Here is a 57,671-nt window from a genome sequence, read left to right on the forward strand (position 1 = left end):
CGGCTCCTCCGCGTACGCCTCGGACCGGTACGCCTCGGACCGGTACCCGTCGTCGCGTCCGTCGCCGAGGGACCGGCGGCCCTGGTAGGACCGGCCGGCCGGAAGCTCCGGCATCGGCGTCCCGGGGCCGCCGAGCGCGCCGCCGGGGGCGCCGCCCGGCACCCCGCCCATCGCGGCGGCCGGGGCGCCCCGCACCTGGCCCCGGGGCCGGGACGAGGCGCGCAGGAACGACACGATGCAGGCCAGGATCGCGCCGATCGCGAAGCCGATCGCGCCGTTCTGCGGCAGCTTGCTCGGCGTCGGCGCGGTCGGGTCGGCGGTGTCGGTGAACTGGACCCCGTCGTTGTTCTTCGACCGGGCCGACAGCAGGCCGCTCTCGTCCGACTGCAGCTTGGCGAGCTGGCTCTGCAGCACCTTGTACGGATGCGTCCCCGCCTGGGTGGATTGCATCTGCTCGGTGATCTTCGTCTCCTGCTCCTTCAGCCCCTTGATCTGATCGTCGAGGTTGCTGTTGTTCGTGGAGACGGTGACGTCCTGGTAGGCCTGCAGCACCGCGTTGGCGATGACGGCGGCCTCGGGCATGTTGGAGCCGGTGGCGGTGACGACCACGACGCCGCCGTCCGGCTTGCTCGAGGTCTTCACCCGGCCGCGCAGCTGCTCGCCGGTGAGGTTCGGGCCGTGCTTGCTCTTGACGATCTCGGCGGCGCGGGCCATCACCGGCGTGGAGCCGGCGAACGCCGCGCGCTGCGCGGTGTAGGCGGCGTACCCCTGCCCGGACACGACGCCCATGCGCAGCGCGTTGTTGTTGTTCGTCGGGTCGGTGACGGCGAACCTCGCGGTGGCGGTCGCGCCGCCGAACAGGATCTCGGTGGCGGCGACCGAGGCGAGGACGCTGGCCAGCACGATGATGAGAGACATCAGCCGGTAGCGCCAGACCGCCTCGACGAGGCTGATCTCCGGTGTGACGGGGGTCTGTGCTGTCATCGGATGCTCTTGGAGTCCTCAGGAGGCCGTGGGCGGGATGGGGTCGGCGGCGGGTCCGGCGAGACGGGCGACGGCGTCCCGCAGCTCGTGGTGGTAACGGTCCTTGCCGAACCGCCGGGCGGCGTCGGCGCCGGCCCGCTTGGCCATCGCCTGGGCGCCGTCCCAGTCGTCCAGCAGCCGGGCGATCCCGGCCGCCAGGGCGTCCGGGTCGTCCGGGGCGACCAGCACGCCGTTGTCGCCGTCGGCGACGATCTCGACCAGCCCCTGGGTGGCGCTGGCGACGACCGGCCGGCCGGCGAGCATCGCCTCGACGGCGACGTTACCGAAGGGTTCGACGCGCGAGGGGACGATCGCGATGTCCGCCTCGGCGAACGAATTCCACACCGAGGCGCGAAATCCCGCGAACGCCACCGCGCCGTCGTCGCCGGCGAGGCCGCGCAGCTCCTCCTCGAACCACTCATATCCAGGGAAGACGCTTCCGACCAGGGTCAGGTTCGCATCGTAGCCGCGGTCGCGCAGTGACCGGACGGCGCGGACCGCGACGTCGGAGCCCTTGCGCGGCGACAGCCGCCCGACGAGGACGATCCGGGCGGGCCCGGTGAGCACCGCGCGCGGCGGCGCGACCGGCTCGGGCGGCTCCTCCACCCCGTTGTAGATGATCTGGGCGCCGCGGCCGGCGGAGCCGAGCGCGGCGGCGCTGGCGCGGCTGTTGACGACGACGGAGCGGGCGAGCCGCAGCGGCATCGACAGGGCGGCGCGCACCGGGCCGGGCACGTCGTCCTCGGCCTCGTGCACGTGGCAGAGGGAGGGCACGCGGGCGAGCCGCCCGGCGAGCAGCCACAGCGGGATCGTGACGGTGTTGACGTACAGGGCGGCGGCGCGCTCGCGGCGCAGCAGCCGCCGCGCCTTCGGCAGCGCCCGGGCCGCGGCGAACGCCAGCCGGACGAGGCCGAGCGGCGTCATGTACGACTTGCGCAGGACCGGGACGGGCAGGACCACCACTTCGGCGCCCGCGTCCCGCAGCACGGGTGAGAGCGGCCCGTCCGCCGGCAGCGTCACGATGACGCGGTGGCCGGGGACCAGCGCGCGCACCGATTCCACGAGCATCCGGTCGGAGCCGTAGAGATCGGGCGACGGGTGCGCCAGCACCACCGCGGACCTCGCGTGCCGTTCGGCCACTTGCCCCTCCTTCTGGTGATCCAGCCCCCTGGATACCAGTCTCCCGCAACCTTCAGATTAACTGTCGTTCACCGCAGGGACGCGCAAGCCCCCTTCCGCATAATCTGTGCGGATCAATCACCAAGCGACGGTAATGGCTGGGGGTAAGGGTGCGCATCGCCATGGTAGGGACGCGCGGGGTGCCGGCGCGGTACGGCGGCTTCGAGACGGCGGTCGAGGAGATCGGCAAGCGGCTGGCGGCGGGCGGGCACGAGGTGACCGTCTACTGCCGGGGCGAGCGCCACCCGGAGCCGGAGTACCTGGGCATGCGGCTGGTGTACCTGCCGGCGATCGAGAAGAAGGTCGCCGAGACCCTCAGCCACACCGGTCTGTCGGTGCTGCACGCCTTCCGCAGCAAGATCGGCAAGGAGGGTGCGGACGTCGCGCTGCTGTTCAACGCGGCGAACGCGCCGATGCTGCCGATCCTGCGGACGCTGCGGATCCCGGTCGCGACGCACGTCGACGGCCTGGAGTGGAAGCGCACCAAGTGGAGCGGCACCGGGCAGAAGTACTACCGGGCGGCCGAGGCGATGGCGGTGCGCTGGTCGGACGCGCTCATCGCGGACGCGGTCGGCATCCAGGACTACTACCGCGAGCGGTTCGACGCCGACACGGTGTTCATCCCCTACGGCGCGCCCATCCTGACCGGGACCGACACCGGGAAGCTGGCGGAGGCCGGGTACGAGCCGGGCGGGTTCCACCTGGTCGTGGCCCGGTTCGAGCCGGAGAACCACGTGCACCTGGCGGTGGAGGGCTACCGGCGCAGCCGGGCGGAGAAGCCGCTCGTGGTCGTCGGCTCGGCGCCGTACGCCGACGAGTACACCGCGCGGGTGAAGGAGCTGGCGGGCGACGACCCGCGCATCACCTTCATGGGCGGCGTGTGGGACCAGGACCTGCTGGACGCCCTGTACGCGGGCGCGCTCACCTACATCCACGGGCACTCGGTCGGCGGGACGAACCCGTCGCTGCTGCGCGCGATGGGCGCGGGGGCGTCGGTGCTGGCCTACGACGTGAACTTCAACCGCGAGGTGCTGGGCGAGGAGGCGGGCCGGTTCTTCGGCGACGCGGCGGAGCTGGCGGCGCGGGTGGAGGCGGCGGAGGCCGATCCGGGCGCGGCGGGCGACCGGGGCGCCGCGGCGCGCAAGCGGGCGGCGGAGCGGTACGTGTGGGACGACGTCGCGGCGGCCTACGAGCGGCTGTGCGAGGACCTGCTGGCCGGTCGCCGTACGCGCAAGACCATTCGCGGTAAGTGAGGACATGAACGAGCAAGTGACCACATCCGGTCATGAATTCGTCCGGCCGCGCATGGGAACCGGAAACGTCCTGGTCCCGGCGGATTCCCGGCGCGGGGCCCGCGCCGGGGTCGCGCTGTTCACCCGGTCGAAGCTGCCCGCGCTGGCCGCCCAGTGGGCGCTGTACGGCGCGGTGGCGGTCGCCGGCCCCCGCGTCCTGCCGGGCCCCCGCCTCCGCTGGGAGCCGCCGGGAGGGCCGGAGCGGTGGCGGACGCTGGCCGACCGGATCGGCACGTTCGACGGCCTCGCCCTCTACGAGCGCCCGCAGGCGTCCCGGACGGGCCTGGCGGCGGTGCTGCTGCGCGACGGGCGCCCCACCGGGTTCCTCAAGCTCCGCGACGACCCCGGCGAGCTGGACCGCGAAGAGCGCGCGCTGTCGGCGTTCCCGGAGGGCCGCGCGGACGGCTTCCGCGTCCCCCGCGTCCTGGACCGCGACGCGACCGCCGGCTGGCACTGGATGGTGATCGAGGCGATGCCGCCGCGCCCGGCCCGCCCGGTGCGCGGCGTCGCGCTGGCGCCGCTGCTGGCGGATCTGCAGCGGCGGCTCGCGGCGGTGCTGCCCCGCCCGTCCGGGACCCCGGACCACTGGACGCCGATGCACGGCGACCTGACGGCCTGGAACCTGCGGCACTGCGGCCGGGGCCTGCCCTGGCTGATCGACTGGGAGGACGCGGCGTGGGCGCCGCCGGGCGCCGACCTCGTCTACTACGAGGCGACGCACGCCACCGTGTTCGGCAGGCCGTCCGGCCGCGACGACCTGAGCGGCTGCGCGGAGGCGGCGGAGTTCTGGCTGAAGCGGGTCGCGCAGCGCTCCGCCGGCGACCACGACGCCGCGTTCAACACCCGCCTCAGCGAGATCCTGCGGGGCATCGGCCGGACCTGACCCCCGCGGTTGCGCGCGCACGAGGACGCGCCCCGGCGGACTCCGCCGGGGCGCGTTCCCGTGTCGGTCGTTCAGCTCGCGCGGGTCACCAGGTGACGGCCGCGGACGCCGGACCGGTGACCGTGTTGCCCAGCGGGTCCTTCACGCGGATCCGATAGGTGTGCTTGCCCTTCGCCGCCTTGGTGTCGGTGAAGGTCATCGACGGCTCGGCCCAGAACTTCGACAGCCGCTTCACCGAGGTCAGCGCGGTGGTGGAGTTGTCGCGCAGCACCTCGTAGTGCAGCCAGCCGTTGTCCATGTCCCAGGTGCCCTTCCAGGCCACCTTGAGGCCGGTGGACGTCTTGGTCACGGTCGGCGCCTTGACGCTCGCGGCCTCCGGGCCGACCTTGTTGGCCGCCTTGGCCTTGATGGTGAACCGGACGAGCCCGGCCTGCGACTTGCCGTTCACGTTCGGGAACTCGCCGCCCATGGCGACGTAGCTGCTGTTGCCCGTGACGGCCCACGCCGCCTGGTACTGCTTGGTGAACGTGCCCATGCCGAGCTTCGGGAACCAGTCCAGCAGCTGCGGGATCGGCTGCCCGCTGTAGTTGCTGTTCGTGCCCGGCTTGGCCTTGTCCGTGCCGCGCGCGTCGAAGGTCTCGGCGATCGTGCGGTGGTAGGTCTCCGGAGTCGTCTCCGGGAAGGCGCCGAGCGAGGAGCAGTCGTGCGGGTGGCCGACGGCGTAGACGGTCTGCCCGACCGGCAGGATCCCGTAGGTGGCGCCGTAGCAGTTGTCGAGCCACACCAGGGCGCCGTCGCTCGCCTTGGCGGCGAACCGGCCGTCGAACCAGTGGTAGCGCTCGCCGTCGGCCGCACCGTAGACGATGCCGTTCTGGATCCGCAGGTCCGTGACGTAGGAGTAGCCGTACTTGCCCGCGCTGTCGGGCTTGGTGGCCTTGGTCGGGATCGGCTTGCTGCTCCACGGCAGCGTGCCGCCGTTGGTGGCGCTGACCGCGCCGATGCCGACGTGCTGCGCCCCGTTCAGCTGCTGGAACCGGCCGCCGACGATGACGCGGTCGCCGTACACGGCGAGGGCGTACACCTCGTCGTCGTTGGCGGCGGGCTTCCAGGTGTCGATGTTGGACCCGTCGGAGGCCTTCACCGCCGCGAGCCGCGTCCGCGACTTGCCGTTGACGTTGAAGAAGTTGCCGCCGACGTACACGGTCGAGTTCGTCGCGGCGATCGCGCGGACGCGGTTGTGCACGTTCGGCGCGAAGGAGTCGATCAGCTTGCCGGTGGCGGTGTCGAACGCGGCGAGGTGGTTGTGGGCCTTGCCGTCGACCTTGGTGAAGTCGCCGCCGACGTAGACGCGCTTGCCGTCCGGGGAGGCCATGAGCCGCAGGCCCTGCCCGTCGAGGGTGTGCACGAACGAGGTGCTGAGCTTCCCGGTCGTCAGGTCGAACGCCATGATGTTGCCGCGCGCGACCTCGCCGGACCCGCCGGCGGCGACGCCCGCCGGGCGCGCCTTGGTGAAGTTCCCGGTCGCGTAGACGGTGTTCCCCACGGTCGCCATGCTCCAGACGACGCCGTTCACCTGCGCGGTCGGCAGCGGGTCGGCGCTCACGGTCGCGGGCACGCCCGAGGCCGGCATGGTGTCGGCCGCGACCGGCCCGGCCGGGACGACGGCGGCGCCCACGAGCGAGAGGGCGGCGGCGGACGCAACGCCCGCGCACATGCCGGCACGGCGCTGTCGCAAAAGAGCTCTCACGAGTCGGATCCCCTAAAGCACTTCAACCCCCGGTGGCCCCAACGGCCACTCCGGTCTGGTGATCTTAGTGCGTCGAAGGGACCGCTCATCCGCGGTCTTATGAAATCGTGATGGAAATCGCTCACACAGCGCTTGATGTTGATAGCTCAGCGCAGTATGGCCAATTCCGGAAATAGAAAGTGCCCCGAGGGGTGAACCTCGGGGCACTTTCGCGCGTCGGGGGCGGCGCCTACCGGAACGGCGTCACCGCCGGACGGAGTTGGACGCCCCGCTCGTCACGGCGTTCCCGTTCGGGTCGACGGCCCGGATCTTGTAGGTGTGGGTGCCCTTCGGGGCGCTGGTGTCGGTGTAGGTGAGGGTCGCCGGGTTCCAGAACGCGGCCGACTTGTCGAGGGTCGCGATCGGGGTCGTGCCGCCGTCCCGGAGCACCTGGTACTTCAGCGCCGCGTTGTCCATGTCCCAGGTCGTCTTCCAGGTCACCCGGATGCCGCTGCCGAACCGGGCGCTCGCGGACGGGGCCTTGAGGTCGGCGGACTCCGGGCCGACCTTGTTCGGCGCGTCCGCCTTGATCGCGAACCGGACGAGCCCGGCCTGCGCCTTGCCGTTCACCTTCGGGAACTCGCCGCCCATCGCGACGTAGCCACCGTTGCCCGTGACGGCCCACGCCGCCTGGTACTGCTTGGTGAACGAGCCGATCGCCAGCTTCGGGAACCAGTGCAGCAGGCTCGGGACCGGCTGGTTGCGGTAGTTGCTGTTGGTGCCCGGCGAACCGTGGTCGGTGCCCGTCGCGGCCTTGGTCTCCGACAGCGCCCGGTGGTTGGTCTGCGGGCTGGTGTCGGGGAACGCGCCGAGCGAGGTGCAGTCGTGCGCGTGCGAGACGCTGTAGACCTCGTTGTTGATGGGGTACATGCCGTAGGTGGCGCCGTAGCAGTTGTCCAGCCACACCAGGTCGCCGGTGTCGGCCTTGGCGGCGAACCGGCCGTCGAACCAGTGCGTGCCCTCGCCGTCGGCGCCGCCGTAGACGACGCCGTCGTCGACGCGCAGGTCCGTCACGTAGGAGAAGTGCGAGCTGTCCTGCTTGGCGGGGATGGGCCGGCTGCTCCACGGCAGCGTCCCGCCGTTCGCCGTGCTGACCGCGGCGATCCCGACGTGCGTCTCGCCGTTCAGCTTCTGGAACTTCCCGCCGACGAGCACGCGGTCGCCGTACAGCGCGAGCGCGTACACCTCGTCGTCGTCGGCGGTCGGCCGCCAGGTGCCGATGTTGGACCCGTCGGAGGCCTTCACCGCGGCGAGCCGCGTCCGGCCGCTGCCGTTGACGTTGAAGAAGTTGCCGCCCACGTACACGGTCGAGTCCGTCGCGGCGATCGCGCGGACGCGGTTGTGCACGTTCGGCGCGAACGAGTCGATCAGCGCGCCGGTCGAGGTGTCGAACGCCGCGAGGTGGGGGTGCGCCTTGCCGTCGACCGTCGTGAAGTCGCCGCCGACGTACACCCGGCTGCCGTCGGGGGACGCGATGATCCGCAGGCCCTGCCCGTCGAGCGTGTGCACGAACGTGGTGCTGAGCTTCCCGGTCTTGAGGTCGAACGCCATGATGTTGCCGCGCGCGACCTCGCCGGACCCGCCGGCGGCGACGCCCGCCGGGCGCGCCTTGGTGAAGTTCCCGGTCGCGTAGACGGTGCTCCCGACCGTCGCCATGCTCCACACGACCCCGTCGACCTGCGCGGTCGGGAGCGGGTCGGCGCTGACGGTGGCCGGCGTCCCGGACGGCGGGTCGGTGTCGGCGGCGGCCGTGCCGGCCGGCAGCAGCGCCGCGCCCGCCAGCGAGAGGGCGGCGGCGGCCGCCAGGCCCGCGCGGACGCCCGTCCGGCGCTGTCGCAAAGAAGCTCTCACGAGTCCGATCCCCTAACCGAGAACGACGCAGCCTTGGCCCGGTGGCCACCCCGGCCACTCCGGTTCGGGGATCTTATTGTGTAGTCAGTCCGATACTCCCGGCCCCTTATGAAATCGTGACCGAAGTCGCCTTCGCTCGGCTGACCGGCGCGAATTCGATCTTCGGCGGCGGCACGGGAAAGCCTCCCTGGAGGCCTTCCCGTGCCGTCCGCCGGTCCGGGGTCCGGGCCGGCCGCGGGTCAGCCGGCGGGACGGGTCGCGGTCAGGTCGTCGACGGACACGACCGTGGGCGCGCTCGTGGAGTTGCCCGCCAGGTAGGCGCGGATCCCGACCGCGCCCGCGGCCTGCAGCCCGGCCGTCGCGTCGGTGCCGGTCGCCTGCCAGTCCGGCTCGGCGGCGCCGTCCGTCCACACCTTCGCCTTCAGCGTGGTCGGCGACCCGCCGGTCACCTGCACGCGCAGGCGCAGCGGCACGCCCGGCCGGTAGGTCAGCCCCGGCACCGCCTGCTCGGTGCCGATGGCCGTCTCGGTGTTGCTCGCGTCGGCGCGGCTGAGCTGCAACGACACCACACCGGACGGGCGCAGCCGGATCCGCGCCCGGTAGTCGCCCTGGCCGGCGATCCGCCGCCCGAGCGCCCACACGTACACGCCGTTGCCGGTGCCCTCCTTGTCGGTCGCGACGGTGAAGGTCAGGTCGGTGTCCCGCGACGACACCGCGTTCAGGTTCGCGCCGCCGTCGTTCCTCGCGGCCGGCAGTTCGATCCGCCCGGTGCCGTCCGCCGACAGCACGCCGCCCGACCCGACCCTGCTCCAGGCGCCGCCGGTGTCGGCACCGCCCCAGCCGCCGGTGACCGTCCGCCCGAACGCGTCCGACGCCAGCACCGCCGAGGTGGCCGTGACCGCGTGGGCGACCTCGCCGGTCGCGCCCTTGTCGTCGGTGACGGTGAGCGTGACGGTGTGCTCGCCGGCCGACGTGTAGGTGTGCGACGGCTTGGCGCCGGTGCCGGTCGTCCCGTCGCCGAAGTCCCACGCGTAGCCCGCGACCGTCCCGTCGGGGTCGGACGACGCGGACCCGTCGAACGAGCACGCCAGCGAGTCGCACGACGCGGTGAACGCCGCCGACGGCGGCCGGTTCGGCTGCACCGCGCCGGTGCCGAGGCCGTGGTGCAGGGCGACCTGGCCGGCGGTCAGCGCCCGCGGGTACACCGCGGCCTCGTCGATCGTCCCGTTCAGGTAGTCGCTGGACGGCCGGTCCGGCCAGCCGGACAGGTTGTCGCCGCCGATCCGCCAGTAGCCCGCGTAGCTCTGCGCCGACGTGACGCCGCCGTCGGCCGCGACCTGCGCGCCGTCGACGTACAGCTTCATCCCCGCGCCGCCGTCGAGGGTGCCGACGACGTGGTGCCATTCGCCGTCGTTCAGCCCGGCGCCGCTCCGCACCGTCTTCGCGGCGCCCGGGTAGACGCCGAACACGACCCGTCCGTCGTTGGTCATGTACAGGTGCCGGTCGTAGGACGAACTGTCGCCGGACGCGCTGCCCCCGTACCCGATGATCTTCCCGCCGCTGCCGGACGTGGTCTTCACCCACGCCTCGACGCTGAAGTCGCCCGGCGTGGACGCGGCGCCGCTGCCGGCCGACGAGCCGGGGACCCCACCGAAGCCCACCGCCTTGTCGGCGTCGCCGGAGATCGCGCCGGCCTGGCCCCGGGCCGTGCCGGCGCCGAGCGTCAGGTCGTTGGAGCCGGCGTGGTCGTAGGCGGGGCCGCTGGTCTCGCCGAGCCGCCAGTACGCCTGCGCCCCGTCCGACCGGATCTGGTCGGAGTACGGGCCGGGCGTGCCGTCCGGGGCCGTCACCGCGTTCGACGCGGCGCTGGTCACCGCGTTGCCCGCCGCATCCACCGCCCGCACCTTGTAGGTGTGCGCGGTGCCGGGCGCGGCGGTCGTGTCGAGGTAGGCGGTGTTCGGCTCGTCCCAGAACGTCGACGTCCGGTCGACCGTCCCGATGGGCGTGGTGCCGCCGTCGCGGAGCACCTCGTACCTCAGCGAGGCGTTGTCCATGTCCCAGGTGGTCTTCCAGCCGACGCGGACGCCGCCGTCCGCCATCGCGGTCGCGGTCGGGGTGCCGAGGTCGCCGGCCTGCGGGCCGGCCTTGTTCGGCGCCTTCGCCTTCACCGCGAACCGGACGAGGCCGGCCTGCGCCTTCCCGTTCACGCTCGGGAACTCGCCGCCCATCGCGACGTAGTCGGCGTCGCCCGTGACCGCCCAGGCCGCCTGGTACTGCTTGGTGAACGACCCGATCGCCAGCCGCGGGAACCAGTGCAGCAGGCTCGGGATCGGCTGCTTGCTGTAGCTGCTGCCGGCGCTCGGGTTGCCGTGGTCGGTGCCGGTCGCCGCCGTCGTCTCGGCCAGCGCCCGCTGGAACGTCTGCGGGCTGGTGTCGGGCCACGCGCCGAGCGAGGTGCAGTCGTGCGCGTGCGAGACGCTGTACACCGACTGGTCCTGCACGAACATGCCGTAGGTGGCGCCGTAGCAGTTGTCCAGCCACACCAGGTCGCCCGTTGCGGCCTTGGCCGCGAACCGGCCGTCGAACCAGTGCCAGCCCTCGCCGTCCGCCCCTGCGTACACGGTGTCGCCGGACACGTACAGGTCCGTCACGTAGGAGAACAGGCTGCTGCCCTGCTTGGCCGGGATCGGCGTGCTGCTCCACGGCACCGTCCCGCCGTTGGCCGCGTCCACCGCGCCGATGCCGACGTGCTTCTCGCCGTTCAGCTGCTGGAACCGGCCGCCGACGATCACGCGGTCGCCGTACAGCGCGAGCGCGAACACCTCGTCGTCGTCGGCGGTCGGCCGCCACGCGTCGATGTTCGCGCCGTTGGACGCCTGCACCGCCGCGAGCCGCGTCCGCGACCCGCCGTTCACGTTGAAGAAGTTGCCGCCCAGGTAGACGGTCGAGTTCGTCGCGGCGATCGCGCGGACCTTGGCCGACACGGACGGAGCGAACGACGTGTCGAGGGCGCCGGTCGCGGTGTCGAACGCGGCGACGTGGTTGCGTGTCTGCCCGTCCACGGCGGTGAAGTCGCCGCCGACGTAGACGCGCTTGCCGTCCGGCGAGGCCGCGATCCTCAGGCCCTGCCCGTTCAGCGCGTGGTCGAAGGACGAGACGAGGTTCCCGGTGGCGAGGTCGAAGGCGAGGATGTTCTGCCGGGTCACCTCCCCCGCCCCGCCCTCCGCGACGCCCGGCGGGCGCGCCTTGCTGAAGTTCCCCGTCGCGTAGACGGTGCCGCCGACGGTGGTCATGCTCCACACGACCCCGTTGACCTGCGCGGTCGGGAGCGGGTCCGCGCTGACGGTGGCCGGCGTGCCCGCCGGCGGGTCGATGTCGGCCGAGGCGGGTGCGGCCGGAACGGCGGCGGCGCCCGCGAGCGCCGTCGAGAATGCGGTGAAGACGGCTATCGCCGTTTTACGGACGCGCGCCGCGCGCCGGTGCGAAGGTACAGATCTCACTGGGCCGGTCCCCTGCCGATCGTCTCCGGTGGCCCCCTCGGTCACGGAAGTGAGAGCAGGGTAATCCGCGATTCCTGTTTAAACTGTTCTGCCCTGGAAGTTTCACTTCGTTGCCACTGATGAGGAGAGAGCCGGATGTCCGATCGGGGAGCGCGTCCGCACAGGCATCTCGCCGCGACGGGCGCCGTCCTCGCCCTCGCGCTGGCGCTGACCGGATGCGGCGGCGGGAAGAAGAAGTCGGCCGACCCGACGCCGCCCCCGCCGCCGAGCCCGCAGCCGACCGAGCAGGCGAACGCCGCGCCGGGCTCCACCGCACTCAAGTCGTCCGGCGGGCTGCGCAAGCCCGTCACCTACGACGACAAGGTCACCGTGGCGATCAGCAACATCCGGTACGTCAAGAACAAGGACCTCGGCCCCGGCGAGCTCACCGGCAAGGTGCTCACCATCTTCACGCTGAAGTTCACCAACGGCTCCGGCAAGCCCCTCGACCTCAACAAGGTGCAGGTCACGGCCGTTTACGGGAGCAAGAAGACCCGCGCCCAGCACACCTCCTACGCCAATCTGAACGACTTCTACGGCACCGTCCCCGCCGGCGGCGCCAAGTCGGCGTCCTACGCCTTCGACCTGCCGTCGTCGGGCTACAAGTCGGTCATGGTCGGTGTCAAGTTCGACGCCCAGCACAAGACCGCGCTGTTCACGGGCGCCCTCCACAACTGACGTTCCGCGAGGTACGTTCGTGGTTCCAGCGTTCCCCCGGGGGTTGAGGGTCGTGTCATGTCCAGCGCTAACCGGTCTCGCGGATCGAGCCGGTCGATGATCGTCAAAGTGCTCGCGCTGCCGGTGGTCGGGGTGGTGGGCTTCCTCGGCTGGCAGCTGCCGCTGAGCCACGACCCGGCCCCGCAGACCGTGCCCGTGCCGGGCGCCCCCGGCGCCGCGCCCGTCGGCACCACCGCGTACAAGATCCCGGACGGCGCGCTGTTCGTGTCGCCGTCCGGGAGCGACGGCGCCGACGGCACCAGGAAGCACCCCCTGCGCACGCTCGCCAAGGCCGTCACGAAGGCGCGCAACGGCGGCACCGTCGTGCTGCGCGGCGGCGTCTACCACGAGTCCGTCACCGTTCCCGGCGGCAAGAGGCTGACCGTCCAGTCCGCGCCGCACGAGGCCGTCTGGCTCGACGGCAGCTCGCAGGTCACCGGCTGGCGGCAGGGGAACCGCGCCTGGGTCCACGAGGGCTGGACGGCCCGCTTCGACGCCAGCCCGACCTACACCCCGGGCGCCCGGGCCAGCGGCGACTCCGACTTCCGGTTCGTCTCGCCCGACCACCCGATGGCCGCGCACCCCGACCAGGTGTGGCTGGACGGCGTCCCGCAGAAGCAGGTCCGCGCGCGCGGCGACGTCAAGGACGGCACCTTCTACGTCGACGAGGCGTCCCGCCGGCTCTACCTCGGCTCGGACCCGCGCGGCCACGACGTGCGCGCCAGCACCCTGTCCGAGGCGATCACCGTCGGCGGCGCCGGGTCCCGGCTGCGCGGCATCGGGGTGCGCCGCTACGCCACCTCGCTCCCCCAGCTCGGCAGCGTGAAGGTCACCGCGCCGGACGTCACCGTTGAGAACGTCGCGGTGAACGAGTCGGCCACCACCGGCCTCAGCGTGCTCGCCGCGCACGCCCGCGTCCGGCACGTCACCACGACCGGCAACGGGATGCTCGGCGTCCACGCCAACTACGCCGACGACCTGCGGCTCGACGCGGTCCGCAGCACCGGCAACAACGTCGAGCACTTCAAGTACTCGCCGGTGTCGGGCGGGGTGAAGGTGACCCGGTCGCGGAAGGTCGCGGTCACCGGCGGCGTGTTCGCCGACAACCTCGGCAAGGGCGTGTGGATGGACGAGTCCGTCTACGACATCACGCTCACCGGCGACCGGATCCTGCGCAACGCCGACCACGGCGTCTCGCTGGAGCTGAGCGCGAAGGCGGTCGTCGCCGGCAACGTGATCGCCGGCAACGCCGGCGACGGGCTGAAGGTGAACAACACCTCCGACGTCCAGATCTGGAACAACTCGCTGGCCGGAAACGGCCGCACCATCCACCTCGCGCAGGACCCGCGCAGCCCGTCCGACCCGCACGCGGCGGGCCGCGACCCCCGGCAGAAGACCGCGGACCCGGCGATGACCTGGCGCGTGTCCAAGGTCGTCATCAGCAACAACACCCTCGCCGACGCCCGCCCGGGCACCCCGTGCCTGCTGTGCGTCGAGGACGGCACGCACCAGCGCGGCGGCGGGCAGATGGGCGTCGCCGCCGACGGCAACGTCTACGTCCGCCCGGACGGGAACCCGCGCACGCTCGTGCGGTGGGCGCGCGGCTCCGGCGGCACGACCGACTTCGGCGACCTCGGCCGGTTCCGGTCGCAGACCGGGCAGGAAAAGCGCGGCGCGCTGAAGACCGCCGCCACCGCCGCCGGACCGGACGGTGAACTGGAGCGCACCGTCGCCGCCCAGGCGGACGCCGGCAACGCGCTCCCCCTCCCCGCCCCGATCGCCACCCTCCTCGACAAGCCCACCGGAACCCGCCACGTAGGCGCCTGGACGCCCTGACCTAGGGGCGCGTCCAAGGGAACTGGCGGCCGAGGAGCGCTTCGAGGTCGGCGTTGTAGGGGGCGTAGTGCTCGGCGAGGGCCTGGCGGGTCGGGGCGGCGAGGTCCTGGCTCGGCGCCGCGTTCCACACCTTGACCGCCGACGGCGGCAGCGGCGCGGGCTCCAGCCCGAGGAACCGCGCCACCGTGTCGCACGCCGTCTGCGGGTCGGCGTAGAACTCCTCGGCCGCCAGCACGCAGAACCGGTCCGCCGGGAAGTGCTTCATCCAACGCCGCAGGTGCGGGGCGTACTCGCCCTGCGCCCGGTACGACTGCTGCTCGTGCGCGTAGCTGGTGTAGCCGGGCTGCCCGGCGATGATCCGCTCCTCCTCGCCGGCGAGCCGGTCCGCCTCGGCGGCCAGCGCCTCCTCGAACGACGCCAGCTCCTCGGCGTTCTGCCGGCGCCGCTCCCGGTAGTGCGAGAACGCCCGCTCGATCGGGTCGCGCAGCACCAGCAGGATCTTCGCGTCCGGGACGTCCCGCCCGGCCCGCTCCGCCGCCAGCGGATGGAACAGGTAGTACGGCGACCCCTCGCCCACGACCTTCCCGGCGCGCCGCGCGGACGCGGGGAAGTGCGACCGGTACCAGGCGGCGCCCTTGTCGTAGTTGGAGTCGAAGTAGTGGACGCCCTTGGTGTGGTTGTCCTTGGGCAGCAGCCGCGCGTTCGGGAACAGCGGCATCACCTGCGGATGCTCCAGCAGCGTGTAGTACAGCGAGGTGGAGCCGCCGCGCTTAGCTCCGATCAGCAGGAAGTCGGGGCCGGGGCGCAGGGCCGCCGTGCTCATCCCGTATCCACGGATAACGCTGCGGCCCGCGGCGACGACCGGGCCGGGAAGAGTCCCTCGATTCACAGGGGACAGATTACCGGCCCGGCGCCCGTATTCTTGGTCTCGTCTTTACCGGGCCCGGAAGGGCGCGGCGGCGGCCGTACGCGGACCGGCTCGGCCAGGGAGGGGCTTCATGACCGTCAAGGGCGTCTTCCCGCGCCGCCGGCCGCCCGCGCCGAGCGCCGGCTGGTGGGCGTTCACTCTGCCGCTGGCCCTGATGCTCGCCAGCGACTACAAGCTGCGCAGCCGCGACGTCGACAACGCCGTCGGCGGCAGCGCCGACCTGACCGTCCTGGTCGAGATCGCGATCTACGGCGCCGCCGCCCTGTACCTGGTGTGGAAGTTCGGGCTGCGGGCGCCGCGCCGCCGCACCACCGGGCTGCTGCTCGCGGCGTGGCTGTTCTGCGGGTACGTGGCGTTCTCCGCGCTGTGGTCGCCGTTCAAGTCGCTCGGCCTGGTCCGCGGCGTCCAGCTGCTGATCACGATGCTGGTGGCGCACACCGTCGCGACCCGCGCCACCCCCGCCGACCTGCGTAAACTCGCGCACATCTTCGTCGGGATCGTGCTGGTGTCGGTCGGGATCGGCGTCGCGCACCCGTTCCCCCGGACGCTGCACACCGAGACCCGGTTCAACTGGCTGTACGTCCACCCCGTCATCGCCGGCGTGTACCTCGCGGTCGCGATCCTGCTGGTCGTCGGGTACCTGATCCGGTGGAACCGGCCGCAGGACCGGCTGTGGCACCCGGTGGTCTACGCGGTGGCGCTGGCGGTCCTGACGGGGGCGCTCGTCGCCACCGGGACGCGCGGCGCGGCGCTCGGCTGCGCCGCCGGGCTGCTGGTGCTGCTCGCCACCGCGCGGGGCCCGAAGGGCCGGGTCGACGTGATCGTGATGGGCGCCGCCGTCGCCGTGCTGGCGGTGCTGGCGTTCTCCGACAAGATCCTGGCGTTCGTGTCGCGCGGCGAGACCACCGAGCAGCTCGCCACCCTGAACTCCCGCACCGAGCTGTGGTCGCTGGCGATGGACGCGTTCCGGGAGGAGCCGATCTTCGGCCGCGGCCTCGGCGCGTCCCGCGGCCTGTTCCTGGACAGCATCGGACTCGGCGGCGGCCACAACGCGTTCATCAACGCACTCGTCGACAACGGCGTGGTCGGCACGGTCGCGTTCGCCGCGCTGCTGCTGACGCTCGGCTTCGTGCTGCTGACGATCTGCCGGCACCAGACGCTGCGCGCCGACGCCGGCATGCTGCTCGGGATCTACGGCTGCTTCCTCACCGACAGCATGACCACCGAAGGGCTCGCCGCGCCCGCGAACGTGTCGTCGGTGTGGCTGTTCATCCTCGTCGCGTGGGCGGAGACGCTGCGCCGGCAGGGCGGCGACCCGCCGCCCGCCGTCCAGCGGTCCCCCGCGGACACCGTGGTGGACGCGGCGGGCTGGTCAGGCCCCACCGTGACGGCGACCGCGCAGGTAGAACACCCCGCCGAGCAGCCCTAGCAGCACCAGCCCGGCCAGCGCCCCGGTCCCGACCAGGCCGCCCGGCATGCCGGACTTGGACGGGATCGTCACCGGGGAGGTCTCATCGCTCGCCGGCGACGCCGACGCCTCCGGCTCCGTCGCCGCGTTCGCCGCCGGCAGCGCCACCGTCCGGAACACCGGCCGGCTGCCCGCCCCCGCCACCAGCACCTTCCGGCCGTCCGACGACACCCCGAACGCGTGCCCGGCCAGCGACGCCGCCGTCTTCACGACCTGCCCCACGTCGTCCCGGATCCCGCCGAGGATCCGCACGTCCGTGGTCGTCTTCAGGATCACCCGGCCGTCCCGGGCGAAGTCGCCGCCGCGCACCGGGAACGGCAGCGTCCGCAGCCGGGTCAGCGCGTTGTTCGCCGGGCCGAGCACCCCGGGCAGCGCGAACACGGCCGCGGCCGTGGCGTCCCGGGTGATGATGTAGACGCGGCTCTCCGCCGGGTCGGCCAGCAGCGCGGCGCCCCGGTGCCCCCCGTCGGGGAACTTCAGCCGGAACGTCTTGACCGGCAGCGTCCCGCCGGTCAGCGTCCTCGGCTCGGCGACCCGGTGCAGCAGCAGGCTCCCGGCCCGCCCGGCGCTCAGGTCCCCGACGAACAGCCCCGACTCCCCGGACCCGTTCTTCACGATCGTGATCGCGTCCCACCGCGCCGCCGCCGCGCCGGACAGCGTGTAGGCCGCGCGGGTGCGGCCCCTGCCGTCGAGCGCGTACAGCCGGGCCCCGCCGACGCCGGACGCGACCGTCCACCAGATGTCGGGGTGCAGCACGCCCGCGACCATCGCGGCCGGTGCGGCCACGGCGGGCCGGAACGCGGCGCGGGCGGGCGCGGTGGTCGTCACGGCGGGGCTCGGTGACGGCGCCGCGACCGCCGCCGGCCCTGTCAGAACCACGAGCACCGCCGCCGCGCCACCCGCGGCGAACCGGAGCTTGAGGGGATGCGTTCTCACAGTTCGACGTCCATCTCTGCCGGGAATCGTGTGGCATTCTTGCGCATGTGGATCCGCTCGGCATTAAAGGTACTTACTCCTTCACCCCCCGCGTACACGGTGACCAGCGGGGATCTTTCCATGAGTGGTTCCGGGACGACGCGCTGCGGACGGTCGCGGGACACGGGCTGACCCTGGCGCAGGCGAACTGCTCGGTGTCGTCCAAGGGCGCGCTGCGCGGCGTGCACTTCGCCGACGTCCCGCCCGGCCAGGCCAAGTACGTGACGTGCCTGCGCGGCGCGATCCTCGACGTCGTCGTCGACCTGCGCGTCGGGTCGCCCACGTTCGCGCAGTGGGAGGGCGTCCGGCTGGACGACGAGTCGCGCCGCTGCCTGTACGTCGCCGAAGGCGTCGGGCACGCGTTCATGGCGCTCACCGACGACGCGACGGTCATCTACCTGTGCTCGGAGCCGTACGCGCCGGACCGCGAGCACGGCGTCCACCCGCTCGACCCGGAGATCGGCATCGAGTGGCCGGCCGGCATCGAGCCCGTCCTGTCCGGCAAGGACGCGCAGGCGCCGACGCTCCAGGAGGCCCGCGACGCCGGGCTGCTGCCCTCCTACCAGGACTGCCTCGACCACTACGCCAAGCTCGGGCTGCCCGGCTGACCCTCCGGCCTGCCCGGCCGGCCCTCCGGCCACGCGGCCGTGAGGGACGGCCAGGCGGCGCGCAGGGCGTCCCGCCAGTCACGCATGGGCGGCAGGCCCGCCGCCGCCCAGCGGCCGTGCCCGAGCACGCTGAACGCCGGACGCGGCGCGGGCCGCACGAACCTCTCGCTCGTCGTGGCCCGCACCCGCGCGGGGTCGTGGCCGAGCAGCGCGAACACCTCGCGGGCGAGGCCGTACCAGGTCGTCCGGCCCGCGTTGGTGCCGTGGTAGGCGCCGGCGGGGGCGTCCGCGCGGGCCAGCGCGATGATCCGGCCGGCGAGGTCCCCGGTCCAGGTCGGCTGCCCGGCCTGGTCGTCGACCACGTCGACGGTGTCGCGCTCCCCCGCCAGCCGCGCCATCGTCCGGACGAAGCTGGGCCCGTTCGCCCCGTACAGCCAGGCCGTCCGCACCACGTAGCCGCGCTCGTACCCGAGCACCGCCGTCTCGCCGGCGAGCTTGGTGCGGCCGTAGGCGTTGACGGGCGCGGCCGGCGCGTCCTCGGGGTACGGCTCGGTGGCCGTGCCGTCGAACACGTAGTCGGTGGACACCTGGACGAGCTTCGCGCCGATCTCCGCGCATCCCGCGACGAGCGCCTCGACGGCGGTGCCGTTGACGGCCAGCGCCGCGTCCTCGCGGGTCTCGGCGTCGTCCACGGCCGTCCAGGCGGCGCAGTTCACCACGGTCTCGGGCCGGTGCCGCCGCAGCGCCTCGCGGACGGCGGCCGCGTCGGTCAGGTCCAGCTCGGCGCGCCCCGGCGCCACCACGTCGTCGAGGCGCGCGACGACGTCGGCGCCGAGCATCCCGCCGGCCCCCGTGACCAGCCACGTCACCCTGCGGTCCGGTTCATCGGGCGTCCTCCGCGCGCTTCTTCAGCGGCTCCCACCAGGCGCGGTTCTTTTCGTACCAGCGGACCGTCTCGGCCAGGCCGTCCTCGAACGCCACTCGCGGCGCGTACCCGAGGGCCCGCAGCTTCGCGTCCGACAGCGAGTACCGGCGGTCGTGGCCCTTGCGGTCCTCGACGCGCTCGACCCTGTCCCAGCCGGCGCCGACCGCGTCCAGCAGCCGCCGCGTCAGCTCCAGGTTCGTCAGCTCCGCCGTGCCCGCGATGTGGTACACCTCACCGGGCTCGCCGCGCTCGGCGACGACCTGGATGCCGCGGCAGTGGTCGGCGGCGTGGATCCAGTCGCGGACGTTCCCGCCGTCCCCGTACAGCGGCACCGTCCGGCCGTCCAGCAGGTTCGTGGCGAACAGCGGGATGACCTTCTCCGGGTACTGGTACGGCCCGTAGTTGTTGCCGCAGCGGGTGATGCTGACCGGCAGCCCGTGCGTGCGCGCGTAGGCCCGCGCCATCATGTCGCCGCCCGCCTTCGCCGCCGAGTACGGCGAGTTCGGCGCGAGCGGCGCCTCCTCGTCCCAGGAGCCCTCGTCGATGCTGCCGTACACCTCGTCGGTCGACACCTGCACGACCCGCGGCGTCCCCGCGTCCAGGCACGCCTGCATCAGCGTCTGGACGCCGAGCACGTTCGTCCGCGCGAACTCCGCGCCGCTGGCGATCGACCGGTCCACGTGCGACTCGGCCGCGAAGTTCAGCACCACGTCATGCCCCGGCACCAGCTCCGCGAGCAGGTCCCCGTCGCAGATGTCGCCGTGGACGAACGTGAACCGCCCCTCGACGGGCTCCAGGTTCGCGAGGTTCCCGGCATAGGTCAGCTTGTCCAGGACGGTGATCTCGGCGCCGTCCCACGCGGGGAACGCCCCGGACGCCAGGTCCCGCACGTACTGCGACCCGATGAACCCGGCCCCGCCCGTCACGAGGACGCGGGGGGCGCTGCTGCCGCCGCTCAATTGCTGATCTGCACTTTGCTGTGATCTCCCAGGACGAGTCGGTGCGCCTTCGGCACCCGGGGGGCGGGGGTGACCTCGGCCTCGCGGCCGATGAGGGAGCACTCGATGCGGCCGACGCCGTCGATGGACGCGCCGCGCAGCACGATCGAGTACTCGATCTCGCTGTCCAGGACCGCGCAGTCGCGGTCGATGGAGGTGAACGGGCCGACGTAGGAGTCGCGGACGACCGAGCCGGCGCCGACGACGACCGGGCCGACGACGCGGGACCCGGTGACGCGCGCGCCCGCCTCCACCACGACCCGGCCGATCAGCTCGCTGGCCCCGTCCACCTCGCCCTCCACATGAGGTTCGACGCTCTCCAGGACGAGCCGGTTGACCTCCAGCATGTCGGTGACGTTCCCGGTGTCCTTCCAGTAGCCGGTGATCACCGTGGACTCGACCCGGTGGCCGTGGTCGATCAGCCACTGGATCGCGTCGGTGATCTCCAGCTCGCCGCGCGCGGACGGCTTCAGCTCTCCGACCGCCTCGTGCACCGCCGCGCTGAACAGGTACACCCCGACCAGCGCCAGGTCGCTCTTCGGGACCTCCGGCTTCTCCTCCAGCGCGACGACGCGGCCGGCGCCGTCGAGCTCGGCGACGCCGAACGCGCGCGGGTCGGAGACGTGCGTCAGCATGATCTGCGCCTGCGGGCGCTCGGCGCGGAACCGGTCGACGAGCCCGTCGATGCCGCCGACGATGAAGTTGTCGCCGAGGTACATCACGAAGTCGTCGCCGCCGAGGTACTCGCGGGCGATGAGGACGGCGTGCGCCAGCCCGCGCGGGGCGTCCTGGCGCAGGTACGTCACGTCGAGGCCGAACGCCGAGCCGTCGCCGACGGCGCCGCGGATCTCCGCCTCGGTGTCGCCGACGACGATGCCGACCTCGCGGATCCCGGCGTCCCGGATCGCCTCCAGCCCGTAGAACAGCACGGGCTTGTTCGCCACCGGGACGAGCTGCTTCGCCGAGGTGTGGGTGATGGGGCGCAGCCGGGACCCGGCCCCGCCCGCCAGCACGAGGGCCTTCACCGGATCGCGGCCGGCACGGCGAGGACGGTGCTTCGGCCCTGGGGGGCGGGCAGGTGCACGGGGGGCTCCAAAAGGGTGCTTATCGGGCGCCGGTGATCATCCCGGCGCCGACGGTGTTGTTGGTGGCCTCGTCGATCAGGATGAACCCGCCGGTCAGCCGGTTGCGGTTGTAGTCGTCGACGAACAGCGGCTGCGTCACCCGCAGCGAGATCCGGCCGATCTCGTTCAGCCCGAGGCCCTCCGCCTGCTCGTCGCGGTGCAGCGTGTTGACGTCCAGCCGGTAGTGCAGCTCCTTCACCAGCGCCTTCGCGGTGCGGGTGGTGTGCTTGATGATCAGCTTGGCGCGCGGGGTGAGGACCCGGTCCGGGGTCATCCAGCACACCATCGCGTCCAGGTCCTGCGCGGCCTCCGGCCGGTTGTGCGGACGCGCGATCATGTCGCCGCGGGAGATGTCGATGTCGTCGGCGAGCCGCAGCGTCACCGACATCGGCGCGTACGCCTCCTCGACCGGCCCGTTCGGACCGTCGATGTGGGTGATCGTCGTGGTCAGCCCGGACGGCAGGTGCACCACCTCGTCGCCCGGCTTCAGCACGCCGCCCGCGACCTGCCCCGCGTAGCCGCGGTAGTCGTGCAGCTCGGGGTCGGTGGAGGCGTGCGGCCGGATCACGTACTGCACCGGGAACCGGACGTCGATCAGGTTGCGGTCCGAGGCGATGTGCACGTGCTCCAGATGGTGCAGCAACGACGACCCGTCGTACCACGGCATGTTCATGCTGCGCTCGACGACGTTGTCGCCGTGCAGCGCCGAGATCGGGATGAACGTCAGGTCCGAGACGTCCAGCTTGGAGGCGAAAGCGGTGAACTCGTCGACGATCCGCTCGTACACGGCCTGGTCGTAGTCCACCAGGTCCATCTTGTTGATCGCCACGACCAGGTGCGGGACCTGCAGCAGCGTGGTCAGGAACGCGTGCCGCCGGGACTGCTCCAGGATCCCCTTGCGGGCGTCCACCAGGATGATCGCCAGGTCGGCGGTGGACGCGCCCGTCACCATGTTCCGGGTGTACTGGATGTGCCCGGGGGTGTCGGCGATGATGAACTTGCGGCGCGGCGTCGCGAAGTAGCGGTACGCCACGTCGATGGTGATGCCCTGCTCCCGCTCGGCGCGCAGGCCGTCGGTCAGCAGCGCGAGGTTGGTGTACTCCTCGCCGCGGTCGACGCTGGTCTTCTCGACCGACTCCAGCTGGTCCTCGAAGATCGACTTGGAGTCGAACAGCAGCCGCCCGATGAGGGTCGACTTGCCGTCGTCGACGCTGCCGGCCGTCGCGAACCGCAGCAGGTCCATGCCCTTGACCTGCTCGCTCTGGGCGGACCCGGTCTCGGCGGACGCGCTCGCTGCGGGCTCGATCGTGCTGGCCATCAGAAGTAGCCCTCCTTCTTGCGGTCCTCCATGGCGGCCTCGCTGGTCCGGTCGTCGGCGCGGGTCTGGCCCCGCTCGGTGATCCGCGTCGCGGCGATCTCCGCGATCACCTCGTCCAGCGACGCGGCGTTCGACTTCACCGCGCCCGTGCAGGACGCGTCGCCGACCGTCCGGTACCGGACCGACGCCTCGAACTCCGGCTCGTCGTCACCGCGGTTCGCGAACCCCGTCTCGGCGTCCAGCAGCAGCCCGTCCCGCTCGAACACCCGCCGCGTGTGCGCGAAGTAGATCGGCGGCAGCTCCAGCTCCTCGCGCCGCACGTAGTCCCAGATGTCCAGCTCCGTCCAGTTCGACAGCGGGAACACCCGGACGTGCTCGCCCTGCGTGATCCGCGTGTTGAACAGGTTCCACAGCTCCGGACGCTGGTTCTTCGGATCCCACTGCCCGAACTCGTCCCGGAACGACACCACGCGCTCCTTCGCGCGCGCCTTCTCCTCGTCGCGGCGCGCACCGCCGAACGCCGCGTCGAACCCGTGCTCCTCGATCGCGTCCAGCAGCGGCGTGATCTGCAGCCGGTTCCGCGACGCGCGGCGCCCCTTCTGCTCCGTCACCCGGCCGGAGTCGATCGCGTCCTGCACCGACGCCACGATCAGCCGGACGCCGAGCTCGGCGACCCGCCGGTCGCGGAACTCCATCACCTCGGGGAAGTTGTGCCCGGTGTCGACGTGCATCACCGGGAACGGGATCGGCGCCGGCCAGAACGCCTTCTGGGCGAGGCGCAGCATCACGATGCTGTCCTTGCCGCCCGAGAACAGCAGCACGGGCCGCTCGAACTCGGCCGCCACCTCCCGGAAGATATGGATCGACTCGGCCTCGAGGACGTCCAACTGGGACAGCAGATAATCGCAACGCTGCATGGTCTAGGGCTCTCTCCACGCTGTTCTGGCAGATGCAACCGGTGGCACGGGACGGGCGCCCGCGCTTCCACCGGATCGAACGCCGGCCCGCCCGTGATCAATCCCGCCGGGCGAAGCGGTCAGTCGGGCAGGCTGTCGTTCAGTTCTCCGATGCCGGTCAGCAGCGTCGACGCCGACACGGGATGGCACACCAGGATATCCGGCAGCCTCGGGTCCTTCCGGTTGTACTCCAGCGGAGCGCCGTCGATCCGCGACGCGTGCGCACCCGCCGCCAGCGCCACCGCCGCCGGAGCCGCCGAGTCCCACTCGTACTGGCCGCCCGCGTGCACGTAGGCGTCCACCTCGCCGAGCAGCACCGCGGAGATCTTCGCCCCCGCCGACCCGATCGGCACCAGCTCCACGTCCAGGTCCAGCTTCCCCGCCAGCCGCTGCACGAACTCCGGCGGCCGCGTCCGGCTCACCGCGATCCGCAGCTTCCCCGCGTCCGGCGCCGGCGCGTGCAGCGGAACCTCCCGCGGCAGCCCGCGGCGCGCCGCGCCGCTCCCCGCCGTCACCGGATCGGGCTCCCCGGCGTCGTGGCGGACGAGCGACGCCCCGCCCGTCGCGTCGGTCCGCAGTGTCAGGCCCTGCGCCGGCAGCGCCACCGCGCCCGCCGACAGCCGCCCCGCGCCCGCCGCGTCCCGCTCCCACAGCGCCACGTGGACCGCCCAGTCGCGGCGGCCCTCCTCGGAGAACTCGCGGGTCCCGTCCAGCGGGTCGATGATCCACACGCGGGACGCCGACAGCCGCTCGGCCTCCCCGGTGTTGCGGGTCGGCGCCCGGTCGTCGCCCCGCGAGCGCTTGCCCGCCACCGACGAGCGGCCCTCCTCCGAGAGCACGGCGTCGCCGGGACAGCGCTCCGCCAGCGCCGCCATCAGGTACTCGTGCGACCGCAGGTCGCCGGTGTCCTTCAGGGCGCGCCCGTCGGCGAAGCCCACCTCGTCCCGCACGCCCAGCAGCAGCCGCCCCGCCGCCGCGGCGAGCTCCGCCGCCAGCGCGTGGTCGTCCGCCGCCGCTCTCTCGGTCATCCGTTGATCACATTCCCGACTCGACTGGTCTGCCCGGTCCACTTTCTCATGCATACCCCACGCCGCCCGGTGCCAGGGTCACGTCCCACCTGGCGAGACCGGGCGCACGGCGGGCCCCGCGGCGCGCTCCGTCAGTACGCGCCGGAACCGCGGAACACCGCCGACCACGTCTTCCACATGATCTGCAGGTCCAGCGCCAGCGACCAGTTGTCCACGTACCGCAGGTCGAGCCGGACCGACTCGTCCCAGGTCAGGTCCGACCGGCCGCTGACCTGCCACAGCCCGGTCAGCCCCGGCTTCACCACCAGCCGCCGGTACACGTCGCCGCCGTACTGCGCGACCTCCTCCGGCAGCGGCGGACGCGGCCCCACCAGCGACATGTCGCCCCGCACCACGTTGAACAGCTGCGGCAGCTCGTCCAGCGAGTACCGGCGCAGCCACCGCCCCACCTTCGTGATCCGCGGATCCTCCCGGATCTTGAACAGCACGCCGTCGTTCTCGTTCCGCTCCATCAGCGCGTTCTTGCGCGCCTCCGCGTCCTGCACCATCGTGCGGAACTTCAGCACCGTGAACTCGCGGCCGCCGCGCCCGACCCGGACCTGCCTGAACATCACCGGACCCGCGCTCGTCACCTTGATCAGGAACGCGACCACCAGCATCAGCGGACTCAGCAGCAGCAGCCCCGTCAGCGCCGCCGTCCGGTCGAACAGCCCCTTCAGCACCCGCCGGCCACCGTCCAGCTCCGGGTGCTCCACGTGCAGCAGCGGCAGCCCCGACACCGGACGGATCGAGATCCGCGGCCCCGTCACGTCCATCAGCGCCGGCGCCACCACCAGCTCCACGTCGTCGCGCTCGATCTGCCACGCCAGCCGGCGCAGCGCCACCCCGTCCATCTCCGGGCACGCCAGCACCGCCACCGAGTCCGCGCCGATCCGCTCCGCGACCGCCGCCGTCTGCCCGAAGTCGCCGAGCACCGGCACGCCCTCGATCTCGTGGACCGCGTCCTCGCCGGACGCCAGCGCCGGCGGCAGGCACACCGCCACGATGTCCATCCCGTGGTACCGCTTCTGCCGCAGCAGCCGGATCAGATCCGCGACGGACGTGCGGTGCCCCGCCACCACGACCCGCCGCATGCACTCGCCGTTCCACCGCTTGCGGTGCAGCCACTTGCGCAGCCGGTACCGCGCGACCAGGTCCAGGAACGTGCCGAGCGGCATCGCCATCACGACGTACCCGCGCGCCACCTCCGTCTTGGTGGCGTACGCCAGGATCGCCAGCGTCGCGGTGAAGATGAACCCCGCGCGCAGGACGCCCTTGAACTCCTCGTAGCCCACCCCGATGTACCGCGGCTGGTACGCCCGGCACAGCGCCAGCATCGGGATCCACAGCACCGGCAGCGCCACCGTCAGCGCGACGTACGGCGCCGTCGGATCGCTCGGCACGCCCGGGAAGCGGAGCACGAACGCGATCACCCCGGCCGCGAGCATGCTGAAGAAATCGAGCCCGCCGGCGAACCGGCGGTACCATCCACTCCAGCTCTGCGCATCCGGGCGACGTTGCTCGTGGCGGATCGGTGACTCGGCCTGAACCTTGTCAACGACGGCCATACGACCTCACCCAACCCATGTAACGCGCGCCCCGAAAAGCTCGATCCATCCCAGAGACGGTTGAACAACGCTCAAGGTTCACATAAAACCTGAACCTCATCCGCGCTGAATTTTACGGGCTTCCCTCCGTGTGCACCCCGCCACGGACCGCATCCGGCCGATCTCCGAAACCGCTCGTTCAACCCGCGTGAAACGTGTTCTGCGCCGCCTCCAGGCCCCCGGTCAGCAGCGACTCCACCGCGTCCGCCGCCCGGTCGACCTCCAGCTCCAGCACCTTCCGCTCCGCCGCCGAGAAGTCCTTCAGCACGTACGCCGCCGCGTCCATCCGCCCCGGCGGCCGCCCCACCCCGAACCTGACCCGCAGGTACTCCTTGTCGCCCAGCGACCTGGTGATCGACCGCAGCCCGTTGTGACCGTTGTCACCCCCGCCGCGCTTCAGCCGCAGCGCCCCGAACGGGATGTCCAGCTCGTCATGGACGACGACCAGCCGCTCCACCGGCACCTTGTAGAAGTCCCGCAGCCCCCTCACCGGGCCGCCCGACTCGTTCATGTACGTCCGCGGCTTCGCCAGCACGACCCGTACCCCCTGGAGCCGCCCCTCCAGCACGTCGGCCCGCGCCCGGTGCGCCTTGAACCTGCCGCCCGCCCGGCCCGCCAGCAGGTCCAGCACCATGAACCCGGCGTTGTGCCGGTTGCCGGCGTACGACGGCCCCGGATTGCCCAGGCCGACCACCAGCCAGACGTCCGCGCTCACCCGATCTCCTTACGACCGAAGGCCCCCGCAGGCGCGCCTGCGGGGGCCGTTCGTCGGTTCTCGCCGTTCCGCGGTCCTACTCGGCGGACTCCTCCGCTTCGCCCTCGGCGGCGGCCTCGGCGGCCGCGGCCTCGGCCGCCTCCGCGGCCTCCGCCTCGGCCTCGGTCTCGGTGGCGCCGGCGGACGCGGACGCGTCCGCGATCTGCAGGATCAGCGCCTCCTCGTCGGTCGCCAGCGTGGTGCCCGACGGCAGCTTCAGGTCCTTGGCCAGCAGCTGCGTGCCGACCTCGACGCCCTCGATCGACAGCTCGACCGACTCGGGGATGTGCGTCGCCTCGGTCTCCACCGAGATCTGCACGAGCTCCTGCTGGACGACGCCGCCCGCGACCACGTCGCCGACCACGGTCACCGGCAGGTCGACGGTGACCTTCTCCCCGCGCTTGACCAGCAGCAGGTCGACGTGCTCCAGGAAGCCCTTGATCGGGTCGCGCTGCACGTCCTTGGGCAGCGCGAGCTCCGAACCGTTGCCGAGACCCTCGATGGTCAGCAGCACGTTCGGTGTCTTCAGCGCGAGCATCAGCTCGTGCCCCGGCAGCGTGATGTGCTGCGGGTCGGTGCCGTGACCGTAGAGGACGGCGGGCACCTTGCCGGCCCGGCGGGTGCGCCGCGCGGCACCCTTACCGAACTCGGTGCGCGGCTCGGCGGCGATGCGTACCTCGGACACGGCGAAAACTCCTCGTTGTTGCGATCCACGGCCGTCCCGCAGGACGTCCGCTACGGACAGAGCGAATCAGGCGTAGCTCGATGCGTCAGGCGCCTCGAAGATTCTTTGCGTTACCCGGGGAGTACGGACCTGAACGGAGCCGCACTGACGACCCGGGGCATACGCGGATTCAAGAAGTCTAGCCGATCGTTTCCACGCGCAACGCCATCGCCCCCGCGACGACCCGCCGCGGGGGCCTCTCCGAAACGTCCACGCCCCGGTCAAGCCGGACCCGATCGGCACCCTCACCCGAGAAGACGAACACCGACCCGAGCCCGTTCCCCCACCGGAGAACGCCCCGCCGCCTCAAGCAACCCCAGCCAGGACCGAACCGTGACCAACGACCTCAACCGAGGACCGAACCGTTACAAACGACCTCAGCCGAGGACGGTTACCGACAACCTCAGCCGACACCCCAGCCACGCACCGACCCCGACCGTCGCGATCGCGAGCGAAGCCGGATTTGAGCGAAGCAAGAATCCGATCGCGCAGCGAGCCCCCAGGGCGAGTCGGAGCGATGCAGCGATCGCACGCTTTGTCCGCCGAAGGGAGGGCCCCCAGAGCCCGACCGCCAAGGACAAAGCAAAACTAGCTATGCCCGCCGAAGAGGCTGGTGACGGAGCCGTCGCTGAAGACCTCGTTGATCGCGCGGGCGACCAGCGGGGCGATCGAGAGCACGGTCAGCTTGTCGAACTGCTTGTCCTCGGGGATGGGCAGCGTGTTGGTCAGCACGACCTCGGAGATGCGCGAGTTCTTCAACCGGTCGACGGCGGGGCCGGACAGGACGCCGTGGGTGGCGGCGACGACGACCTTGTCGGCGCCGTGGTCGAACAGCGCGTCGGCGGCCTTCACGATCGTCCCGCCGGTGTCGATCATGTCGTCGACGACGACGCAGGTGCGGCCCTCGACCTCGCCGACGACGTCGAAGACCTTCACCTCGTTGGCGACGTCCGGGTCGCGCTTCTTGTGGATGATGGCCATGGGGACGCCGCCGAGCCGGTCGGACCAGCGTTCGGTGACCCGCACGCGGCCGGCGTCGGGCGCGACGACGGTCACCCGGGAGGTGTCGAGGCGGCTCTCGAAGTGGTGCGCCAGCAGGTCCAGCGCGAACAGGTGGTCGACGGGGCCGTCGAAGAAGCCCTGGATCTGCGCGGTGTGCAGGTCGACGGTGATCAGCCGGTCGGCGCCGGCGGTCTTGAACAGGTCGGCCATCAGCCGGGCCGAGATCGGCTCGCGGCCGCGGTGCTTCTTGTCCTGGCGGGCGTACCCGAAGAACGGCGCGACGACCGTGATCCGCTTGGCGGACGCCCGCTTCAGCGCGTCCACCATGATCAGCTGCTCCATGATCCACTGGTTGATGGGAGCTGTGTGGCTCTGGATCACGAAGGCGTCGGAACCGCGGACGGACTCCAGGAACCGCACGAACGTCTCACCATTGGCGAAGTCGTACGCGGACGTCGGCGTCAGGTCGACGTGGAGGTTGTCGGAGACCTCCTTGGCCAGGTCCGGGTGGGCTCGGCCGGTGAAGAGCATCAGCTTCTTCTGACCGCTCGCTTTGATCCCACTCACCTCTGACAACTCCCCCTCAATGGAACTGTGCACTCATGTGGGTTGTCGTCCCCACTCCCAGGGCACCACAAGAGTCTCCTCCGTGGTCCCCGGTGTCTTTTGTCCGTGGGGGACGCCGCTGTCCTCCACCTCCCCGCCGCCTCGGCGGGGCAGTCATGGGCGCGCCGGTTCGCCGGCGCGGCCGTCAGGCGGGGTCGTCCCCGCCTTCGGCGGCACGGCGCGCCGCCTCCGCCGCCTCCGCCGCGGGCGTGCCGGGCCGCTTGCGCTCGACCCAGCCCTCGACGTTGCGCTGCCGCGCCCGCGCGACCGCCATCGCGCCCGGCGGCACGTCCTGGATGATCACCGAGCCGGCGGCGGTGTAGGCGCCGTCGCCGACCGTCACCGGCGCGACGATCATGTTGTCGCTGCCGACCTTCACATGGGAGCCGATGACGCTGCGGTGCTTGCGCACGCCGTCGTAGTTCACGAACACCGAGCTCGCGCCGATGTTGGAGTGGTCGCCGATCTCGGCGTCGCCGACGTAGGTGAGGTGCGGCACCTTGGTGCCCTCGCCGATCTCGGCGTTCTTGGTCTCGACGTAGGTCCCGATCTTGCCCTTGCGGGACAGCCGCGTCCCGGGCCGCAGGTAGGCGAACGGGCCGACGGACGCCTCCGGCCCGATCTCCGCCTCGACGCACACCGCGTTCACCACGGACGCGTCCGCGCCGACGCGGGTGTCGGTCAGCGTGCAGTTCGGGCCGACGCTGGCGCCCGCCTCCAGATGGGTGCGGCCGTGCAATTGCGTGCCGGGGTGGACGACGGCGTCCGGTTCGGCGGTGACGTCCACGTCGATCCAGGTGGACGCGGGGTCGATGATCGTGACACCGGCCCGCATGTGGGCCTCGAGGATCCGGTCGTTCAGCTGCCGCCGCGCCTGGGCGAGCTGGACGCGGTCGTTGACGCCCTGCGTCTCGGCCCAGTCGGCGACCAGGTGCGCGCCGGCGCGGTGGCCGTCGCCGCGCAGGATCGCGACCACGTCGGTGAGGTACTCCTCGCCGCCGGCGTTGTCGGTCGTGACCCGCTTGAGGGCGTCCTCCAGCAGGGTCCCGTCGAAGGCGTACATGCCGACGTTGATCTCGGTGACGGCGCGCTGCGCCTCGGTGGCGTCCTTGTGCTCGACGATCGCCTCGACGCTGCCGTCGGCCGCCCGGATCATCCGCCCGTACCCGGTCGCGTCGGGCATCTCGGTCGTCAGCACGGTGACCGCGTTGCCCGCGGTCTCGTGCGTCCGCACGAGGGCGGCGAGCGTCTCGCCGCGCAGCAGCGGGTGGTCGCCGTTGGTCACGACGACGGTGCCGTCGAGCGAGCCGGTCTGCTCCAGCGCCATCCGGACGGCGTGCCCCGTCCCGCCCTGGACCTCCTGGACGACGGGCTCCACGTCCGGCGCATGCTCGCCCAGGTAGGCGACGGCCTGCTCGCGGCGGTGCCCGACGACCGCGACGATCCGCCGCGGCCCGAGCTCGCGGGCGGCGGCGAGCACGTGGCCGAGCATCGCGCGCCCGCCCAGCTCGTGCAGCACCTTCAGGGTGCGGGACTTCATCCGGGTGCCCTCGCCCGCGGCGAGAACGATGACGGCGGCCGGGCTGTCGGCACTCACTAGGAGGCTCCTCGGCATCGCGGACGGGGATCGGCTGCGAGCGCGCCCACCTGCGCCATCAGGGCATGGCAGGCCGGAGCGCACCCGACACCGGAAGGATACCGCCCGCGCCCGGCCCTCCGGCCAGCGACCTGCCCTGACCAGCCCGTCTGCCGACATTCAAGACAGCTCCGGCGCCAGGATTTGAACCCGAACCAAGGGCACCAAAAGCCCGTGTGCTGCCAGTTACACCACGCCGGATCAAAGTGGACGCTTCGGACAGCAGGTCCGCGCGTCCGATCACACGATACCGGCCATCGCGGCCCGGCCCTACCCCATTTCGTCAGGGTGGGCGCCTCCTCGGATCCTCTCGGCGGCGGCGTCCGAGCGCTCGGACAACAGGGCCACCGCCGCCTCCTGCCCCAGCATCGCGCCAAGCTTCACCTCCTTGCGCTGCTGCTCGCGCGCTAGGTGAAAGGGCTGCCAGTAGTTCCGACGCATCGCCTCGATGCGCTCGGGCGCATGCCTCCGCCGAGCAGGCCTGGGGAGCTCTCGCAACCACAACGAGCATGTGCTCTTGGAGATGTTGAGCGATTCTGCGATCTCGTCATAGGTCCGCCCCTGGCGGCGGAGCTCGATGGCCTTGGGCTTGAGCTTCTCCCGGATCTCGTCCGGCATTGGTCCAGCCATGACGGAAGAGTACAACGGATTTTAACTGTTCGTGTCCAGTTCGTTGCCCTGCGCACACGAGCTCGTACGACCGAAAGCCCCAAATGGGTTTAGAGCGGCCGTTATCGAGCACTCAACTCGCATCTGCGCCGAACGCGTGGGCGGTTGAGTGGCCTGGTGTGGCCGCTGAGAGAGATTCCCTCTGATTTTACCGGCCGTCCCTGTCCAACTTACGGATCCGTAGGTTACGTTGGCGTAGGTAAGTGGCCCCTAGCCGCAGGAAGTGGTGACGCATGACAACGGCTCCTACCATGGCTCCTCCCCGATCAGAACGACGTCCCGAACTCTCCCCTGACCAGCAGGGCAATGCCGAACGCGCGCTCGTCGCGGTGTTCACCGGCGTCCCGTTCCTGGCCCTGTTCGCGGCCGTCCCGCTCGCCTGGGGCAGGTTCCTCGGCTGGACCGACGTCGCGCTCACGGCCGTGTTCTACGTGCTGTCCGCCGGAGGGATCACGGTGGGGTACCACCGGTACTTCACGCACGGGTCGTTCAAGGCGAACCGCGGACTGAAGATCTTCCTGGCGCTGGCCGGGAGCATGGCCATCCAGGGGCCGGTGATCACCTGGGTCGCCGACCACCGGCGCCACCACAAGCACTCCGACCAGGACTTCGACCCGCACTCGCCGTGGCGGTTCGGGGACGACTGGAAGGCGCTCGCCAAGGGCCTGGTCTGGGCGCACTACGGCTGGCTGTTCGACGCGAACAAGACCTCCAAGCAGCGGTTCGCCAAGGACCTGCTCAAGGACCGCGACATCACCCGGATCCACCTGGCCTTCCCGGGGCTGGTGGCGGTGTCGTTCCTGCTGCCGGCCGCGCTCGGCGGGCTGATCACGATGTCGTGGCTCGGGTTCTTCACGGCGCTGTTCTGGGCGGGGTTCGTGCGGATCACGCTCGTCCACCATGTGACGTGGGCGATCAACTCGATCTGCCACACGTTCGGCAAGGAGCACTTCGAGGTCCGCGACAAGTCCCGCAACGTGTGGTGGCTGGCGATCCCGTCGCTCGGCGAGTCGTGGCACAACCTGCACCACTGCGACCCGACGTGCGCGCGGCACGGGGTGCTGAAGGGGCAGATCGACATCAGCGCGCGGATCATCTGGGCGTTCGAGAAGGCGGGCTGGGCGAAGGACGTCCGGTGGCCGAAGGACGACCGGCTGTCGGCGAAGCGCACGAAGCAGGCGGCTTGACCGTCACAATTGATCCCGTGACAGATCCCGCTCCCAGGCCCCGCAGAAAGCGGATGACCGGCAAGGAACGCCGCGAGCAGCTCGTCGACATCGGCCGCACGCTGTTCGCCGAGCGCGGCCTGGACGGCACCTCGGTGGAGGAGATCGCCTCCGCCGCGGGTGTGTCGAAGCCCGTGGTGTACGAGCACTTCGGCGGTAAGGAGGGGCTCTACGCGGTCGTCGTCGACCGGGAGTTCGAACGGCTGCTGAGCCTGGTGACGGAGGCGCTGAACTCGGCGATCCACTACCGGAGCAAGCTGGAGAAGGCGGCGCTGGCGCTGCTGGAGTACATCGAGGGGCATCCGGACGGGTTCCGGATCCTCGTGCGCGACTCGCACGGCGGCACCGGGACGGGCAGCTACGCGAGCCTGCTCAGCGAGATCGCCGGCGAGGTCGAGTACATCCTCGCGCAGGAGTTCGACCGGCACGACTACGACGGCAAGTTCGCGCCGCTGTACGCGCAGAGCCTCGTCGGGATGGTGGCGCTGACGGGCCAGTGGTGGCTGGACGTCCGCAAGCCGAAGCGCGAGGAGGTCGCCGCGCACGTGGTGAACCTGGCGTGGAACGGGCTGGCGGGGCTGGAGCCGAAGCCGTCGCTGGATCCGCGGCAGCGCCGCAAGGAGATGGAGCGCGCGGAGCGGCGGGCCGAGAAGGCGGCCGCGAAGGCGGAGAAGGCGGCGGAGAAGGCGCAGCGGCGGAGCCGCCGGGACGCCGAGGCCGATTTCGTGGACCCGAGCCCGCATCCGTCGGTCTGAGTCGTCGGGGGCCGGCCGTGCGCGTGGTGCGCGCGGCCGGTCTCGCGCGTCCGGGGGCGGTCAGCTTTCAGGCTGGAGGAATTCGAGGCGGTTGCCGACGGGGTCGTCGGCGTAGCAGCGGCGGTATCCGGGGAACAGGCCGTCGTGGCGGACGTCGTGGCCGGCGGCGCGCAGGCGCGCGGCGAGGGCGTCGAGGTCGCCGGTGAGCAGGCCGGGGTGGGCTTTGCGGGCGGGCCGGAAGTCCTCTTCGATGCCGAGGTGGAGTTCGAGGCCGGGGCCGCGGAACCAGGCGCCGCCGCGCTTGGCGAGCTCGGGCGGCTTGGGGATCTCGTCGAGGCCGAGGACGCCGCCGTAGAAGGCGCGGAGGGCGTCCTCGCTGCCGGGCGGGGCGGCGAGCTGGACGTGGTGGAGGGCGGTGAGCATGCGGTCCTCCTGGCGGACGGACGCCGGCGGCCGTCCGGAGTTCGTCCGGGCGGCCGCCGGCAGGGGTCGCCGGCATCGGGTCGCGAAGCCGGGGCTCGGTGCCGGGCCGGGCGGTCTGCGATCATGTGCGGGTCGCGTCCGCGCGGCCTGGATGCCGCCCGCCGGCCGAGTCGGCGCACCGCAGGGGAACGAGTCGCTTCCCTCGGCCGGCGGGCGGCACCCCGTCTAAGGGGCGTGACGTGCGGCGATCACGAACACTCTCCTGAACGGGAAGACGGTGCCGTAGGGGCGGGCGGGGTAGGCGTCGCGGAGCCGGTCCCGGTAGGCGGTGAGGAACTCCTCGGTCTCGCCGGGCGGGAGCGCGGACAGGACGGGGCGCAGGGCGGTGCCCTTGACCCATTCGAGGATGGGGTCGTCGCCGGTGAGGACCTGCAGGTAGGTGGTCTCCCAGGCGTCGACGGCGCAGCCGAGGCGGGCCAGGCGGTCGAGGTAGCCGGCGGGGTCGAGGACGGGGTCCTCGCGGACGGTGCCGGCGAGGGGGTCGCGCCAGCGCGGTGACCGGCACAGCTCGCGGAGCAGGACGTGGCTGGGGGCGCCGAAGTTGCCGGGGACCTGGAAGGCGAGGCGTCCGCCGGGGGTGAGGGCGTCGATCCAGCGGGGCAGCAGGTCGAGGTGTTCGGGGACCCATTGCAGGACGGCGTTGGAGACGATGAGGTCGACGGGGTGCTCGGGGTGCCAGGCGGTGACGTCGCCGACCTCGAAGGTGAGCCGTCCGGGGATCGTGTGGGCGCGGGCGGCGGCGATCATCTCGGGGGAAGAGTCGAGGGCTCGCACGACCGCGCCGGGCCAGCGGCCGGCGAGGGTCGCGGTGAGCTCCCCGCTCCCGCACCCGAGGTCGACGACGTGCCGTGGCTCGATCGGTCCGAGCCGGCCGACCAGTTCGGTGAACGGCCTGGCGCGCTCGTCGCCGTAGACCCCGTACTGCGCGGGGTCCCATACGGCCTCGGCTTGTCTCGACATCAAGAGACATGATGCCGTGCCCATATCTTGATGTCAAGAATCTTGTGCGCCGCCGCGCCGGGACCGGTGGAGCGTGGCGCTGGAGACGGCGACGGCGACGGCGATGCCACACGACCACGGCCCGTCCCGACGTCGCGGCGGCCAGTTCCACGACGGCGGCGGGCGGCAGCCGGCCGCCCGACCGGGCGCGCTCCTCGCGTTCCCGCTTGAGGTAGAAGAGCGTGTAGTCGACGCCGACGGCCATGCCGATCAGCAGGATGACGTTGGTGCCGACGCCCGCGTCCGGGAAGGCGTGCGAGGCGAGCATCGGCAGGCCCGCGGCCGCGGCGATCGAGGAACCGACCGGTGGACCCGCGGACGGCGAAGGGATCACCCGATCGGGCAGGATCTACGGCAACCGGTGCGCCTGTTCGGTCGGCCCCCTGATCGGCCGCAGGTCCCTCGATATCAAGACAGGTAGGGTTGCGGCATGGAGGATGAGGTCGACCGGCTGGTCGCCGCGTGGCAGGCCGAACGCCCGGACCTGGACGTCCGGCCGCTGCAGGTCCTCAGCCGGGTGTCCCGGCTGGCCCGGCACCTCGACCGCGCCCGCCGCGCCGTGTTCGCCGCGCACGAGGTGGAGTCGTGGGAGTTCGACGTCCTCACCGCGCTGCGCCGGGCCGGCTCCCCGTACCAGCTGAGCCCCGGGCAGCTGCTGCGCGCGACGCTGGTCACGTCCGGCACCATGACCAACCGCATCGACCGGCTCGCCGCCGCCGGCCTGGTCGAGCGGCATCCCGACCCGCAGGACAAGCGCGGCGTCCAGGTCCGCCTCACCGAGGCGGGCCTGACGCGCGTGGACGCCGCGTTCGCCGACCTGCTGGGCCGCGAGCAGGCCATCCTGGAGGCCCTCACCCCCGAGCAGCGCGAGACCCTCGCCGTCCTGCTCCGCACCCTCCTGATCCCCTTCGACGCCTAGGCCCTCAGCGCAGCGCCGCCTCGAGGGCGGCGGCGACGGCGCAGAGCCGCTCCTCGCCGCCCGCCGGGCCGATGAGCTGCACGGACGCCGGCAGGTGCGAGCCCGGCAGCGGGACCGGCAGCGCGAACGCCGGCAGGCCCGCCACGTTGACCGGGCCGGTGAGCATCGTCAGCAGCAGGTCGTCGTCGCCGTCCGGCGGCTCCGGCGCGATCCCGGCGAGCACCGGCAGCGCGAGCACGCCGTGCCGGTCCAGCAGCGCGTCGAACTCCGCCCGGAGCGTCTTGCGCAGCTGCTCCGCCCACGTCCGCCGGCCGGCCGCGGCCTCCTTCAGCACGTTGAGCCGCCGGTACATCCGCTCGCTGATCCTGGACGGGTCGCCGAGCAGCGGGCCGTTCTGCGCGTACGCCTCCTCGCCGACGAACACGCCGTTGGCGAGCGCCGCGTCCTGGAAGTGCTCGCACGTCTCGTCGGTGATCGGGCCGAGGCGGCGGAGCGCGTCGTCCACGGCCGCGTCGATCTTCGGGTCGACGCTCGGGACGCGCAGCCGCCCGATCGTCATGTCCGCGTCATAGTCGCCCGGGGCGAAGGCCGGCTCGATGAGCCGCATGCCGGTGACGACGGCGGCGACGTCGCGGCCCATCGGCCCGACCGTGTCCAGCGTCGGCGACAGCGGGTAGACGCCGTCCAGCGGGACGCGGCCGTGCGTCGTCTTCAGCGACGCGATCCCGCAGCACGCCGCCGGGATCCGGACGGACCCGGCGGTGTCGGTGCCGAACGCGACGTCCGCCTCGCCCGCCGCGACCGCCACCGCCGACCCGCTGGACGACCCGCCCGGCACCCGCGACGGGTCCAGCGGGTTCACCGGCGTCCCCGACCACGGGTTGACGCCGTCGGCGCCCAGGCAGAACTCGGTGAGGTTGGCCTTGCCGACGATACGGGCGCCCTGCGCGCGCGCCGACGCGACGACGGGCGCGTCGGCCGCCGCCGGTTCGGCGCGCTCGGCCACCGCGCGGCTGCCCGCCGTGGTGGGCAGGCCTGCCACGTCGATGGCGTCCTTCACCGCGAGCCGCGGCCCGTCCCCCGGCGCGTCGTCGATCTTCAGGATCCAAGTCGTCATTGGTGGATCATGGCGATTACGAGCGCCGAGCACCAGAGATTCCGCCATATCGGATGCCTGGCGGTATGTCGGGCTAGTCGATGTCCTCGGCGAGCATCAGCCACTCCTCCTCGACCCGCGCGGCCTCCGCCTGGATCTCCTTCAGCCGCCCGTCCAGCTCCTGCAGCTTGACGAAGTCGGTGGCGTGCGCGGCGAGCTGCTCGTGCAGCTCCGCCTCCTGGCCGGACAGCTTCTCCAGGCGGCGTTCGAGACGGTCCAGCTCCTTGCGGGCCTTCCAGTCCTGCCCGCCCTTCGGCTTCGGCTGCGCCGCGGGCGCCTCCTGCGCGCGCGCCTGCGCGGTCCGGGTCTCCGCCGTTCCGGCGGCGCGCCGCTCCAGGTACTCGTCGACCCCGCCCGGAAGCAGCGACACCCGCCCGTCCCCGAGCAGCGCCACCACATGGTCGGTGATGCGCTCCAGGAAGTACCGGTCGTGGCTGACGACCACGAGGGTGCCGGGCCAGCCGTCGAGCAGGTCCTCCAGCTCGGTGAGCGTCTCGATGTCGAGGTCGTTCGTCGGCTCGTCCAGCAGCAGCACGTTCGGCTCGCCCATCAGCAGCCGCAGCACCTGCAGCCGGCGCCGCTCCCCGCCCGACAGGTCGCCGACCGGCGTCCACTGCCGGTCCCCGGCGAACCCGAGCCGCTCCAGCAGCTGGCTCGCCGTCCACTCCCGCTTCCCGACCGTGATGCGGCGGCGGATCTCCTCCACCGACTCCAGCACCCGCCGGGACGGGTCCAGCTCCTCCAGGTTCTGCGACAGGTGCGCCAGCTGGACCGTCTTCCCCCGCACCACCGTGCCGGACACCGGCGCCACCGAGCCGTCCAGCAGCCGCAGCAGCGTGCTCTTCCCGCTGCCGTTGACGCCGACCAGCCCGACCCGATCGCCGGGGCCGAGCCGCCACGTCATCCGCTCGAAGATCGGCCGCCCGGCGTCCCCGCCGCCGAGCCGGACGGTCACGTCCTCGATGTCGTACACGGTCTTGCCGAGCCGCGCCGTCGCGAACTTCGTCAGCTCCACCGAGTCGCGCAGCGGCGGCTCGTCGGCGATCAGCGCCTGCGCCGCGTCCACCCGGAACTTCGGCTTGGACGTGCGGGCCTGCGGGCCGCGCCGCAGCCACGCCAGCTCCTTGCGCAGCAGGTTCTGCCGCTTGGCCTCCGTCGCCGCCGCGATCCGGGACCGCTCCGCCTTCGCCAGCACGTACGCGGAGTAGCCGCCCTCGTAGCGCTCGACGCGGCCGTCCACGACCTCCCACGTCCGGTCGGTGACCTCGTCGAGGAACCACCGGTCGTGCGTGACGACCAGCAGCGCCACCCGGCGGCCCTTCAGGTGCCGGGCCAGCCACGCGATCGCCTCGATGTCCAGGTGGTTGGTCGGCTCGTCCAGCATCAGCAGGTCCGACTCGGGGACCAGCAGCCGCGCCAGCGCGATCCGGCGCCGCTCCCCGCCGGACATCCCGGCCAGCGGCGCGTCCAGATCGACGCCCGCGAGCAGCCCGGCCAGCACGTCGCGGGCGCGCGTGTCGCCCGCCCACTCGTGCTCGGCGCGGTCCCCCAGCACCACCGACCGGACCGTCGCGCCCTCCGGGAACACGTCCCGCTGCGTCAGGTACCCCAGGCGCAGGCCCCGCGCGTGCGTGACGCGGCCCGCGTCCGGCTCCACCTCGCGCGCCAGCACCTGCACCAGCGTGCTCTTGCCGCCGCCGTTGCGGCCGACGACCCCGACCCGGTCGCCCTCGTCGAGGCCGAGGGACACCGCGTCCAGCAGCGGCTTCGGCCCGTACGCCTTCGCGACGTTCTCAACATTGATCAGATTCACGACGCAGTCCAGCCTATTGCCCCGCGCGCACCGCCCGCGCGGCCGGCCGTGGCGCGGTCAGCCCTGCGGCGGGACGGGCGGACCCTGCGGCCCCGGCTGCCCGTACGGCGGCTGCGGCGGGGACTGCGGATTCGGCGGGTACGGGGCGTTCGGCGGGTACGGGACGCCGGGCGGACGGTACGCCGTGTCCGAGCCGCGCTTGCGCGCGCTCGTGGCGGCGAGCACGACGACCAGCACGACCAGGCCGGCGACCACGACGAGGGCCAGAATGATCAGCAGCGAGAGAGCGGCCATACGGCTTCCTGAGTTCGGGGGAGGCGGCACGGGCGCGCACGGGCACGCGTGAGGCGCCGCGGCGTCCGCCGGGCCTCAGCGTAGCGGCGGACGGCGCGCCGCGGTCACCGCGTCGGGGGCGTCGCGGCGGATCGCCCGGTCGCGGCGCACGGCCAGGACGGCGAGCGTCGCCACCATCACGACGGCCACCAGGCCCAGCAGCCCCGTCAGATACGTCATCGCTCCACCTCGTCGCGGAATCGGCGTCAATGATCAGGACGCCCGGCCCGCGCGCGGAGTTCGCTTGTGTGCCGAGAGCACACACCGTGACCGATCGAGCACCCCGGAGGGGCGACGCCCCTGACCGACTCCGCCACCGTCAGAGCACGGTGCCGGATTCAGAGCACGGTGGCGCCGGGCACCGGGCCCTGCGCCCGGACGATCTGCTCGGCCACCCCCGCGCCGTCCAGCGCCACCGCGAGGTCGGCGGCGTCCTCGTCGGTCTCGGCGAGGAACGCGCAGGTCGGGCCCGAGCCGGACACCAGCGCGCCGATCGCGCCGAGGTCGCGTCCGGCGTTCAGCGTGCGGGCCAGCGACGGCCGCAGCTCCAGCGCGGCGGGCTGCAGGTCGTTGGCGAGCGCGGCGCCGAGCGCCTTCGCGTCGCCCGTCGCGAGGGCCGTCATCAGGTCCTCCGCGACCGACGGCCGCGGCGCGCTCTCCCCCGCGGCGTCCCGGAGCCGGTCGCACTCGGCGTACACCGCGGGCGTCGACAGGCCGCCGTCCGCCGCCGCGAACACCCAGTGGAACGTGCCGCGGGTCAGCGCCGGGGTGAGCCGCTCGCCCCGCCCGACCCCGATCGCGGTGCCGCCGAGCAGCGCGAACGGCACGTCGCTGCCGAGCTCGGCGCCCATCTCCATCAGGTCGTCGCGCGCCAGCGCCGGCCGCTCCCGGTCGTCCCACAGCCGCGCGCACGCGACCAGCGCCGCCGCCGCGTCGGCGCTGCCGCCCGCCATGCCGCCCGCGACCGGGATCGCCTTGCGGATCCGCAGCCGCACCCGGGGCTCGACGCCGAGCCGCGACGCGACCAGCACCGCCGCCCGCGCCGCCAGGTTCCGCGCGTCGGTCGGGACCCGGCCGATCGCCACCCGCGAGTACGGCGCCGCCTCGACGGCGAGCTCGAGGCCGTCGGCCGGCTCCGCGGTCAGCTCGTCGAACAGCGACACGGCGTGGAACACGTTCACGAGGTCGTGGTAGCCGTCCTCCCGGATCGGCCCGACGCCGAGCTGGAGGTTGACCTTGGCGGGGACGCGTACCCTCACTGCGCTCACTCCAGAACCCTACGGGAGAGATCAGCCCCCGCTCGTCACGGGGAGGTTGCGGGGGTTGAAGTACGGCGCCGTCGCCAGCTCCCGCAGCGCCGACACCGCGCGCGTGTCGCCCGTCACCGAGTACGCGCGCCGCTTGTCCCGCGCGTCCTCGGCCTGCTCGTCGGAGTCGAAGTAGACGACCGCCTTGACCTGCGGGTCCTCCAGCGTCCTGGTGGCGGCGCGCAGCCACTCGGCGCGCCGCTGCCCGTAGGCCTTCGGCACCCCGAACTCGGCGATCATGATGGGCTTGTGCCGGCCCCGGGCCCACTGCATGAACAGCTTCAGCGTCTCCGACAGGTCCCGGTACTCGTAGTCGGCGCCGGGCGGCGCGTCCGCGCAGATCCAGTCGACCTGGTCGTCGCCCGGGTAGAAGGCGCCCGCGTTGGGCGCGCCGAACCCGCGCGCGCTCGGACACCACACCCAGGCGACGTTGTCGACCTTCTCCGCGGTGAAGATCTGCCGCAGGTGCTTCCACGCGGCGATGAAGTCGGCCGGCGAGTGCACCCGGTCCTTCAGGGACGCCCGGTCCATGTCGCGGGACCAGCGCAGGAACACCGGCTTGCCGGTCGCCTTGATCGCCTTCGCGCGGGCGCGGATCAGCGCGTCGTACTTGCCCTGGACGATCTCCTTGGTGTCGGCGCCCGCCCAGGTCAGCAGCAGGTAGCGGTTGCTGCCGACGACGGAGGTGTCCAGCCCGGTCGGGAACTCCGACTTCCAGCCCCGGTAGCTCTGCACGATGTCCAGCTGCCGCCCCATGTCCCGCTCGAACGCGGAGACGGGCGCCATGCCCGGCTTGTCGGCGTCCTTCCCGGCCGGGCCGGGCGACGCCGAGCCCGAGGCGGTGCCCGACGGGCCGGCGGACGCGGTGCCGGGCGAGGCCGTCGCCGATGGGGACCTGGTCGCCGCGCCGCCCACCGGCGGCGGCACCCACGCGCCGAAGTAGGCGCCCTGCTGCGGCGGGGTCGGGGCGATGCCCGCCCGCGCCGTCGTCGTTATCTTCGGTGCCGCGCCCGCGCCGTCACTGCAGCCCGCCGCCACCGTCGCGACCAGTCCCCCCGCCGCCACCAGCGCCGTCGCCGCCAGCGGCACCCGCGCCGCCCGCGCCCCGCCGGGCCGGAAGGCGCGCGCCGTCCGGGCCCGCCCGGTCCCCGCCCGCGCCGTCCGCGAACGCGCCTTCACCATTGCCCTCCGACTCTTCCGTGTCCATCGCCCCGGCGTGAGTTCCGCCGGAGCCGCTCGCGCGGGCGTCCGTCCCGGGGGAGCCCGCCGCGCCGGGGTCCGCCGTGCCCCCGGCCGCAGCCGCCGGGGCGCTGGGAGCGCCGTCCCCCTCGCTGGAAGGACCATACTCGGCAATACGGGCGAAGGCGGCCACGTCCAGAGCTTCGCCCCGCGCGCGCGGATCGACTCCCGCGGCGCGCAGCGCACGCTCCGCCTCCGCCGCCGACCCGGCCCAGCCCGCCAGCGCCGCCCGCAGCGTCTTGCGACGCTGCGCGAACGCCGCGTCCACCACGGCGAACACCCGCTCGCGGGACGCGGCGGCCGCCGGCGGCTCCCGCCGCGTGAAGGCGACCAGCCCGGAGTCGACGTTCGGCACCGGCCAGAACACCGCCCGGCCGACCGGACCGGCCCGGCGCGCCTCCCCGTACCAGGCGAGCTTCACCGACGGCACCCCGTAGATCTTGCTTCCCGGCGCGGCCACCATCCGGTCGGCGACCTCCGCCTGCACCATCACCAGCGCCGACCGCAGCGACGGCAGCACGTCCAGCAGATGCAGGACGACCGGCACCGCCACGTTGTAGGGCAGGTTCGCCACCAGCGCCGTCGGCGCCGGCCCCGGCACCCGTGTGATCTTCATCGCGTCGGCGCGCACGACCTCCAGCCGGCCCGCCAGCTCCGGCTCCCGCGCCGCCGCCGTCGCCGGCAGCTCCGCCGCCAGCACCGGGTCGATCTCCACCGCGACCACCCGCCGCGCCTCCGGCAGCAGCGCCAGCGTCAGCGACCCCAGCCCCGGCCCGACCTCGATGACCACGTCGTCCGGCCCGAGGCCCGCGGCCCGCACGATCCGCCGGACGGTGTTGGCGTCGATGACGAAGTTCTGCCCGAGCGTCTTGGTCGGCCTGATGCCGAGCCGCGCCGCCAGCTCCCGCACGTCCGCCGGCCCGAGCAGCCCCCGTCTCTCCCCCATGAGAACAAGTGTGGCAGGTCAGGAGAACAGGAACTTCCCGCATACCGGCCACTGCCCCTGCCAGCGCCCGTTCACCCGGTTGTAGAGCAGCTGCGCGCGGTACGTCTGCTCCCCCGCGCTCGCGTCCGACGGCCTGCCCGTCCCGCCGACCGACGCCCACGACGACAGCGAGAACTGGTACAGCCCGTAGTACCCGGACGGGTTCACGGCCTTGGGGTTGCCGTGCGACTCGCAGTTCGCCAGCCCCGCCCAGTTCAGCTTCGCCGCCGCGCCCGTGCCCGCCGACTTCGGCCCCACCGCCACGATCCGCGCCACCGGCTTGCGCTTCACCTTCTGCGCGATGACCGCCTTCACCTTCTTGCCCTTGCGCCGGACGTACGCCATCTGCACGACCTTGACGCCGGCCTTGCCCTTGCGCAACTCCTTCCGCGACCACGGCGGCACCGACGAGCTCTTCTTCTCGATCGTCGGCGCCGGCACCCGGACCGTCTTCGTCACCGGCTTCGACAGCAGCCGCAGCACCTTGATCAACTCCCCGGCGGGCTGCTCGCGCGCCGGCTTCACCAGGTCGTAGCGGCCGAGCTTCACCCCCACCTGGTCCAGCACCTGCTGCACGGTCGTCCCCGTCGTCATCGTCGTCGTCGTCTTCTTGTCCACGACGATGACGACCTTGCGCGGCGCCGGCGCGGACGCCTTCGGCGCGTCCGCCGCGCGCACCGTCGCCTGCGGCTTCGGCGATCCGCCGCCTCCGCACGCCGACGCCAGCAGGACCGTCGCGACCAGGACGGCAGAACTCGCGGGGGCTCGACGCACCGTTCCTCCAGGGGGAGCCGAACGGGCCTGGGGGCGCCCGTTCAACGGCCAGACACTAGAGCGGAAGGGCCCTCCCCCGCCACCTCAACGCCCACACGGGTCCCGCCGCCCCCGCGGGTAAGAAGAAGCGAACCCGAACGGCCATACTCATAGAGTCACTATCTGACTACATTAAGTAATCGAGAGTCCGTCTCGACCAGAAGGGAGCCCACGCCGAACGCGGGTGTCCAGGGCGCGGAAGCCCGCGAAGAGGCCAGGGGGCCGGTGCGGACGGCCAGAGCCCGGCCGTCCGCACCGTCCTTATTGCTTTGTTCTCGGCGTCAGGCGCTGGAGCGCCTTCCTTCAACGAGCAAAGCGGCGATCGCTGTGTCCATTGCATCGCCCTCGGCGGTCGGGACTGGGGGCCCTCCCTTCAACGGGCGCTGCGGCGATCGCTGCATCGCTCCGACTCGCCTAGCGGCTCGCTGCGCGATCGGATCCTTGCTTCGCTCGAATCCGGCTTCGCACGCGATCGCAACGTCCCGGCACCCGCATCCTCAGCCTACGGACGATCGCCTTTCCGCCCCCGCGTGGTGCTCACGCCCCCTATGTCACCGCGCCCGCTCCCCTCGTGCCCTGTCTCCGCTCGGCGCCTTCCACCCCGTGCGTGCCGCTTCCTTCCGCCCGCCGCCGCGGCCGCTCCGGTCGTAGGCCTGTCCGCTCGGCGCCTTCCCGCCCGCGCGTGGGGCTTCCACGCGTCGCCGCGGCCGCTCCGGGCGTGCGCTGTCCGTTCGGCGCTTCCGCGCGGCGCGGCGGCCGCTCCGGTCAAGGCCCTGTCCGCATTGCGTCTTCCTGCGGTGCGTGGGGCTCTTGCGCGGCGGGCGCCCTGGTCGTGGGGCTGGCTGCTCGGCGTCCTTGTGCGCGTGTGCGGGGCTTTCGTGCGGCGCGGCCGGGCTTGGGGTTTCGGGGGTCTAGGCGGTTGCTTGGGCGGCGGATTGGCCGGCGGCTCTCGCGGAGAAGAGGCAGCCGCCCAGGAAGGTGCCCTCCAGGGCGTTGTAGCCGTGGACGCCTCCGCCGCCGAATCCGGCGACCTCGCCGGCCGCGTACAGGCCGTCCACAGGGCGGCCGTCCAGGGCGAGGGCGCGGGAGTCCAGGTCGGTCTGGATGCCGCCCAGCGTCTTGCGGGTGAGGACGTGCAGCTTCACGCCGATCAGCGGGCCGACGGACGGGTCGAGGAGGCGGTGGGGGGCGGCGGTGCGGCTGAGCCGGTCGCCGAGGAAGCGGCGGGAGTTCCGGATGTCCTGGATCTGGGCGTCCTTGGTGAAGGGGTTGGCGATCTGCAGGTCGCGGGCCTCTATCTGGCGGCGCAGGAGCGCGGCGTCCAGGAGCGGCTCGTCGGTGAGGGCGTTCATGCCGGCGACGAGGTCGTCGAGGGTGCGGGCGACGGTGAAGTCGGCGCCGTGGCGCTTGAACGCCTCGACCGGGGCGGGCGCGCCCTTGGACAGGACGCGTTCGCGCAGCACCCTCCTGCGGTCGCCGCTGGTGATGTCGGGGTTCTGCTCCGAGCCCGACAGCGCGAACTCCCGCTCGATGATCTTCTGGGTGAGGACGAACCAGGAGTGGTCGTAGGCGGCGATGTCCGGGGTGGTGCGGAGGTGCTCGAGGGTCGCGAGGGTGTCGTGGCCGGGGAGGCAGGGCACGGGGAGGCGCCGTCCCAGGGCGTCGAACCACATGGCGGACGGGCCCGGCAGGATCCTGATCGCGTGGCCGGGCCAGATCGGGTCCCAGTTGCGGACGCCCTCGGTGTAGTGCCACATCCGGTCGCGGTTGACGAGGCGGACCCCGGCGGCGGCGCTGATGTCGAGCATCCGGCCGTCCACGTAGGCGGGCACGCCGGTGATCATGCGGGCGGGCGGGGTGCCGAGGCGGTCCGGCCAGTACCGGCGGACCATCTCGTGGTTCCCGCCGATCCCGCCGCTGGTGACGATCACCGCCTGCGCCGACAGCTCGAACGTCCCCGTCCGCTCGCGGTTGGACGCGACGCCGCGGGGTGCGTCGTCGGCGGCGAGGACGGTGCCGTGCACTCCGGTCACGGCCCCGTTGGTGAGAGTCAGGCCATCGACGCGGTGGCGATGGTGGAAGGTGAGAAGGCCCTCGTCGGCAGCGCGGCGGGCGCTGCGGACGAACGGCGCGACGACGCCGGTGCCGGTCCCCCAGGCGATGTGGAAGCGCGGCACCGAGTTGCCGTGGCCGTCGGCGCGCAGGTCGCCGCGCTCGGCCCAGCCCACCACCGGGGTCAGGCGGACGCCGTGGGACGCCAGCCAGGCCCGCTTCTCCCCGGCGGCGAACTCCACATAGGCGCGGGCCCACCGGGCGGCCCAGGCGTCCTCGTCGTCGAGGCGGTCGAACCGGGCGCTGCCCTGCCAGTCGTTCCAGGCCAGCTCGAAGGAGTCGCGGACGCGGAGCCGCCGCTGCTCCGGGGTGTCGACCAGGAACAGCCCGCCGAGCGACCAGTACGCCTGCCCGCCGAGGTTCGCGGCGTTCTCCTGCTCCACGAGCGCGACCCGGCGGCCGCGCGCCGTCAGCTCGTGCGCGGCGACCAGCCCGGCGAGCCCCGCGCCGACGACGATGGCGTCCGCGTCCATCCCGGCTACCGCGGGGTCACCATGGGCCGAAAATGCGTTCGCCGTTGGCGGCGATCGCGGTACAGAGGTCGGCCAGGTCGACGTTCTTGACCTCCGCCATCGCCCGGACGGTGTGCGGGATCAGGTACGAGGCGTTCGGCTTGCCGCGGTTCGGGACGGGGGTGAGGAACGGCGCGTCGGTCTCGACGAGGACGAGGTCGAGGGGCGCGACGCGCAGCGCCTCGCGCAGCGGCTCGGCGTTCTTGAACGTGACGTTCCCGGCGAAGCTCATCACGTAGCCGCGGTCGGCGCAGAGCTTCGCCATGGCGGCGTCGCCGGAGAAGCAGTGGAACACCACCTTCTCGGGCGCGCCCTCCTCGCGGAGGATCGCCAGGACGTCGTCGTGGGCCTCGCGGTCGTGGATCACGAGGGCCTTGCCGGTGCGCTTGGCGATCGCGATGTGCGCGCGGAACGAGGCGTGCTGGTCGGTCCTCGGCGCCCAGTCGCGGTAGTAGTCCAGGCCCGTCTCGCCGATCGCCCGCACCTTCGGGTGCGCGGCCATCGCCTCGATGTCGTGCAGGACGTCGCCGGAGATGCCGGTGGTCTCGTTCGGGTGGATCGCCACGCCCGCGTACACGTCGTCGAACTCGACGGTGGCGTCGACCGCGAACCGCGACGACGGCAGGTCGCAGCCGATCGTGACGATCCGGGTGACGCCGGCCGCCTTCGCCGAGTGCAGCTGCTCGCTGACCGGCGTGTCGACGATGTCGAGGTGGCAGTGGCTGTCGAACACCTCGGCCGGGAGGCGTTCGGGCAGCGGCGGGAACGGCCGGGCGACCTCGCCGCCCCGGTCGTCCGCCGGGCTCACTCGGCCTCCAGCCGGGCGAGCTCCTCGTCCACCACGGACGTGTCGAGCTTCTTGAACAGCGGCGTCGGCTTCGCCAGCGGGACGCCGGGCTTGATCGGCGTCGACTCCCAGCGCGCCGCGGTGTCGTAGTCGCCGGTGAGGACGGTGTAGTCGGGGCCGCCCTCCTCCGAGACCGTCTCCAGCCGCGGCATGCCGCTCCACACGCCCTCGCCGCCGAGCAGCTCGTACACCTTCTGCGAGGAGTTCGGCAGGAACGGGGTCAGCAGCGTCTTGGCGTCGTCGACGACCTGCAGCGCGGTGTGCAGGATCGACTGGACGCGGGCCGGGTCGTCCTTCAGCTTCCAGGGCGCCTGGTCGGACAGGTACCGGTTGGCGTCCCGGACGACGTCGAGCGCCTCGGTGATCGCGTTCTTGAACCGGGACCGCTCGAGCTCGGCGCCGACCGCCGCGAACCCGCTGCGGCTGCGCTCCATCAGCGCGCGGTCGGCGTCGGTGAGGTCGCCGGGCTCGGGGATCGCGCCGAAGTTCTTCGCGGCCATGTTCACCGAGCGGTTGACGAGGTTGCCCCACGCGGCGACCAGCTCGTCGTTGTTGCGGCGGACGAACTCCGACCAGGTGAAGTCGGTGTCGTTGTTCTCCGGGCCGGCGACGGCGACGTAGTAGCGCAGCGCGTCGACGTCGTAGCGCTCGAGGAAGTCCTTGACGTAGATGACGACGTTGCGGGACGAGGAGAACTTGCGGCCCTCCATCGTCAGGAACTCCGACGACACGACCTCGGTCGGGGTGTTCAGCGCGCCCATCGAGCCGGGCTTGCCGCCCTTGTCGCCCCGGCCGCTGTAGCCGAGCAGCATCGCCGGCCAGATCTCGGCGTGGAAGACGATGTTGTCCTTGCCCATGAAGTAGTAGGACAGCGCGTCCGGGTCCTGCCACCAGGCGCGCCAGGCCTCCGGGTCGCCGGACCGCCTCGCCCACTCCACGGACGCCGAGAAGTAGCCGACGACCGCGTCGAACCAGACGTACAGCTTCTTCGCCGGGTTGTCGCGCCAGCCGTCCAGCGGGATCGGCACGCCCCAGTCGAGGTCGCGGCTGATCGCCCGCGGCTGGATGTCGTCCAGCAGGTTCAGCGCGAACTTCAGCACGTTCGGCCGCCACGCCAGCGCCCCGTTCTGCTTGCCGCGCAGGTAGCGGCCGAGCACCTCGGTGAAGGCCGGCAGGTCGAGCATGAAGTGCTCGGTCTCCACGAACTTCGGCGTCTCGCCGTTGATCCGCGACACCGGGTTGATCAGGTCGATCGGGTCGAGCTGGTTGCCGCAGTTGTCGCACTGGTCGCCGCGCGCGCCGTCGTACCCGCAGATCGGGCAGGTGCCCTCGATGTAGCGGTCCGGCAGCGTCCGTCCGGTGGACGGCGAGATCGCGCCCATCGTCTTGGTCGGGAAGATGTAGCCGTTGTCGTACAGGCCCTTGAAGACCTCCTGGACGATCGCGTAGTGGTTCAGCGTCGTCGTCCGGGTGAACAGGTCGTAGGTCATGCCGAGGCCGTGCAGGTCCTCGGCGATCACGCGGTTGTAGCGGTCGGCCAGCTCGCGGGCGGTCAGGCCCTCCTTGTCGGCCTGCACCTGGATCGGCGTGCCGTGCTCGTCGGTGCCGCTGACCATCAGGACCTTGTTGCCCGCCATCCGCTGGTAGCGGCTGAACATGTCGGCGGGCAGCGCGAAACCGGAGACGTGCCCGATGTGACGGGGCCCGTTGGCGTACGGCCAGGCGGGCGCGGTCAGGATGTGTCGGCTTGACGAGGACATGGAATCAAGGGTAGTCGCGCGGCCCCCGTGGGCCGCACCAATATCGCCTCCTGTGGATAACTCCCGGATGGACGCCGGCTGGAAGGTTCCTGGAAGATCCGGCACGGCCGACTACGACGGGTCCGGCACGCGAGTAGCCTGGTCCGGCGCCAAGCGCAGTCCAGCTCGTCGTCCAGCCGGGGGCAGAAGCCAGCCATGCCGCAGACCACGGCCGACCAGCCGGCCGTCACGCAGGAAACGACCACCGGGCGGGCGGACGGCGCGCCCCGGCGGCTGATCGCCCGGATCCGCCGCAGCCGCCGCGTGTGGTGGCTGGCCCTGCTCGTCGGGGTCTGCGCCGTCACGGCGCAGTGGGTGCTGATGACCCCTCCGCTCTACTTCGACCCTTACTACGTGTGGCTCGCGGCCCGCGACTGGCCCGACATCCCGCTCGGCGTCTTCCCGTTCGACGAGGTCCCGCACCAGGTGACGCGGATCGGGCTGGTGCTGCCCGCGCGGCTCGTCCAGGACGTCCTCGGCCCCGGCCAGGCCGCCTACTTCGTGATCGCCGCGCTCGGCGGCATCGCCTTCTTCGTCGGCACGTACCTGGTGGTGCGGGCGCTGTTCGGGGACGTCGCAGGGCTGCTGTCGGCCGGGATCCTGCTGGTCCACCCGTTCTTCACGATGACCAACCCGTTCGGCCACGAGATCACCTGGTCGACCGGGGTGATGCTGCCCGACATGCCGGGCGCCGGGCTGTTCGCGATCGGGATGGCGGCGCTGGTGGTGGCGAGCCGCCGGGAGGGGCGCGTCCAGACGAAATTCCTGCTGGCGGCGGGGCTCCTGCTCGGCTGCTCGTTCCTCGTCCGGGAGTTCCTGGCGTTCCTGTTCCTGGCGATCCCCGCCTACCTGGCGCTGCTGCGGATCCCGTGGCGGCGCAACGTCACGGTCGGCGCGCCGATGGCGCTCGTGCTGGCGTTCAACTTCGTCCACAACCAGATCGTGTGGGGCAACCCGCTCGCCGGGCTGATCTCGGCGGCCGAGCACGGCGGCGAGTCCCGCGACTACGTGACGCGGGGGCTCGCGGCCCGCTCGTTCCTGCGCGCGATGCACGACTGGAACCCGCTCGGCACGATCTTCGTCGCGGCGCTCGTCCTCACGATCGTCGGGTTCGCGGTCACCCGCGACCGGCGGCTCGCGCTGGTGCTGGTGTGGTTCTTCACCCTCGCCGTCCCGCTGACGATCTTCTCCGGGGTGCTCGACCCGCACAGCATCTCGCTGCGCGCCTGGCTGCAGCGGTACTGGTTCGGGGTGCTGCCCGCGCTGCTGGCCGGCGGGTTCGGGTCGCTGATCCTGATGTTCAGGATGATCCCGGACGGCCTGGTCGCGCGGCTGCGGCTGCGGACCATCGCCGTCCCGGCCGTGGCGGTGGTGCTCGGCGGCGCGTACGTGTGGGCCGCCGTGACGGCCGTCCCGGAACTGCCGCGCGACAAGGCCTGGAACCAGCTGCGGATCTACCTCGGCAAGCACCAGGACACGAAGCTGATCTGCGCGGACCGGCGCCTCGCGCAGACCCTGACGTTCTACACGCGGGACATGTGGGGCAAGCCGATCTGGCACGGCGAGATCCGCGACTTCCCGCACTACGTGCCGCAGCTTCCGCTCGACGCCCTCAAGGGCCCGATGCTGTACACGCACTGGCGCGGCCAGGAGTCGCAGATCGCGGGCGGCTGGCGGCCGGACCCGGCGAAGGGCTGGCGGCTGATGTGGCGGTCGTCAGACGGCGTCCTGCAGCTGTGGAACCCGCCGCCCGGCGCCACCGGCTGACCGGCGCGCGCTCAGCGGGTCCAGGCGACCCAGTCGCCCTCGACGGTGCGGCGGCTGTCGACGACCTTCCAGCCCGCAGGCGCGCCGTGCGGCCAGGACCGCTCCGCCGGGACGTTCCTGGGCCACCACATGATGACCATGTCCGCGTTGCGGGGCGCCGGTGTGGTCTGGGCGTTGAAGACGCTGCCGTCGCTCCACCAGGCCCAGTAGTACTGGCCCAGGCGGATCGTCCACGGGACGTTCCAGTCGATCGCGACGGACCGGGCGTCACGCAGGCCGGGGACCTCCCGCAGGTCGGTGTGCGCGGTCTCGGCGGCGACCAGCGGGTGGGCGATCCGGTCGGTGGCGGTGACCGACATCGCGAGCACCACCGCCGCGAGGAGCCCGGCGAGCAGCGCGGGGCCGTGCCGGCGCAGCAGCACCGCGGCCACGGCGAGGCCGAGGAGGACGAACCCGGCGGCGGTGGCGTGCCACAGCTCGAACGACTTCCAGTCCCAGGTCAGGAAGGACGTCTCCGGGAAGTCGTACGACGTGAACGTGTACTTGGTCAGCCGGTCGCCGGCGTACCACTCGACCACGCACGCCGCGAGGACGGTCAGGACGGCGGCAGACGCAGCCACCAGCGCCAGGGTCCGCCGCGCCGCCCGCAGCAGCACCGCGACCCCCACCATGAACAGGACCGGGGTGATGCACGCCAGGTAGCGGCCGTACACGTAGTTGCCAATGCGGTACTCGTCCGGGAGCGCCGCGGACGTCGCGAACGCGATGCCCGCCACGATCGCCAGGACGCCGAGCGCCAGCGTCCGCTGCCGCGGCGGCGTGCCGCGCCGGACGGCGACGAAAGCGACCGTGATGAGGCCGATCGCCGCGATCCCGCCCGTCGCGACGGCCTGGTACCAGACCTGGCCGGTGCCGAGCGACAGCATCCAGGCCCAGCCGTCCTGCGTGGTGACGCGGCGGACGAGGTTCCCGCTCAGGTTGTTGTCTCCCGATGGGTACATGAGCGGCAGCAACGAGCGGTTCAGCAGCGTCCCCGCGCCGGCCGCCGCGGCGAGCGCGAACGCCGACACCGCGACGCCGCGCCAGGACCGCCACCGCAGCACCAGTGCGGCCGCCAGCAGGACGGCGTGGACGCCCAGCAGGATCGTCCCGCGCGTGTGCGAGGTGTAGGCGAACGCGACCAGCAGCGACGCGCCCGCCCCGTACAGCGTCACCCGCCGCATCTCCCCGGCGCGCGCGCGGCCGGCGTGCAGCCACGCGTGGACGAGCAGCAGCCAGCCCACCACGACCACCGGCAGGACCGCGTCCGTCAGCGCGAACTCGGAGAAGAACAGCACGCCCGGCAGCAGCGCGGTGACGTGCGCGAACAGGTACGCCCAGCGCCGGCGCACGTGCAGCGCCCGCAGCGTCAGGTAGGCCAGCGGCATCATCAGCGCGCTGATCAGGGCGTTCACGACCAGCGCGCCCCGGTAGACGCTCACCGGGTCGTGCGCGATCCACAGCACCGGCGCCAGCAGCAGCGGGTAGCCGCCGCGGTACACCGTCCCGTACGACATGTCGGCGCCGGGGCCGCCGGTCAGGACCCGCGCGGCGAACAGGTACCCCGACTCGTCGGGCGTCGCCACCGGCATCGTCTGCCCGGACGCCAGCCACAGCCGCACCGCGACCTGCATCGCCCAGCCGAGCACGAACAGCAGCACCCAGCGGCGCCGCCGCGCCGACGGCGGGACGTCCCTGCCGGGCGAGGCCGCGGAGGGCGGACGGGAAAGGACCGGCGGCGCGGCCTCGGTGCTCACGGCCGCCCGATCCGCCGGCCGCGCGCGGTCAGGGAACGAAGATCCATGTTCGTTTCAGCGTGTCACAGCGCCGGGCGGGGCGGCGTAGCGGGCCGGGAAACGCTCAGCAAGTTCTCGGCTTCGGGCACGCTCCGTCACGGGGCCGGGACGCGGGGAGCCCGGCCCGCGGTCAGCGCTCGTCCGACGTCCCGGCGGTCTCGGCCACCTCGGCGCGCTCGCCGGTCTCGGCCGCCTCCGCGTCCGCCCCGGCGGGCGCGGTCCGGCGCTCGCCCGCGACCTTGTGCGCGGCGGCGTCCACCACTCCGGCGGCCTCCTCGGCGGCGTCGGTGAGCGGCGGGTGCTGGCGGCGGCGGATGCCGAGGATGCTGACGAACAGCGACGCGAACATCACCTGGAAGCTCATGACCAGCGCGGTCGCGGACGGGACGACGATGCGCAGCGAGTCGCGCGGGTCCAGTTCGCCGAAGCTGTGCCCGCGCCAGTGCAGCAGCGAGGCGATGAGGCCGGCGAGGCCGGCGATGGCCAGCAGCCCGCCGGTCAGCAGTCCGCGCTCCAGGCTCCACCAGTCGATGAGCCTCTGCACCCGGCGGTCGTGCGGCAGGAACCCCTCCTGCATCGCGTACACCTTGGTGAGCAGCGCGAACAGCACCGCCTGGAAGCCGATCACCATCGCGGCGGACGCGCCGACGAGGGTGTCGACGTCGAAGGCGATCGCGCCGATCCGCACCGGCCCGGTGGAGATCGCGACGCCGGCGAGCAGGCCGAGGGTCATGAAGACCAGGCCGGGGATCAGGAACAGCCAGCGCGGGCTGTACAGCATGAGGAACCGCAGGTGCCGCCAGCCGTCCCGCCAGGTGTTCAGGTGCGGGGCGCGGGACCGGCCGTCCGGCGACAGCGTCGTCGGGACCTCGCGGATGTCGTACTTCTGCAGGGTCGCCTTGACGACCATCTCGCTGGCGAACTCCATGCCGCCGGTCTGCAGGCCGAGCCGCAGGATCGCGTCCCGGTCGAACGCGCGCAGCCCGCAGTGGAAGTCGCCGATCTTGCTGCCGAAGAACAGTCGGCCGACGAAGCTGAGCACCGGGTTGCCGAGGTAGCGGTGCAGCGGGGGCATGGCGCCGGGCGCGATGCCGCCCTTGAACCGGTTGCCCATGACGAGGTCGGCGCCGTCGCGCAGCTCGTCCAGGAACGGGCCGAGGGTGGTGAAGTCGTAGGAGTCGTCGGCGTCGCCCATCGCCACGTACTTGCCGCGCGCGGCCCGGATGCCGCCCATGAGCGCGTTGCCGTAGCCCTTGTCGACCACCGGCACGACGCGCGCCCCCGCGTCCCGGGCCAGCTGCTGGCTGCCGTCGGTGCTGCCGTTGTCGGCGATGACGACCTCGCCGTCGATACCGCTGTCCTCGAAGAAGCCGATCGTCTTGCGGACACAGGTCTCGACCGTCTCGGCCTCGTTCAGGCATGGCATCACTACGGAGAGTTCCACGCGATCTCCTTTGTTACCCCTGGTGACCGTTGGCGGGGCGGTTGTCTGCTGTCATGGTGTTATCCGCCCGGCGGCCCGTCGTCGTTCATCATGCCTGCCGTAGACCGGTGATGGTGGCCGCTCTCCATAAGAGCACCCGTATCGTGTTGCCTACTTGCAACCGAAAAACCCTCTCCGCCGCGAACCCGGCGGCAGGCTAGGACGTCAAGCATACGGGTATGGCGGCCCGGAAAGGGTGGGTCGACTGTGACACGCGGTGCAGAGCGCAGTGCCACGGGTCCGAGATCGAAGCGGCGGAGGGGAGGTGCCGAAGTGGCCGTCGAATCGCCGCGCGGTGCCGAGCTGAAGGGGGCCGCGGCGGACGCGGGCGCGGCGGAGTCCACCGAGGTCACGGCGGATATCGAGGCCGCCGGGAAGGGGCCGGGAACGGCCCGCGACACGCCCGGCGGACCGGAACACGAGAACGGTTCCGCGGCGGCCGCGGAGACGCCCTCCGGCGACGCCGGAAATGGCACCGCGAAAGCAGACATGAAGGACGGCGCGCCGTCCGGCGGCGACACCGGGGACGGCCGCGGGCACGGCGAGGCCGCCGAGGACGAAGCCGGAGGCGCCACCGCCGCCGCGCCGGATCCGCCTACGAGAGGGCTGCTCGGCCGCCGGATCGCCGTCTGGATCGGTGCGCGCGCCACCGGAACGTGGGCGCGGACTCGCCGGCACCCGATCTTCAGTGTGATCATTGCCACAGCGGCGCTGCTGCGCGTGGTCGCGATGGTCGGCTACCAGCCGGCGATGTTCTTCAACGACAGCTTCGACTACCTGCACGTCGCGATGGGGCTGTACCCGCACCCGCTGCGGCCCGACGGCTACTCGTTCCTGCTGTGGGCGCTGAAGCCGTTCCACAGCTTCGCGCTGGTCGCCGCCGTCCAGCACCTCATGGGCCTGGCCATGGGCGTGATGATCTACGCGCTGCTGCGCCGCAAGTTCGGGCTGCCGGGCTGGGGCGCCTCGCTCGCCACGGTGCCGGTGCTGTTCGACGCCTACCAGATCCAGCTCGAGCACCTCGTCCTGTCCGACACCACGTTCACCTTCCTGGTGATGTGCGCGGTGACGCTGCTGCTCTGGCACGACCGCCCGTCCTGGAAGATCGCGCTGGCGATCGGGCTGATCGTCGGGTTCTCCTGGCTGACCCGGTCGGTCGGCGCGCCGGTGCTGCTCGGCGTGCTGGCGTTCATGCTGGTCCGGCGGATGGGCTGGCGGACGATGGCGGTCACGGCGGCGGCGTGCGCGCTGCCGGTGCTGTCCTACATGACCTGGTACAAGGTGGACAGCGGCAAGTTCGCGATCACGGAGAGCAACGGGATCTTCCTCTACGCGCGGGCCTACAAGTTCGCCGACTGCCACAAGATGCACGGGCTCCCGGTCAGCGAGTACCCGCTGTGCACCGAGCCGGCGAACCGGCTGCCGAACTCCCAGGACGGCATCTGGAACGCGGCCTCGCCGCTCAACCGCTTCCCCGGGACCCGGTTCAGCCCTGAGAACAACGCGGCCAGCAACGACTTCGCCAAGCGCGCCATCCTCGCGCAGCCCGGCGACTACCTGAAGGTCGTCGCGCACGACTTCTTCCGCGTGTTCCGCTGGGACCGGACGGTCTTCCCCGACAAGGCGACGTACTCGCAGTACGAGTTCGGCACGAAGAGCAACGCGCTGCCCGACTGGCGGATGGACGCCGACTCGACGGCGTCCGGGGAGGCCAGGGCGTACGAGCACGGCGACGCCCGCACCCGGGTGATCGAGCCGTTCGCCGGCGTCATGCGCGGCTACCAGGACGCGGTCTACCTGCGCGGGACGATGCTCGGCGGCGTGCTGCTGCTCGGGCTCGGCGGCATCGTGGCGCTGTGGCGGCGGTTCGGCGGCGAGGCGCTGCTGCCGTGGACGCTGGCGACCGGGCTGCTGCTCGCGCCCGCCGCGACCGCCGAGTTCGACTACCGGTACGTGCTGCCGGCCGTGCCGCTGGCGGCCCTCGCCGCCGGGATGGCGTTCACGCCGGAGGTCCGGCACCGGCTCGACGGGTGGTGGCGGAGGCTGCGCGGCCGCCCGGGCCCGGCCGGGAAGCTGGACGTCCCGTCCGAGCCCGTCGGGCAGAAGGTCCCGGAGGTCACCGCCGGCTGACGGCCGTTCCTCGCGGCCGCCGCCTCACCAGGCGTGGATGCGGCGGAGGTGGTACACCATCGCCACGTCGTTCCCATCGCGGGCCGGCGGAAGTTCGTTCGCCTTGCGGGACGCCGACCAGGCCTTGACGTTCCGGCTCTGGCACTTCGGGCAGAGGCGGTCCGTCCACGGCGTCGTGCACGGCTGGCCGTTCCGCTGGTAGATGACGGCCTCGTTACCGTGACCGTCGCCGACATGACGGACCTCGAGCACCTCGTCCCAGGTCGTCTCGCAGCACAGGCATTCGTAGACCCATGCCTCACGGCTCGACCATGCGTCCTGCATGGCCCTCACCCCCTCGGTGACGCCATCTCGCGCTACCGGCGGCATCTCGTGCCGTCTTCCCGGCTCGCGCCGGGCCCTGAGCCGCGGGGTCCCAACTCGGTGGTGGCTCCGCCGGTCCCATAGTGGTCCAGCGCGGGCCACCGAGGGACCTATTCCCCCGAAACGCCCTGTTGGATCGTTCCGCCGGAGGTCACTCTCGCTTGGCCTCGACGACAGCGTCGTAGACGGTGCCGCGCGGCACGCCGTTCTCCTTCGCGATCTCCCGGATCGCCTGGTTGCGCGGGGTCCCGGCCGCCTCCCGAGCGGCGACGGCGGCCACCAGGTCGGCCGGCTCGGACAGCCCGGCGGGCTTCGGCGCTCCACCGACGACCAGGGTGATCTCGCCGCGCACCTCCCGCTCCCCGGCCCATCCGGCCAGCTCGGCGAGGCCGCCGCGGCGGACCTCCTCGTAGGTCTTGGTCAGCTCCCGGCAGACGGCGGCCGGACGGTCCGCGCCGAACGCCGCCGCCATCGCGCGCAGCGTGTCCGCCAGCCGGCGCGGCGACTCGAAGAACACCAGGGTGCGGGGCTCGGCGGCGAGGGCCTCCAGCCGCCGCGCCTGCTCGCCCTTCTTGCGCGGCGGGAAGCCCTCGAAGCAGAACCGGTCCGTCGGCAGCCCCGACACGACCAGCGCGGTGGTGACGGCGGACGGCCCGGGCAGCACCGACACCGGCACGTCCCGCTCCACCGCCGCGCGCACCAGCCGGTATCCGGGGTCGGAGACGCCGGGCATCCCCGCGTCGGTGATCACCAGCACGTCCCGCCCGGCGAGCAGGTCCGCCAGCAGCTCGGCGGCGCGCGCCCGCTCGTTCTGGTCGTAGTACGACACGACGCGCGCGGTCAGCTCCACGCCGAGGTCGGCGGCGAGCCGGCGCAGCCGCCGGGTGTCCTCGGCCGCGATCACCGGCGCGTCCGCCAGCGCGTCGCGCAGCCGCACCGACGCGTCCTCGGCCCGCCCGATCGGCGCCGCCGCCAGCAGCAAGGTCCCCATCACGGTCCCATCCTCCCAGCCGCGCCGTGCGACAGGCCCGGGCCGGGCGGCCGGGAGTCGGCTTTACGATTGCCAGATGGCGACGACGGATCTGGTTCCGGCGAGCGCGTCCCGGTGGCGGCCGCCCTCGATGCGCGAGTGGCTCGCCCCCGCGGTCCCGGGCGGCGCCCTGGCGGGCTGGCTCGGCCCGCTGCTGGTGACGCTGTTCGCGGGCTTCCTGCGGTTCTACCGGCTCGGGCAGCCGAAGGCCGTGGTCTTCGACGAGACCTACTACGCCAAGGACGCGCTGGCGCTGCTGAAGTTCGGCTGGGAGCACAACACCGTCGACAACGC

General features: G+C 72.4%; 47 protein-coding genes, 1 tRNA gene and 1 pseudogene (1 of these 49 running past the window's edge). 12 read left to right on the forward strand and 37 right to left on the reverse strand.

Annotation, left to right across the window (positions count from 1 at the left end):
* The coding region (locus tag F8568_RS28035; RefSeq protein WP_202125433.1) for a GumC domain-containing protein at positions 1-984 on the reverse strand (984 nt) is incomplete at its 3' end.
* Between the two features lie 18 nt (positions 985-1,002).
* Positions 1,003-2,163, reverse strand: a complete 1,161-nt coding sequence (locus F8568_RS28040; RefSeq protein ID WP_328601050.1) for a glycosyltransferase family 4 protein — start codon at positions 2,161-2,163, stop codon at positions 1,003-1,005.
* A gap of 161 nt (positions 2,164-2,324) precedes the next feature.
* Here F8568_RS28040 and F8568_RS28045 point away from each other — a divergent pair, with 161 nt between their 5' ends.
* Entirely contained in the window at positions 2,325-3,455 is a 1,131-nt protein-coding gene (locus tag F8568_RS28045; RefSeq protein ID WP_151596698.1) for a DUF1972 domain-containing protein, read from the forward strand.
* 4 nt (positions 3,456-3,459) lie between these two features.
* Positions 3,460-4,377 (forward strand): phosphotransferase, encoded by a 918-nt coding sequence (locus tag F8568_RS28050; protein WP_151596699.1) that lies wholly within the window; start codon positions 3,460-3,462, stop codon positions 4,375-4,377.
* Between the two features lie 85 nt (positions 4,378-4,462).
* Here the strand turns inward: F8568_RS28050 and F8568_RS28055 are convergent, their stop codons facing one another.
* The 3 genes from F8568_RS28055 to F8568_RS50635 form a co-directional block, all read right to left on the reverse strand.
* Positions 4,463-6,091 (reverse strand): PQQ-binding-like beta-propeller repeat protein, encoded by a 1,629-nt coding sequence (locus F8568_RS28055; protein WP_151596700.1) that lies wholly within the window; start codon positions 6,089-6,091, stop codon positions 4,463-4,465.
* A gap of 276 nt (positions 6,092-6,367) precedes the next feature.
* The gene (locus F8568_RS28060; protein WP_151596701.1) at positions 6,368-8,014 is read right to left on the reverse strand and encodes a PQQ-binding-like beta-propeller repeat protein; all 1,647 of its coding nucleotides are present in this window, start codon (positions 8,012-8,014) and stop codon (positions 6,368-6,370) included.
* Positions 8,015-8,253: 239 nt separating this feature from the next.
* Positions 8,254-11,514, reverse strand: coding sequence for a LamG-like jellyroll fold domain-containing protein (locus F8568_RS50635; protein WP_151596702.1), 3,261 nt, complete (start codon positions 11,512-11,514; stop codon positions 8,254-8,256).
* 135 nt (positions 11,515-11,649) lie between these two features.
* On the opposite strand from F8568_RS50635, the gene F8568_RS28070 reads away from it, so the two are divergent.
* Both F8568_RS28070 and F8568_RS28075 read left to right on the forward strand, forming a co-directional pair.
* Complete coding sequence (locus tag F8568_RS28070) at positions 11,650-12,231, forward strand: hypothetical protein (protein WP_151596703.1); 582 nt, start codon at positions 11,650-11,652, stop codon at positions 12,229-12,231.
* A gap of 96 nt (positions 12,232-12,327) precedes the next feature.
* Entirely contained in the window at positions 12,328-14,106 is a 1,779-nt protein-coding gene (locus F8568_RS28075; protein ID WP_151596704.1) for a right-handed parallel beta-helix repeat-containing protein, read from the forward strand.
* Position 14,107: 1 nt separating this feature from the next.
* On the opposite strand, the gene F8568_RS28080 is transcribed toward F8568_RS28075, so the two are convergent.
* A complete protein-coding gene (locus F8568_RS28080) occupies positions 14,108-14,929 on the reverse strand; it encodes a sulfotransferase (RefSeq protein ID WP_151596705.1) in 822 nt (273 codons plus the stop codon).
* A gap of 175 nt (positions 14,930-15,104) precedes the next feature.
* On the opposite strand from F8568_RS28080, the gene F8568_RS28085 reads away from it, so the two are divergent.
* On the forward strand, positions 15,105-16,463 hold the full coding sequence (locus tag F8568_RS28085) for an O-antigen ligase family protein (protein ID WP_151596706.1): 1,359 nt from the start codon (positions 15,105-15,107) through the stop codon (positions 16,461-16,463).
* Here the strand turns inward: F8568_RS28085 and F8568_RS28090 are convergent.
* Positions 16,407-17,438, reverse strand: coding sequence for a hypothetical protein (locus tag F8568_RS28090; protein ID WP_151596707.1), 1,032 nt, complete (start codon positions 17,436-17,438; stop codon positions 16,407-16,409). The genes F8568_RS28085 and F8568_RS28090 overlap by 57 nt on opposite strands.
* Before the next feature lie 47 nt (positions 17,439-17,485).
* Between F8568_RS28090 and rfbC the strand changes: the two genes are divergently transcribed.
* On the forward strand, positions 17,486-18,085 hold the full coding sequence (rfbC, locus tag F8568_RS28095) for a dTDP-4-dehydrorhamnose 3,5-epimerase (protein WP_151596708.1): 600 nt from the start codon (positions 17,486-17,488) through the stop codon (positions 18,083-18,085).
* Here rfbC and rfbD read toward each other — a convergent pair.
* From rfbD to F8568_RS28160, 13 genes are all read right to left on the reverse strand, one after another.
* Positions 18,058-18,954 (reverse strand): dTDP-4-dehydrorhamnose reductase, encoded by an 897-nt coding sequence (gene rfbD, locus F8568_RS28100; protein WP_151596709.1) that lies wholly within the window; start codon positions 18,952-18,954, stop codon positions 18,058-18,060. The genes rfbC and rfbD overlap by 28 nt on opposite strands.
* A 13-nt stretch (positions 18,955-18,967) precedes the next feature.
* Positions 18,968-19,969, reverse strand: coding sequence for a dTDP-glucose 4,6-dehydratase (gene rfbB / locus F8568_RS28105; RefSeq protein WP_151596710.1), 1,002 nt, complete (start codon positions 19,967-19,969; stop codon positions 18,968-18,970).
* Positions 19,966-21,033, reverse strand: a complete 1,068-nt coding sequence (locus F8568_RS28110; RefSeq protein WP_151596711.1) for a glucose-1-phosphate thymidylyltransferase — start codon at positions 21,031-21,033, stop codon at positions 19,966-19,968. Before F8568_RS28110 ends, rfbB begins: the two co-directional genes overlap by 4 nt.
* 79 nt (positions 21,034-21,112) lie before the next feature.
* Positions 21,113-22,375 carry a sulfate adenylyltransferase subunit 1 gene (locus F8568_RS28115; RefSeq protein ID WP_151596792.1) on the reverse strand — a complete coding sequence of 421 codons (1,263 nt, stop codon included), beginning with the start codon at positions 22,373-22,375 and terminating at the stop codon, positions 21,113-21,115.
* A 74-nt stretch (positions 22,376-22,449) separates the two neighbouring features.
* Positions 22,450-23,367: a sulfate adenylyltransferase subunit CysD gene (cysD, locus tag F8568_RS28120; protein ID WP_151596712.1), complete on the reverse strand. Its 918-nt coding sequence runs from the start codon at positions 23,365-23,367 to the stop codon at positions 22,450-22,452.
* Between the two features lie 119 nt (positions 23,368-23,486).
* Positions 23,487-24,434 carry a 3'(2'),5'-bisphosphate nucleotidase CysQ gene (locus tag F8568_RS28125; RefSeq protein ID WP_151596713.1) on the reverse strand — a complete coding sequence of 316 codons (948 nt, stop codon included), beginning with the start codon at positions 24,432-24,434 and terminating at the stop codon, positions 23,487-23,489.
* A 131-nt stretch (positions 24,435-24,565) separates the two neighbouring features.
* Complete coding sequence (locus tag F8568_RS28130; protein ID WP_151596714.1) at positions 24,566-26,041, reverse strand: sugar transferase; 1,476 nt, start codon at positions 26,039-26,041, stop codon at positions 24,566-24,568.
* 178 nt (positions 26,042-26,219) lie between these two features.
* Positions 26,220-26,795 carry an aminoacyl-tRNA hydrolase gene (gene pth / locus F8568_RS28135; protein ID WP_151596715.1) on the reverse strand — a complete coding sequence of 192 codons (576 nt, stop codon included), beginning with the start codon at positions 26,793-26,795 and terminating at the stop codon, positions 26,220-26,222.
* A 76-nt stretch (positions 26,796-26,871) separates the two neighbouring features.
* On the reverse strand, positions 26,872-27,519 hold the full coding sequence (locus F8568_RS28140) for a 50S ribosomal protein L25/general stress protein Ctc (RefSeq protein ID WP_151596716.1): 648 nt from the start codon (positions 27,517-27,519) through the stop codon (positions 26,872-26,874).
* A gap of 627 nt (positions 27,520-28,146) precedes the next feature.
* Complete coding sequence (locus tag F8568_RS28145; protein ID WP_151596717.1) at positions 28,147-29,127, reverse strand: ribose-phosphate diphosphokinase; 981 nt, start codon at positions 29,125-29,127, stop codon at positions 28,147-28,149.
* Between the two features lie 184 nt (positions 29,128-29,311).
* Entirely contained in the window at positions 29,312-30,763 is a 1,452-nt protein-coding gene (glmU, locus tag F8568_RS28150) for a bifunctional UDP-N-acetylglucosamine diphosphorylase/glucosamine-1-phosphate N-acetyltransferase GlmU (protein ID WP_151596718.1), read from the reverse strand.
* 168 nt (positions 30,764-30,931) lie between these two features.
* Positions 30,932-31,003 (reverse strand) — tRNA-Gln (locus F8568_RS28155).
* Between the two features lie 69 nt (positions 31,004-31,072).
* Positions 31,073-31,420: a helix-turn-helix domain-containing protein gene (locus F8568_RS28160; protein ID WP_160573784.1), complete on the reverse strand. Its 348-nt coding sequence runs from the start codon at positions 31,418-31,420 to the stop codon at positions 31,073-31,075.
* 284 nt (positions 31,421-31,704) lie between these two features.
* On the opposite strand from F8568_RS28160, the gene F8568_RS28165 reads away from it, so the two are divergent.
* Both F8568_RS28165 and F8568_RS28170 read left to right on the forward strand, forming a co-directional pair.
* Complete coding sequence (locus F8568_RS28165) at positions 31,705-32,658, forward strand: acyl-CoA desaturase (RefSeq protein WP_151596720.1); 954 nt, start codon at positions 31,705-31,707, stop codon at positions 32,656-32,658.
* A 53-nt stretch (positions 32,659-32,711) separates the two neighbouring features.
* Complete coding sequence (locus F8568_RS28170; RefSeq protein WP_202125436.1) at positions 32,712-33,452, forward strand: TetR/AcrR family transcriptional regulator; 741 nt, start codon at positions 32,712-32,714, stop codon at positions 33,450-33,452.
* 60 nt (positions 33,453-33,512) lie between these two features.
* Here F8568_RS28170 and F8568_RS28175 read toward each other — a convergent pair whose 3' ends face one another.
* A complete protein-coding gene (locus F8568_RS28175; protein WP_151596721.1) occupies positions 33,513-33,875 on the reverse strand; it encodes a VOC family protein in 363 nt (120 codons plus the stop codon).
* Positions 33,876-34,100: 225 nt separating this feature from the next.
* Positions 34,101-34,895, reverse strand: a complete 795-nt coding sequence (locus F8568_RS28180; RefSeq protein ID WP_151596722.1) for a trans-aconitate 2-methyltransferase — start codon at positions 34,893-34,895, stop codon at positions 34,101-34,103.
* A 469-nt stretch (positions 34,896-35,364) separates the two neighbouring features.
* On the opposite strand from F8568_RS28180, the gene F8568_RS28190 reads away from it, so the two are divergent.
* On the forward strand, positions 35,365-35,853 hold the full coding sequence (locus F8568_RS28190; protein WP_151596723.1) for a MarR family winged helix-turn-helix transcriptional regulator: 489 nt from the start codon (positions 35,365-35,367) through the stop codon (positions 35,851-35,853).
* Between the two features lie 4 nt (positions 35,854-35,857).
* On the opposite strand, the gene F8568_RS28195 is transcribed toward F8568_RS28190, so the two are convergent.
* The 11 genes and pseudogenes from F8568_RS28195 to metG form a co-directional block, all read right to left on the reverse strand.
* Entirely contained in the window at positions 35,858-36,970 is a 1,113-nt protein-coding gene (locus F8568_RS28195) for an amidase (protein WP_160573785.1), read from the reverse strand.
* A gap of 73 nt (positions 36,971-37,043) precedes the next feature.
* Positions 37,044-38,822 carry an ABC-F family ATP-binding cassette domain-containing protein gene (locus F8568_RS28200; RefSeq protein ID WP_151596725.1) on the reverse strand — a complete coding sequence of 593 codons (1,779 nt, stop codon included), beginning with the start codon at positions 38,820-38,822 and terminating at the stop codon, positions 37,044-37,046.
* A 57-nt stretch (positions 38,823-38,879) separates the two neighbouring features.
* Complete coding sequence (locus F8568_RS28205; protein ID WP_151596726.1) at positions 38,880-39,116, reverse strand: hypothetical protein; 237 nt, start codon at positions 39,114-39,116, stop codon at positions 38,880-38,882.
* 75 nt (positions 39,117-39,191) lie between these two features.
* On the reverse strand, positions 39,192-39,335 hold the full coding sequence (locus F8568_RS28210; RefSeq protein WP_160573786.1) for a hypothetical protein: 144 nt from the start codon (positions 39,333-39,335) through the stop codon (positions 39,192-39,194).
* A gap of 158 nt (positions 39,336-39,493) precedes the next feature.
* Positions 39,494-40,414, reverse strand: coding sequence for a 4-(cytidine 5'-diphospho)-2-C-methyl-D-erythritol kinase (locus F8568_RS28215; RefSeq protein ID WP_328601057.1), 921 nt, complete (start codon positions 40,412-40,414; stop codon positions 39,494-39,496).
* Positions 40,415-40,444: 30 nt separating this feature from the next.
* The gene (locus F8568_RS28220) at positions 40,445-41,644 is read right to left on the reverse strand and encodes a glycoside hydrolase family 26 protein (RefSeq protein ID WP_236009256.1); all 1,200 of its coding nucleotides are present in this window, start codon (positions 41,642-41,644) and stop codon (positions 40,445-40,447) included.
* A gap of 154 nt (positions 41,645-41,798) precedes the next feature.
* A pseudogene (gene rsmA, locus F8568_RS28225) lies at positions 41,799-42,647 on the reverse strand (16S rRNA (adenine(1518)-N(6)/adenine(1519)-N(6))-dimethyltransferase RsmA); the annotation flags it as partial.
* A gap of 18 nt (positions 42,648-42,665) precedes the next feature.
* Positions 42,666-43,460 (reverse strand): transglycosylase family protein, encoded by a 795-nt coding sequence (locus F8568_RS28230; protein ID WP_151596728.1) that lies wholly within the window; start codon positions 43,458-43,460, stop codon positions 42,666-42,668.
* Between the two features lie 950 nt (positions 43,461-44,410).
* On the reverse strand, positions 44,411-46,084 hold the full coding sequence (locus tag F8568_RS28235) for an FAD-binding dehydrogenase (protein WP_151596729.1): 1,674 nt from the start codon (positions 46,082-46,084) through the stop codon (positions 44,411-44,413).
* A gap of 16 nt (positions 46,085-46,100) precedes the next feature.
* Positions 46,101-46,931: a TatD family hydrolase gene (locus F8568_RS28240; RefSeq protein WP_151596730.1), complete on the reverse strand. Its 831-nt coding sequence runs from the start codon at positions 46,929-46,931 to the stop codon at positions 46,101-46,103.
* The gene (gene metG, locus F8568_RS28245; protein WP_151596731.1) at positions 46,928-48,730 is read right to left on the reverse strand and encodes a methionine--tRNA ligase; all 1,803 of its coding nucleotides are present in this window, start codon (positions 48,728-48,730) and stop codon (positions 46,928-46,930) included. Before metG ends, F8568_RS28240 begins: the two co-directional genes overlap by 4 nt.
* A gap of 195 nt (positions 48,731-48,925) precedes the next feature.
* Between metG and F8568_RS28250 the strand changes: the two genes are divergently transcribed.
* On the forward strand, positions 48,926-50,536 hold the full coding sequence (locus tag F8568_RS28250) for a glycosyltransferase family 39 protein (protein ID WP_151596732.1): 1,611 nt from the start codon (positions 48,926-48,928) through the stop codon (positions 50,534-50,536).
* Positions 50,537-50,547: 11 nt separating this feature from the next.
* On the opposite strand, the gene F8568_RS28255 is transcribed toward F8568_RS28250, so the two are convergent.
* Both F8568_RS28255 and F8568_RS28260 read right to left on the reverse strand, forming a co-directional pair.
* On the reverse strand, positions 50,548-52,332 hold the full coding sequence (locus tag F8568_RS28255; protein WP_151596733.1) for a hypothetical protein: 1,785 nt from the start codon (positions 52,330-52,332) through the stop codon (positions 50,548-50,550).
* A gap of 169 nt (positions 52,333-52,501) precedes the next feature.
* A complete protein-coding gene (locus F8568_RS28260) occupies positions 52,502-53,815 on the reverse strand; it encodes a glycosyltransferase family 2 protein (RefSeq protein ID WP_328601051.1) in 1,314 nt (437 codons plus the stop codon).
* Positions 53,816-54,127: 312 nt separating this feature from the next.
* Here F8568_RS28260 and F8568_RS28265 point away from each other — a divergent pair, with 312 nt between their 5' ends.
* Positions 54,128-55,984, forward strand: coding sequence for a glycosyltransferase family protein (locus F8568_RS28265; protein ID WP_328601052.1), 1,857 nt, complete (start codon positions 54,128-54,130; stop codon positions 55,982-55,984).
* Positions 55,985-56,008: 24 nt separating this feature from the next.
* Here F8568_RS28265 and F8568_RS28270 read toward each other — a convergent pair whose 3' ends face one another.
* On the reverse strand, positions 56,009-56,308 hold the full coding sequence (locus tag F8568_RS28270; RefSeq protein WP_151596734.1) for a hypothetical protein: 300 nt from the start codon (positions 56,306-56,308) through the stop codon (positions 56,009-56,011).
* Between the two features lie 190 nt (positions 56,309-56,498).
* Positions 56,499-57,338: a 16S rRNA (cytidine(1402)-2'-O)-methyltransferase gene (rsmI, locus tag F8568_RS28275; RefSeq protein ID WP_151596797.1), complete on the reverse strand. Its 840-nt coding sequence runs from the start codon at positions 57,336-57,338 to the stop codon at positions 56,499-56,501.
* Between the two features lie 76 nt (positions 57,339-57,414).
* On the opposite strand from rsmI, the gene F8568_RS28280 reads away from it, so the two are divergent.
* A protein-coding gene (locus F8568_RS28280; protein WP_151596735.1) for a dolichyl-phosphate-mannose--protein mannosyltransferase crosses the window boundary here: on the forward strand, positions 57,415-57,671 show its 5' end (the start). It continues 1,447 nt past the right edge of the window; the window shows 257 of its 1,704 coding nt (coding positions 1-257); the start codon lies at positions 57,415-57,417; its stop codon lies off the right edge, out of view.

This window comes from Actinomadura physcomitrii, assembly GCF_008923205.2.
Classification (GTDB): Bacteria; Actinomycetota; Actinomycetes; order Streptosporangiales; family Streptosporangiaceae; genus Spirillospora; species Spirillospora physcomitrii.

Coding starts and splice junctions, on each gene's coding strand:
- F8568_RS28045 (WP_151596698.1), top strand. CDS start 2,325: ATGGTAGGGACGCGCGGGGTGCCGGCGCGGTACGGCGGCTTCGAGACG.
- F8568_RS28050 (WP_151596699.1), top strand. CDS start 3,460: ATGAACGAGCAAGTGACCACATCCGGTCATGAATTCGTCCGGCCGCGC.
- F8568_RS28055 (WP_151596700.1), bottom strand. CDS start 6,091: ATGTGCGCGGGCGTTGCGTCCGCCGCCGCCCTCTCGCTCGTGGGCGCC.
- F8568_RS28070 (WP_151596703.1), top strand. CDS start 11,650: ATGTCCGATCGGGGAGCGCGTCCGCACAGGCATCTCGCCGCGACGGGC.
- F8568_RS28075 (WP_151596704.1), top strand. CDS start 12,328: ATGATCGTCAAAGTGCTCGCGCTGCCGGTGGTCGGGGTGGTGGGCTTC.
- F8568_RS28080 (WP_151596705.1), bottom strand. CDS start 14,929: ATGAGCACGGCGGCCCTGCGCCCCGGCCCCGACTTCCTGCTGATCGGA.
- F8568_RS28085 (WP_151596706.1), top strand. CDS start 15,105: ATGACCGTCAAGGGCGTCTTCCCGCGCCGCCGGCCGCCCGCGCCGAGC.
- F8568_RS28115 (WP_151596792.1), bottom strand. CDS start 22,375: ATGGACCTGCTGCGGTTCGCGACGGCCGGCAGCGTCGACGACGGCAAG.
- cysD (WP_151596712.1), bottom strand. CDS start 23,367: ATGCAGCGTTGCGATTATCTGCTGTCCCAGTTGGACGTCCTCGAGGCC.
- F8568_RS28125 (WP_151596713.1), bottom strand. CDS start 24,434: ATGACCGAGAGAGCGGCGGCGGACGACCACGCGCTGGCGGCGGAGCTC.
- F8568_RS28130 (WP_151596714.1), bottom strand. CDS start 26,041: ATGGCCGTCGTTGACAAGGTTCAGGCCGAGTCACCGATCCGCCACGAG.
- F8568_RS28160 (WP_160573784.1), bottom strand. CDS start 31,420: ATGCCGGACGAGATCCGGGAGAAGCTCAAGCCCAAGGCCATCGAGCTC.
- F8568_RS28165 (WP_151596720.1), top strand. CDS start 31,705: ATGACAACGGCTCCTACCATGGCTCCTCCCCGATCAGAACGACGTCCC.
- F8568_RS28170 (WP_202125436.1), top strand. CDS start 32,712: ATGACCGGCAAGGAACGCCGCGAGCAGCTCGTCGACATCGGCCGCACG.
- F8568_RS28175 (WP_151596721.1), bottom strand. CDS start 33,875: ATGCTCACCGCCCTCCACCACGTCCAGCTCGCCGCCCCGCCCGGCAGC.
- F8568_RS28180 (WP_151596722.1), bottom strand. CDS start 34,895: ATGTCGAGACAAGCCGAGGCCGTATGGGACCCCGCGCAGTACGGGGTC.
- F8568_RS28190 (WP_151596723.1), top strand. CDS start 35,365: ATGGAGGATGAGGTCGACCGGCTGGTCGCCGCGTGGCAGGCCGAACGC.
- F8568_RS28195 (WP_160573785.1), bottom strand. CDS start 36,970: ATGACGACTTGGATCCTGAAGATCGACGACGCGCCGGGGGACGGGCCG.
- F8568_RS28205 (WP_151596726.1), bottom strand. CDS start 39,116: ATGGCCGCTCTCTCGCTGCTGATCATTCTGGCCCTCGTCGTGGTCGCC.
- F8568_RS28210 (WP_160573786.1), bottom strand. CDS start 39,335: ATGACGTATCTGACGGGGCTGCTGGGCCTGGTGGCCGTCGTGATGGTG.
- F8568_RS28220 (WP_236009256.1), bottom strand. CDS start 41,644: ATGGTGAAGGCGCGTTCGCGGACGGCGCGGGCGGGGACCGGGCGGGCC.
- F8568_RS28235 (WP_151596729.1), bottom strand. CDS start 46,084: ATGGACGCGGACGCCATCGTCGTCGGCGCGGGGCTCGCCGGGCTGGTC.
- metG (WP_151596731.1), bottom strand. CDS start 48,730: ATGTCCTCGTCAAGCCGACACATCCTGACCGCGCCCGCCTGGCCGTAC.
- F8568_RS28250 (WP_151596732.1), top strand. CDS start 48,926: ATGCCGCAGACCACGGCCGACCAGCCGGCCGTCACGCAGGAAACGACC.
- F8568_RS28270 (WP_151596734.1), bottom strand. CDS start 56,308: ATGCAGGACGCATGGTCGAGCCGTGAGGCATGGGTCTACGAATGCCTG.
- rsmI (WP_151596797.1), bottom strand. CDS start 57,338: ATGGGGACCTTGCTGCTGGCGGCGGCGCCGATCGGGCGGGCCGAGGAC.